At 57.0% G+C, this 57671-nt stretch carries 44 protein-coding genes (1 of these 44 running past the window's edge); 29 read left to right on the top strand and 15 right to left on the bottom strand.

All coding sequences use genetic code 11. The features are described from left to right. Positions 1–98 carry the 3' end of a mechanosensitive ion channel family protein gene (locus ACFE7X_RS15000; protein WP_375436494.1) on the top strand. It extends 1012 nt beyond the left edge of the window, so 98 of the gene's 1110 nt are visible here — the last part of the coding sequence; its start codon lies off the left edge, out of view; its stop codon occupies positions 96–98. A 207-nt stretch (positions 99–305) separates the two neighbouring features. After that, positions 306–848, top strand: coding sequence for a GNAT family N-acetyltransferase (locus ACFE7X_RS14995; protein WP_375436493.1), 543 nt, complete (start codon positions 306–308; stop codon positions 846–848). Between the two features lie 149 nt (positions 849–997). Here ACFE7X_RS14995 and ACFE7X_RS14990 read toward each other — a convergent pair whose 3' ends face one another. Then, positions 998–2116: a spore photoproduct lyase family protein gene (locus tag ACFE7X_RS14990; RefSeq protein WP_375436492.1), complete on the bottom strand. Its 1119-nt coding sequence runs from the start codon at positions 2114–2116 to the stop codon at positions 998–1000. Positions 2117–2543: 427 nt separating this feature from the next. On the opposite strand from ACFE7X_RS14990, the gene ACFE7X_RS14985 reads away from it, so the two are divergent. Continuing rightward, positions 2544–4070 carry a malate:quinone oxidoreductase gene (locus ACFE7X_RS14985; protein WP_375436491.1) on the top strand — a complete coding sequence of 509 codons (1527 nt, stop codon included), beginning with the start codon at positions 2544–2546 and terminating at the stop codon, positions 4068–4070. Between the two features lie 97 nt (positions 4071–4167). On the opposite strand, the gene ACFE7X_RS14980 is transcribed toward ACFE7X_RS14985, so the two are convergent. From ACFE7X_RS14980 to ACFE7X_RS14935, 10 genes are all read right to left on the bottom strand, one after another. Continuing rightward, positions 4168–4905 (bottom strand): SDR family oxidoreductase, encoded by a 738-nt coding sequence (locus tag ACFE7X_RS14980; protein ID WP_375436490.1) that lies wholly within the window; start codon positions 4903–4905, stop codon positions 4168–4170. Positions 4906–5045: 140 nt separating this feature from the next. Further along, positions 5046–5969 carry a citrulline utilization hydrolase CtlX gene (ctlX, locus tag ACFE7X_RS14975; RefSeq protein WP_375436489.1) on the bottom strand — a complete coding sequence of 308 codons (924 nt, stop codon included), beginning with the start codon at positions 5967–5969 and terminating at the stop codon, positions 5046–5048. Positions 5970–6162: 193 nt separating this feature from the next. After that, entirely contained in the window at positions 6163–8286 is a 2124-nt protein-coding gene (locus ACFE7X_RS14970; RefSeq protein ID WP_375436488.1) for an OmpA family protein, read from the bottom strand. 204 nt (positions 8287–8490) lie between these two features. After that, positions 8491–9150: a class I SAM-dependent methyltransferase gene (locus tag ACFE7X_RS14965; protein ID WP_375436487.1), complete on the bottom strand. Its 660-nt coding sequence runs from the start codon at positions 9148–9150 to the stop codon at positions 8491–8493. Between the two features lie 400 nt (positions 9151–9550). After that, on the bottom strand, positions 9551–10204 hold the full coding sequence (locus tag ACFE7X_RS14960; protein WP_375436486.1) for a hypothetical protein: 654 nt from the start codon (positions 10202–10204) through the stop codon (positions 9551–9553). 197 nt (positions 10205–10401) lie between these two features. Next, positions 10402–10830: a BLUF domain-containing protein gene (locus tag ACFE7X_RS14955; RefSeq protein ID WP_375436485.1), complete on the bottom strand. Its 429-nt coding sequence runs from the start codon at positions 10828–10830 to the stop codon at positions 10402–10404. A 252-nt stretch (positions 10831–11082) separates the two neighbouring features. Beyond that, the gene (locus ACFE7X_RS14950; protein WP_375436484.1) at positions 11083–12276 is read right to left on the bottom strand and encodes a DUF1624 domain-containing protein; all 1194 of its coding nucleotides are present in this window, start codon (positions 12274–12276) and stop codon (positions 11083–11085) included. A 157-nt stretch (positions 12277–12433) separates the two neighbouring features. After that, positions 12434–13651 (bottom strand): aminopeptidase, encoded by a 1218-nt coding sequence (locus ACFE7X_RS14945; RefSeq protein ID WP_375436483.1) that lies wholly within the window; start codon positions 13649–13651, stop codon positions 12434–12436. Positions 13652–13968: 317 nt separating this feature from the next. Continuing rightward, positions 13969–14982 carry an NAD(P)-dependent alcohol dehydrogenase gene (locus tag ACFE7X_RS14940; protein WP_375436482.1) on the bottom strand — a complete coding sequence of 338 codons (1014 nt, stop codon included), beginning with the start codon at positions 14980–14982 and terminating at the stop codon, positions 13969–13971. A 215-nt stretch (positions 14983–15197) separates the two neighbouring features. Further along, a complete protein-coding gene (locus ACFE7X_RS14935) occupies positions 15198–16073 on the bottom strand; it encodes a hypothetical protein (protein WP_375436481.1) in 876 nt (291 codons plus the stop codon). A 320-nt stretch (positions 16074–16393) separates the two neighbouring features. Between ACFE7X_RS14935 and ACFE7X_RS14930 the strand changes: the two genes are divergently transcribed. From ACFE7X_RS14930 to lysA, 24 genes are all read left to right on the top strand, one after another. Next, the gene (locus tag ACFE7X_RS14930) at positions 16394–17341 is read left to right on the top strand and encodes an NmrA family NAD(P)-binding protein (protein ID WP_375436480.1); all 948 of its coding nucleotides are present in this window, start codon (positions 16394–16396) and stop codon (positions 17339–17341) included. Positions 17342–17826: 485 nt separating this feature from the next. After that, a complete protein-coding gene (locus ACFE7X_RS14925) occupies positions 17827–18024 on the top strand; it encodes a hypothetical protein (protein ID WP_375436479.1) in 198 nt (65 codons plus the stop codon). Between the two features lie 154 nt (positions 18025–18178). Beyond that, positions 18179–18628 (top strand): hypothetical protein, encoded by a 450-nt coding sequence (locus ACFE7X_RS14920; RefSeq protein WP_375436478.1) that lies wholly within the window; start codon positions 18179–18181, stop codon positions 18626–18628. A gap of 377 nt (positions 18629–19005) precedes the next feature. Next, positions 19006–20007, top strand: coding sequence for an MBL fold metallo-hydrolase (locus tag ACFE7X_RS14915; protein ID WP_375436477.1), 1002 nt, complete (start codon positions 19006–19008; stop codon positions 20005–20007). Between the two features lie 273 nt (positions 20008–20280). Beyond that, a complete protein-coding gene (locus tag ACFE7X_RS14910; RefSeq protein ID WP_375436476.1) occupies positions 20281–20721 on the top strand; it encodes a hypothetical protein in 441 nt (146 codons plus the stop codon). Positions 20722–20872: 151 nt separating this feature from the next. Beyond that, positions 20873–21607 (top strand): YebC/PmpR family DNA-binding transcriptional regulator, encoded by a 735-nt coding sequence (locus tag ACFE7X_RS14905; protein ID WP_375436475.1) that lies wholly within the window; start codon positions 20873–20875, stop codon positions 21605–21607. 186 nt (positions 21608–21793) lie between these two features. Beyond that, the gene (locus ACFE7X_RS14900) at positions 21794–22843 is read left to right on the top strand and encodes a proline iminopeptidase-family hydrolase (RefSeq protein ID WP_375436474.1); all 1050 of its coding nucleotides are present in this window, start codon (positions 21794–21796) and stop codon (positions 22841–22843) included. Between the two features lie 516 nt (positions 22844–23359). Continuing rightward, positions 23360–26239, top strand: coding sequence for an FG-GAP-like repeat-containing protein (locus ACFE7X_RS14895; protein ID WP_375436473.1), 2880 nt, complete (start codon positions 23360–23362; stop codon positions 26237–26239). Positions 26240–26572: 333 nt separating this feature from the next. Further along, positions 26573–27607 carry a 23S rRNA pseudouridine(2604) synthase RluF gene (gene rluF, locus ACFE7X_RS14890; protein WP_375436472.1) on the top strand — a complete coding sequence of 345 codons (1035 nt, stop codon included), beginning with the start codon at positions 26573–26575 and terminating at the stop codon, positions 27605–27607. 60 nt (positions 27608–27667) lie between these two features. After that, positions 27668–28216 carry a sugar O-acetyltransferase gene (locus ACFE7X_RS14885; RefSeq protein WP_375436471.1) on the top strand — a complete coding sequence of 183 codons (549 nt, stop codon included), beginning with the start codon at positions 27668–27670 and terminating at the stop codon, positions 28214–28216. A 114-nt stretch (positions 28217–28330) separates the two neighbouring features. After that, positions 28331–28720 (top strand): inner membrane protein YiaA, encoded by a 390-nt coding sequence (gene yiaA / locus ACFE7X_RS14880; RefSeq protein WP_375436470.1) that lies wholly within the window; start codon positions 28331–28333, stop codon positions 28718–28720. 405 nt (positions 28721–29125) lie between these two features. After that, positions 29126–30130: a biotin synthase BioB gene (bioB, locus tag ACFE7X_RS14875; protein ID WP_375436469.1), complete on the top strand. Its 1005-nt coding sequence runs from the start codon at positions 29126–29128 to the stop codon at positions 30128–30130. An 89-nt stretch (positions 30131–30219) separates the two neighbouring features. Beyond that, entirely contained in the window at positions 30220–30822 is a 603-nt protein-coding gene (locus tag ACFE7X_RS14870; protein ID WP_375436468.1) for a hypothetical protein, read from the top strand. Beyond that, positions 30822–31958, top strand: coding sequence for an aminotransferase class I/II-fold pyridoxal phosphate-dependent enzyme (locus ACFE7X_RS14865; RefSeq protein ID WP_375436467.1), 1137 nt, complete (start codon positions 30822–30824; stop codon positions 31956–31958). The genes ACFE7X_RS14870 and ACFE7X_RS14865 overlap by 1 nt, the downstream gene beginning before the upstream one ends. 302 nt (positions 31959–32260) lie before the next feature. Then, a complete protein-coding gene (locus tag ACFE7X_RS14860) occupies positions 32261–32794 on the top strand; it encodes a DinB family protein (RefSeq protein WP_375436466.1) in 534 nt (177 codons plus the stop codon). Between the two features lie 319 nt (positions 32795–33113). After that, positions 33114–33734 carry a dethiobiotin synthase gene (gene bioD, locus ACFE7X_RS14855; protein ID WP_375436465.1) on the top strand — a complete coding sequence of 207 codons (621 nt, stop codon included), beginning with the start codon at positions 33114–33116 and terminating at the stop codon, positions 33732–33734. Positions 33735–33813: 79 nt separating this feature from the next. Further along, complete coding sequence (bioA, locus tag ACFE7X_RS14850; RefSeq protein ID WP_375436464.1) at positions 33814–35121, top strand: adenosylmethionine--8-amino-7-oxononanoate transaminase; 1308 nt, start codon at positions 33814–33816, stop codon at positions 35119–35121. Next, entirely contained in the window at positions 35114–36442 is a 1329-nt protein-coding gene (locus ACFE7X_RS14845; RefSeq protein WP_375436463.1) for a beta-ketoacyl synthase N-terminal-like domain-containing protein, read from the top strand. Before bioA ends, ACFE7X_RS14845 begins: the two co-directional genes overlap by 8 nt. A 181-nt stretch (positions 36443–36623) precedes the next feature. Continuing rightward, positions 36624–37982: a M20/M25/M40 family metallo-hydrolase gene (locus ACFE7X_RS14840; protein WP_375436462.1), complete on the top strand. Its 1359-nt coding sequence runs from the start codon at positions 36624–36626 to the stop codon at positions 37980–37982. Between the two features lie 490 nt (positions 37983–38472). Next, complete coding sequence (locus ACFE7X_RS14835) at positions 38473–41646, top strand: SusC/RagA family TonB-linked outer membrane protein (protein ID WP_375436461.1); 3174 nt, start codon at positions 38473–38475, stop codon at positions 41644–41646. A gap of 28 nt (positions 41647–41674) precedes the next feature. Next, positions 41675–43651 (top strand): RagB/SusD family nutrient uptake outer membrane protein, encoded by a 1977-nt coding sequence (locus tag ACFE7X_RS14830; RefSeq protein ID WP_375436460.1) that lies wholly within the window; start codon positions 41675–41677, stop codon positions 43649–43651. Between the two features lie 502 nt (positions 43652–44153). Further along, on the top strand, positions 44154–44918 hold the full coding sequence (locus ACFE7X_RS14825) for a slipin family protein (protein WP_375436459.1): 765 nt from the start codon (positions 44154–44156) through the stop codon (positions 44916–44918). 303 nt (positions 44919–45221) lie between these two features. Then, positions 45222–46595 (top strand): aspartate kinase, encoded by a 1374-nt coding sequence (locus ACFE7X_RS14820; protein ID WP_375436458.1) that lies wholly within the window; start codon positions 45222–45224, stop codon positions 46593–46595. Between the two features lie 175 nt (positions 46596–46770). Then, entirely contained in the window at positions 46771–47919 is a 1149-nt protein-coding gene (gene lysA, locus ACFE7X_RS14815; protein ID WP_375436457.1) for a diaminopimelate decarboxylase, read from the top strand. A gap of 153 nt (positions 47920–48072) precedes the next feature. Here the strand turns inward: lysA and ACFE7X_RS14810 are convergent, their stop codons facing one another. After that, positions 48073–50199, bottom strand: a complete 2127-nt coding sequence (locus ACFE7X_RS14810; RefSeq protein WP_375436456.1) for a glycoside hydrolase family 3 N-terminal domain-containing protein — start codon at positions 50197–50199, stop codon at positions 48073–48075. A 395-nt stretch (positions 50200–50594) separates the two neighbouring features. Between ACFE7X_RS14810 and ACFE7X_RS14805 the strand changes: the two genes are divergently transcribed. Next, positions 50595–52079 carry an SDR family oxidoreductase gene (locus ACFE7X_RS14805; RefSeq protein ID WP_375436455.1) on the top strand — a complete coding sequence of 495 codons (1485 nt, stop codon included), beginning with the start codon at positions 50595–50597 and terminating at the stop codon, positions 52077–52079. Positions 52080–52809: 730 nt separating this feature from the next. Then, positions 52810–54654 (top strand): prolipoprotein diacylglyceryl transferase, encoded by a 1845-nt coding sequence (locus ACFE7X_RS14800; RefSeq protein ID WP_375436454.1) that lies wholly within the window; start codon positions 52810–52812, stop codon positions 54652–54654. Positions 54655–54657: 3 nt separating this feature from the next. Here the strand turns inward: ACFE7X_RS14800 and ACFE7X_RS14795 are convergent, their stop codons facing one another. The 3 genes from ACFE7X_RS14795 to ACFE7X_RS14785 form a co-directional block, all read right to left on the bottom strand. Further along, positions 54658–54885 carry a DUF2905 domain-containing protein gene (locus tag ACFE7X_RS14795; protein ID WP_375436453.1) on the bottom strand — a complete coding sequence of 76 codons (228 nt, stop codon included), beginning with the start codon at positions 54883–54885 and terminating at the stop codon, positions 54658–54660. Positions 54886–54903: 18 nt separating this feature from the next. Further along, positions 54904–55170, bottom strand: a complete 267-nt coding sequence (locus ACFE7X_RS14790) for a hypothetical protein (RefSeq protein WP_375436452.1) — start codon at positions 55168–55170, stop codon at positions 54904–54906. Positions 55171–55206: 36 nt separating this feature from the next. Next, the coding region (locus tag ACFE7X_RS14785) for a DNA topoisomerase (protein WP_375436451.1) at positions 55207–57671 on the bottom strand (2465 nt) is incomplete at its 5' end.

Here is a 57671-nt window from a genome sequence, read left to right as displayed (position 1 = left end):
AAGACAAGTACCCCGACAGCCTACCCAAAACTCGCACTACCATGGACGCTTCGGAGCAGCCTTTTCTGCCCACAGGCGCAACGGCTGAAGCAGGCTGAACAGCAACTAAAACCCTCTGGAGAGCATTTGCAGTTCTCTTATCAAGTGCTGCACTACTGCCGTTTACAAGTTGCGACCCACCTAGGCTTCCTCTCGGGTACTATCTAAAGCTCAACAATACCCGGTAACGCCGTATCTTGGCAGGTTCCTACTTATCGGGCGTAGTGCTTGGTTGCTGAAACACGCCCATTTCTTTTGTTTACTTCATGATTCAGCTAGAATACTTCACTCCCGCCGACTTTCAACAATTGATTGATTGGATTCAAGACCCGGAATTGCTGCAAAATTGGTCGGGGGCGTTGTTCAGCTTTCCGCTCACGGAAGACAAGCTCGCGTGGTATCTGGAAGGCACCAACAACCCTCCAGAATCGGACGCCTTGGTGTTCAAAGCCATTGAATCGAAGAGCGGCCAGACAGTAGGCCACATTTCACTCGGCGGCATCAGCTACAAAAACAATGCGGCCCGTATCAGCCGGGTGCTTGTAGGCAACACCACGGCCAGGGGCCGGGGCGTGTGCCAGGGCATGGTGAAAGCCGTGTTGAAAATCGGATTCGAGGAACTGGGCTTGCACCGCATCGACCTCGGGGTCTACGATTTCAATACGGCGGCCATTGCCTGCTACGAGAAGTGTGGCATGAAGAAAGATGGCGTCATGCGCGACGTCCTCAAACACGGCGAAAGCTATTGGAGCCTCATAGAAATGAGTATGCTGGACTACGAGTGGCAGGAATTACACGGCAAGAAATAAGGTGAAGCTACACGGTTGATCCAATCAGCGTGTTGCTTTGTGACCGTGTATGTCACTCGCCTCGCTCATCGACACAGAAAAGCGTGGCCCAGCGTAAGGCAGAAACATTCAGTTTTCCGCGCTACGCTGGGCTACAGCTCTATAACCTGCTACGTCCAGTATTGGACGGGCGCGTGAGGAAACCGGCGTTGCCACTCTTCATAAAAGAACTGACGCAGTGGCCGCATGTCATCGGGCTGATAAACATATTTCACGCCGCCAAACTTGTTGCGCTTGGCCGCCCGGATGCTTTCGTCGAAGTTGAGGGAAGTGTTGGGGTACCACTCGCGTAGCACGTCGCGGGAGCCGGGCGTGAAGCGGTGCGTGATAAACTCCACGGTCAGGTCGCAGTCGAAATCGAGGGCCGCGGCCACTCGGTCGAGTAAGTTGGTGTAGTGCTCGCGCCAATCGGGGATGAGCATGATGGGAGCCAACACCACCCCCACCGGATAGCCGCCCCCGCCCTGCTCAACGGGCAGCGCAAGCTTACGCAACGCTTGGATGCGAGCTTCCACGGAGGCCGTGCCGCCTTCCATACGCCGGGCGACGGGCTCGGCATTCAAGCTAACCCGGGCGCGGGTGTGTCCTTGGTGCGGCAAGTCCAGCAACGCATCAACATGGTCGTACTTGCTAACGAAGCGCAACCGGGCCCCTTCGCGCGTGCCGTAATGCCGAATGCATTCGGCCAGGCTACCCGTTAGGTGTTCGATGCCCAACACGTCGGTGTAGCAGCTTACTTCGAAGCTGGTGAGACGACCGGCTTGCTCGTAGCTGATGGTGTTTTCGAGGAGTTGGGGCAGGTTGGCAAGCACGCGCACTACGGGCGGGCCTTGCAAACTGCCCGCCAGGTAGCAATACTGGCAGTGGGCGGGGCAACCTTCGGCCAAGTTCATTTGCCAATCGGCGGAGGGCGGCGTGGGCTGCAAGCGCAGGGCACCGGCCGGTGCCTTTACCACGGCCAGCGTGTTTTTGGCGTTGCGGTAGGTTTCGCGCGCGTCGGCACCGCGCAGGTTGGTTAGGCGGTTGCTTTTCAGCACTTCCACCTCCAAGTCGTGCGCCATTACCCGCTCGTAAATCTGCTGGCCGAAAGGCTCATCAAGGGCATCCGGCGTGAAGAGCACCCGCTTCGGCAGCCACAGTTTGGCCGACTTGGTTAGGGGTTCGGGAGCAACAAAAGGAGCTGACGCTGGCTGATCAAACAACGGTAATACGGGCAAGGAATCGAACATGAAGTAGCGGATTTGGTAGCTGTTGATAGAACAACAAAGTCCACCATATAAGTCCTCGAAACCGCTTGAATACCGGGAATTTTCAGCTTTTTTTAAGTGAATCGCACTCTTAAAATCAGAGGATTTAAAGCGTTAAAATGGATGTTTCGGCAAGCTAGAGTTTATCGGAATGACAGGTACCGAGTTGGATAGCCTCTTAGTTGGAGTAGCCCGTTCTGCTTGCACAACGGAGTTTGCCCGATGACGCTACTTTCACTACAGTAGCTGCTTCGTTAGTAGGCTGCACAAGCTGCCAAGGCACCTTTTCTGCATCTTTCGACGTACCCTGGAATTCCGTTTCACCGATTATTGTCTTTTCTCTTCCGCCCCGGCCTGATGCCTTCCGCATCGGGCTGGGGCTGGCCCCTGAACCACTGTCACTCAACCTATGCCTACCAACGATATTTCCGCTGACCAACCCGTAACCGACGTTATCCTCATTGGCGCGGGCATCATGAGCGCCACGCTCGGAATGATGCTCAAAGAGCTGGACCCCAATCTGACCATTACCATTTTCGAGCGGTTGGACGTAGCCGCCGCCGAAAGCTCCGACGCGTGGAACAACGCCGGCACCGGCCACTCCGCCTTTTGCGAGCTAAACTACACGCCCGAGCGCCGCGATGGCTCCATCGACATCAGCAAAGCCTTGAAAATAGCCGAGCAATTCGAGGAGTCCAAGCAGTTTTGGTCTTTCCTGGCCGAGCGCTACGAGGTGAAAGATATTCAGCGCTTTATCAATCATATTCCTCACATGAGCTTTGTGTGGGGAGCCAAAAACGTGGAGTATTTGCGCAAGCGTCACGCGGCCCTCACGCAGTCGGCCTTGTTCAAGGGCATGGAGTTTACCGAAGACCAAGAGCAGCTTCAGCACTGGATGCCGCTGGTAATGGAAGGCCGTGACCCGCAGCAACCTGTGGCTGCTACACGCATGGACTTGGGTACTGACGTCAATTTCGGTTCCCTCACCCGCGGTATGTTCAACCTGCTGCAAGTGAAGCCGGGCGTTACGTTTCACTTTCACCATGAGGTGCAGAAGCTACGGCAGAAAGAAGACGGTTTGTGGCGCATCAAGGCCAAGAACTTAACTTCGGGCGAGACCATAAAACTGCGCGGACGCTTCGTATTCATCGGAGCCGGGGGCGGCTCGTTGCCGCTGCTCGAAAAATCGGGAATACCGGAAGCCAATGGCTTCGGTGGGTTCCCGGTGAGCGGACAGTGGCTGAAGTGCATCAACCCGGCCGTAATTGCGCGGCACCAAGCCAAGGTGTACGGCAAAGCGGCCGTCGGCTCGCCGCCTATGTCGGTGCCGCACCTGGATACGCGTATGATAGAAGGCAAGCGCGAATTGCTGTTTGGCCCCTACGCCGGTTTCAGCACCAAGTTCCTGAAAACCGGTTCTTATCTAGACCTGCCAGGCTCGATTCAGCTCAATAACCTGCGGCCCATGATTATGGCCGGCTTGAAGAATATTCCGCTCACCAAGTACCTCATTCAGCAGGTGCGCCAGTCGCCACAAGACAGGTTAGCGGCTTTGCGGGAGTATTTGCCCGAGGCCCGGCCCCAAGATTGGGAACTAGCCATTGCCGGTCAGCGCGTGCAGGTCATCAAGAAAGACAAGAAAGAAGGCGGCGTGTTGGAATTCGGGACGGAAGTGGTGAGTGCCGCCGACGGCTCTATTGCGGCCTTGCTGGGGGCTTCGCCAGGGGCTTCTACGGCCGTGAGCATCATGGTAAACCTGATTCAGAAGTGCTTTCCGCAGCAGTCGGCTACGCCGGAATGGCAGGCATGCTTCCGCGAAATGCTTCCCTCCTTCGGCCAGTCTTTGTCCGACGACCCGGAACTGGTAGCACGGATTCGGGCGCGCACGAATGCGGTGCTGGGCCTCAACGTAGAATCAGTGGCGGAGAAGCAGTAAGCGCCCATTAACTATAATAAAAGGGTGAATTTCGAGGTTGGCAGTTGGTTAGCCAGCCCGAAATTCACCCTTTTATTGTGCTTGCGTTGTTGCCGGACTAGCGGTTGTTCATTTGCTGAAACGTAGCATCGAGCTCCGTCCGGGATGCCAATCGGTTCTTTTCCGACGTGCCGTATCCTACTTCCATTTCGCCGGCGGCCAGCCGTTCCATCACCGAATCGGCAAACTCATTCACGGGCACGCCAAAATCGTGCAAGCCGGGGCCGCCCAAATCGGTGTTTACTGCTGGCGGCACAATTTCCAATACCCTGATGGGCGTATCCTTTAGCTGATGCCGCAAAGAAAGCGTGAAGGAGTGCAGGGCGGCTTTGGTGGCACTATAGATGGGCGCAAACGCAGCCGGTGCAAAAGCCAAACCCGACGTGACGTTGATAATAGCCGGAGCAGGCTGCTCGCGCAGGTGGTTGATGAACAGAACACTTAAGTGGATGGGGGCGTCCACGTTGATGGCAATTTCTTGTTGACGGGTTTCCCACGCTTCGGTATCGGTAGCCAGCGACACTCGATTTTGGATGCCCGCATTGTTCACCAGCACATTCACGGTTGGAAACTCAGTCCGGACCCAGGCCAACAGCGCCACTCGCTCGGCGGCTACGGCCACGTCGCAGATGCGCGTGTGCAAACCGGGTAGCTTCTGCTGGGCCTCCTGTAGCTTGTCGGCCCGGCGGCCACACACGATAACCGTGCTGCCGGCTTTCACGAAACGCTCGGCCAAGGCAAAGCCGATACCCGAGGCGCCCCCGGTAATAAGAACTGTATTTGCGGCTAGATTCATGCGTGTAGTGGTAGGTGAAAACAAGAACGAGGCGCGCTTGCTACCTAGCTTTACTACGACTTTCGCCACGGGGTTGTGGTAGCTTAGGCTCCTATTTGAGCTCTAACGCTTAGCCTGCACCAGACTACTGGTTTCGAGAATTACGGAATAGCCGGCAAAAACACTTCCGTCAGCATACACCGGACACTCCCGCCCCCAATGGTTTCGATGGTAGGAATGGGCAGCGGCAGCAGTTCGCAGTACTTACGCAAGGTGCCGTGTTGAGCGGGCGTAAAGGCATCAAAGGCGCTTTGCGACATAGCCAGTTGCGCTGGCCCGTTGCTGGGTTGCAACGCCAGCAGATTACCAGCGAAATGCGCCACTTGCGCCAGCGAAATATCCACGATTTCGTGGCCGGTGGCCGTGAGAGAAGCTACTATGTTGGCCCGCTCCGCAGCATCTACTATACTTTCTAGACACACTACAGCAAACCCCGCCCCAATGCTCAGCATCACGTTGGTGTGGTAGATTTCCTGGCTGTGGGCATCATGGGCCCGGAAAGACACTGGCCGGTACCCAAGTTGAGCTGCTACGTCCGCGAACAAGCGGGCATCGGTCCGGGGCGAGAGGCAGGCATAGGCAATCCGGTGCTCGTGGTCGAAGAGGATGCTGCCCGTGCCCTCTAGAAACCGGCCGGCCTGCTCGCTCGACGAAAGGTCGATGATTTCGGTGACGATAAACTGGCGGCGTAGGGCTTCCAGGATATCGAGGCGGCGCTCGGCGCGGCGGTTAGGAGCACACATCGGATAAAGCACCGCCCGGCCATCAGGATGCAGTGTGAGCCAATTGTTGGGGAACACCGCGTCGGGTTTCACGGGCTCCGGGGTGTCGTCGAAAACCAATACGTTTACTCCTTTGGCGCGCAGCTTGTCAACCATGGCATCAAACTCAGCGAAAGCAAGCGCTTGCAGGGTGGCCGCATCGAGGTCGGCTATAGCCTGCTGGAAGTAGTTGGAGGCAGCAGTTTCAAGGTTGAAGCCGAAGCGCGCCGGGCGCACCAGAAAAATCGTGTTGGTGGATTGCATGATTTTCACCTGGAGTAAGACGAACTGCCAAAAATAGCCGCCTTCTCCTTGAATCTGCGTTTCACCGAAACAACTACGCTTTTCGTAGTTTGCTCCACGCTGCTACTCGTTCACAATCAACGGGTTGCCCAGCGATACAAACCAGCCAATCCACGGCTTTTTCCTTGAGAAAAAAGCTGTGAGTTGGCTGGTGTTACTTGTAATCCAAGGCATCTTTGCGCATCCAGCCGGTGGTCGTCACGTTTTGCCAGTTGGTGAAGGTCACGTACACGGCAGCTCCGCCGTCCTTGCCAAGCCGGACTTTGTCGCCGCGTACACAATGCGCTTTGCGCGGCTCAGGATGATTGAGGTCAGGCGAATTAAAAAAGTATGATTTGGCCACTCGCACCACGGCCGTTGCCGACCCGTTCGAAGTAGGTTTGGCCCGTGCGCCCGGCGCCGGTACGGCAGATGCAGAGTTGTCGGCTTCGGCCGGCTTGGCCTCCATACTGTCTGGCTCAGAGTCGGTTTGATCTAAATCAGTAGCTTCATCTTCCGACAGCTTTTTAAGCTCTCGCAGTTTCAGCCAACCAGTGGCAAGAGCGCCGTTGGGGTTCCAGAATCTGATTTTCACAAGGCCGTTGCGCTCGTCTTCGCCGTACAATATGTCGCCTTTGCGCAGATACTTTTTGGTGGGCTGCACCTGGTTGGGCGCGTCAAACAGATACGCCGTTCGCACGGCCACTCGGTAGCGGCTATCGGCCTCTACCTGCTCGGTGGCGGGTTCAACTGGCACCTCGCTGGAAGCTACTTCCTCTCCCACGGTTGGTTGTTGCGTCGGCTGGTTGGCCGTGTCTTGAGACGGCAGTGGTTTCGTGCTAGGGGTAACAGTTGCCCCTGCTGCGGCAGGCAGTGGCACGGCCGCTTGTTCGGCTACGGCAGGCGCTGATAGCAATGGCCCCAATTCACTGATAACTTTGATGACAAGTCGCCGGTTGAGCGCCCGGCCGACCGGCGTGTTATTGGAAGCTACCGGAGCTACTTCGCCGTAGCCGACAGCCTGAAGGCGGCGCGGCGAAATCCCTTGAGCAATTAGGGCGCGCATAGCTGATTGCGCCCGGGCTTCGCTCAGACGCAGGTTTTCCGGGCCGCTGCTGCGGTTATCGGTATAGCCGCCAAACAGAAGCTGGGCCCGCGGAAAAGTGCGCAAAATAGCCGCCAGATTGCGCAGCTGCTCTCCGGACTTGGCAGTTAACGTAGCCTGGCCCGAATTGAAATACACCCGATCAACGTTGATCCAGCCAGCAGCGGCGTTCAGTGGATCGACTTGCTGCGTGGGGTCGGCTAGAAAGCGGTACAGCTGATACTCCGTGGAGTTGGCACCGACGTTCAGGGTGCTGCCGTTGAAAAGAGTAACAACCAGGGGCTGGCCGGTGTGATAGATGTACGTGTCGGTGGCGGAATCGTACTGGCCGGCTGGTACTTTGGTAGTTGCCGCAGCGCCCTCGGCAGTGGCCGCCGCAACGTTAGGCTGCGTGGTAGTGGCAGTGCGCTTTACGGGCGTGGCGGGCTCCGTTGAAGCCACTGACCGCGGCGTGTTGTTCCAGCGGAAAAAGCCGTATCCTAGCGCCAAGCCCAGCACCAGTAGCAAGGGCCACAGCCAAAGCTGCCGCTTATTGCCTTTCGTGACGGGTGCTGCCTGCTGGGGCGTAAAAATGCTGCCCCCGCCTACCTCCTGCCAGTTGCCCGCCCGCGTTGCAAACGTGGGCGCTACCGTTGGTTTAACTGGCGTCTTCCGGCGAGAGGTAGCCGGCTGGGAAGTTGTTGCTTTAGGCTTAGATTTTGATCTTGAAGAGCTACCAGCAACCGATTGGGTTTGCAGCCAGTCACTTAGCTCAACTGGTTTCAGGTTGTGCTCGGCAGTATATTTTCCTAGCGCACCTAGCACGGCGGCCACAGCTACTTCTACCAGCGGCCCATACGATGTGGAAGGGAGGCCCGCTTTGGTGGCCAAAAGCTGAATGGTGGTTTCGTAGGTGTCCTTGAGCGAGTCTTGCAGCAGCAGCACGCCACGCCCACGCCAACTGGCTATGTCCATAGCGTCGAGTTGGGTTAGCACTTGCGTTGCCTGCGCCTGCTGGGTTAAGTCCCAGAGGAAGTTGACGCCGTGCGGCCGGCTCACCTGTTCGGCGAGCGTAGTCACGACTAGCGGCAGCAATTTCGCCAGCGCTGGCCCCACCACCGCCGGACTCTGCCCGACTAGTGCGCTTAGCTGGTTGAGGTGCTCGGCGCGTATGCAGTTGCTTACTACTTCAAGTACCGTTTCTTCCCGCTTCATGGCTGCTATTTGGTGAAAAGCTTGTCTACGTAGTGCACAATATTTTATTGAAATATCATAAACCATACCACATACTACCCTCAGCTTAAATACGTTCCATCAGCCTTTTATGTACTATTCGTCGTCATAAAAGTTCCATGCCACTCCATTTTGTTGACTGCCATCAGAGCGGAAAAAAGCTGGCCTGTACCGCCCCAGAATGGCCTATTCCACCTGAGTTGGTTCCGGCTTATTGACGCGCCCGACCACCGCAAACAGGGGGTCGGAGCGGCGGGGTGCCGGGCTGCGGTCCAGCAACTCGATGGGCTGCCACTGGCCGGCAGCCTCCAAGTATTGCTGGACCAGTGCTACGTGGCCCCGGTCGTCGAGGGCGTGCCAGGCGGCTACGGCTTTGCTTGGGAAGCAACGATTGGAAAAGGTAATGACCAGGGGCGCATTGGGCTGCATAACCCGGGCCAGTTCGCGGAGCACCGTCACGGGCTGCGTCAGGTAATCAATGGATACGCAGATAGCTGCGCCATCGAACGTATTGTGGGCGAAGGGCAACTGGGGCTGCTGGTTGAGGTCCTGCACCACATACTCGGCTAGGCGTGGGTTGGCACGCAGCTCTTTTTCGTTCATACCCAAACCTACTACGCGCTGATAGAGAACTTCGGCGGGCAAGTGACTAACCCAACTACTCATTAGATCGAGCAGCGTGCTGTTGGCAGGAAAATATTCCCGGTAGAGCTGCGTAACGGCCGCAATGGCCGCGTCGTCGATGTGCGTAACGAAGCGGGGCTGCTGGTAAAATTCGGCGTCGGGGGTTTCATCGAAACGCCGAAACGCGTCTTGCGGAAACGAGAAGCTGCTGTCTTGATTCATGGGTGACTTTTATTGTTTCAAACAGCTTGGCTCACAAAAGGTAAGTGGAAAATAACGCGGCAGCTTATTCTAGTGATGAAGACACCCAAAAGACGACACTATCAGAGCACACAACCTCGAAACCCCAAGCTAACGCTGGATTCTGATTTCGAGATAGTGCTGGTTATCGTTCAGCAAGATCAGGCGCGCTTTGCCAGTAAATTTCTTGGAAGCTGTTTTAAGGTGGTTTTTGGCCGCTAGCAAAGGGTAAAGACGCTTACCAGCGTCTCGTTGTCGAACGGAATCAGGTCTTTTGGCCCAGCCGACGAGACGCTAGTAAGTTTCTCTACCTTTTGCTGACAGTTTTTTGCTAACTCAAACAGCTTCTTAGCTCCGCAGCCAGCTCAGCGTCTCTCCGCACCTAAACTATTTGTGGCGAAGGACGCCGACAGAAGGTTACACCGCTTGGTTGGGCAGCTTGGCGTCGGCGAAATGAACCAAAACCTAAGAAAAGCAGCATAGCCAGCGTGCTAGCCTGAGCTTGGTAGTTGCCTTGAATGTGGTGGGTAGCGGTGCAACTGAATGGCAACGTCGGGTGAACTGGGCAACCGGCAGACACAACCGGGCAATTGGCAGACGAAACCGGGAGGAACGGTCCAGTCAGGCAAAGCCGGCCCCATGCTTGCAAGTGGGGTATCAAGCGGTTACCGCTACTGCACTGGTTGCTTTCTTCTTTAAAGCCGCCGCCACTCTTCCACTTCTCAACCTTTCCAAAATCATGAAAACTGCCTTCCTTTCGCTCGCTACTGCTTTCGTTTTTTTGTTTTCTAGCCCTTGATTTGCCGTCGCCACTTCCGATCGCCACGACGACGACAAACGCCGCCAAGAAACTAAACGCAACGACGACCGCAACGATAAAGATTTCAACTACGGTTACGACAAAAAGCACAAAGTAACAACCCAAGAACGGGCCCGCTGGGAAACCGCCCACCGGAACGACCGCCACGACAACACCTCCGACCGTCGGGACGACCGCAACGACCGTGACTTCAACTACGGCTATGATAAGAAACACAAAGTAACAAGCCAGGAGCGGGCTCGCTGGGAGGCTGCTCACCGCAATGACCGTCGCGACGACGACCGCAACGACAGCCGCCGGTAACGAGTAGCATCATCAAGTCAGGAACACGACAAGGCCCCGCCTGGGTACAGGTGGGGCCTTGTCGTGTTTACTTGGGGGCTTAGAAACCAGGATTTACACAGGGAGAATTTCTAAGGATGAGCGCCGTCATTGAGCACGAAGGATTTAAGTAAAATCAGCATACTCTCGTCGATTTCGGGCAAATGAGCGTCTAGGAAGTTGGAACGGTAAGGGTTGATGTAGCCCGTAAGGCGCACAAAATCACTGCTTGTCAGTGGTTGGAAGCCCATCGACCAATCTCCAAAAATGCGTTTCTCAATAGGACCGTCCGATAGTTTAAGGACGTGTACGTGGCGCTGATCAACTACTATTTTGGCATACACTAGCTGAACTGCCTCTTCCTCCCCTTCCAATACCTGCAAGAAGCTGCCATTGCCGTAGAGCAACAGCCCCGTAATACCAAGGGCAACGTTGTTGGTACGCGACTGTTGGAGCAACCATTTCAAATCGGCTGTGGTGGGCTGTCCTACGGCCGCACTTTGGTAGACAATGTGGTGCATAGCAGATACTAAGCCTAGGTGAGCGTAGTGAGAGTGGCACTACCAATGATCGGCATTGGCAAAAACTGGCAAACCAAATCAAAGCAGGAAGTTAGCAAGCAACTCAACCCAACACCTACCCAACTTCCCTCCTTATCAACGGCCAGTCACGAGCTTACTCGTACAGAATTTATCCCGCACGGGTGAAGCCATTACATAATGAATGTAACAAATTTTAGGACTAATTCTGCAATAAATAGCGTTTATGATGGGCTACAGGTACGACAGCCACCAGTAGGAATGCTGCTGTCTGAAGCGCTGATACCATCGGCAGGGAAAATAGAGCAGTAGCACCACCCCAGCCCAAACGGCATAGGCTCGCAGCAAGCTCGGCTGATACGCCGCGGGCCAGTCTTTGGCCAAGAGAAACGAGAAATTGACGGGTCGCCCAAACTCTATTCGGGTCCAGACCCAGGCAGACACACTGATGAGAAGCAGGTGCATTAGGTAGTAGAAAAACGGCACCTGCCCGAACGTACGCAGCCATTTGCTTGCCCGACTCGTCGCTGTTTCGGAAACACTTAGCAAGAGCAGCGCCACCCCCAGCGTGAGACACAGAAACAACAACGACGGCGGGTACTTCGTGATATTCAGAAACGACAGCACGCTATACAGCGGGCCCCGCGCCTGCACGCTCCACGGAGCTAGGTCGCCGTACCAGTTGGTAGCGCGAAGTGCGGCAAACAATACCAGCAAAACCAGTCCGGCCCGGCGCAAAAGTGGCACTCGCTGCGCAAGCGGCAACTGAAACCACGGCCCAATTACGTAGCCGGCAAGCATGACGCCTAGCCACGGCCCAACCGAGTACGCCACTAGCAACGGGGGCAACGGCGCGGCCGGTACCAGAAACGGTGTGTTATGCAGCAGTGCCCACCCCAAATTGGCAGCAGTTACGGGCTGAATGATGGGCAGCAGGTTGTGCCCCGCCACTATAACCACTGCCAGTACAGCCAGCACCCCACGCGGCAACCAAACCAGGGCTGCCAACAGCACCATGCTCCAGCCAAGCGCCCAAATAACTTGCAGCAACAACAAGTTGTAGCCCCATTGCAGAATAAAATTGACGACCACCAGTTCTAGCAGCACCAGCCACAAGCCACGGGTGAGCAGAAACCAACTGACGGCCGGCCGCTTGGGCTGCTTCTGCTGATACAGCCACACACTAACGCCCGACAGGAAAACAAACGTGGGGGCGCAGAAATGCGTGATCCAGCGGGTGAAAAACAACACCACCGAAGCTTGCGTGACGTCTTCGGGTCGCGCGAGCGTAGGGCTCCAGAACTCCCGTATGTGGTCGAGCGCCATTATTACCATCACCAGCCCGCGCACCACATCAACCGCTTGAACCCGCGACGAAACGGCCTGGGTGGGGGCAGGTATCGACGAGAGCGTGGCGGACTGTGGCATGAGCGAAACGGTTATAAATGACTGGAGTAGGCCAATGTAAAGCTTTCACTTGTGCTTCCTTATGCCCGGCGCTACAGTTGTTCTCGAAGTGCCAAAAAACACCCCCAGGCCCCGGGACCTGAGGGAGACACTAAAATTGCAAAACTATGCGGCAAGGTCACTTGCTGCTTTTCTTGCGGGCAGGCACGGCCTTGGCTACCTCTGGGGATACAAGCTGGCCGTTGCGAATAATTACGTTGCCGTCTACTTCCACTGTGGCATTGGCGATAGGGAAAGAATAGCCGGCTGCTACCTTGTTTTGTCCACCGTGCAACTCGTTATTACCGATATTCAAGAATACCATTCCGGCCGCGGTAGAAGGATTGTAGCCTTTCTGCTCCTGGGGCTTCATGGCTGGATTCAGGCCGATGGAAAAGTAACCGACCCGCATATCCGTAGCGCTATACGGGGCTATCATCCATTTCTGGAAATCTTCAGCGCCCACTTCAGCGCGCGCATTAGCTAGCTGGCCATTTTTTAAGTCGGCCTTGAATCCGCGCAGGGGCTTACCCAGTAGCGTAGTAGGCGATGCGGCCAACTTACCTGTGGCGGAAGTTTCGTCGCAGGTGCCGTAAACCAGCCCGCCGGGCAGACGCGCCGTACGGTTGTAAATCAGCTTTTCCTGCTGATCAGTTGCCGATACCATACCATCATCGGCAAATACGGGGCGGCCAACGAGCTGAAAGGTCAGGTCGGTGCCGGCAGGCGAAGTGATGTGTACTTTGCGGCCGGCCGCGAGCCGCTGTTTCATTTGCTGGGCCTGCGTTGCGATGGCCGTATAATCAGCCCCAATGCCAGCCCAGATCATCTGTTCGTAGCCCGAGAAATCGAGTTGCTGATTTGCTGCGAAGCTTTTGCTGGGGTAACTCACAAACACGCCCCGCAGCTTGCTGGCATCTAGCTTCTCGGTTAACCCAGCTTCGGCAGCTACCTTGGCAAACTTGGCATCACGCTCCGGGGTTAAGCCGGCCATTACGGCCCGGTTATCTTCCACTTGGGGCAGCGTAATGAGCACATCAGACTGCAACAGCCAACTATCGCTCTTATCGGCTTGAATGGCAGACTCAGGCATTTCTATGTTAACGGCCCGCGCTACTTTGTCGGTGCTCACCAGCATGTTGGGCTGACCACCTACGCGGGCTACTTCCACGGCAATTGCTTCCATGAGGGGCATGGTATGCTGGCCGCCCGTAATCATCACTAAGTCACCCGGCTTTATACTGGCGGAGGTGTTTACAATTTGCTTGGCTATCTGCTCGTAATTCTGCCCGAATACCGGACTGCCTAGCAAAATAAAACCTAGAAGCCAACCTGTCACTGCATAACGGTTTTTCATGGTAACTGGAATTAGGAAATGAAAAACAAGAGGCCCGGAATAGCCTGTTTGAGTTGGCTGCTTCGGACCCTCGGTCGTAGGCAGTAAGCCAATAGGTTAGCTCCCCGGAATACTCTCTAATATTTTGATGTATGTATATTACTTATAATTAATCACATAAAAAATATACTTAGAGCGTGAATAGCCCGTGTGGGGCTACTGTGGCTTACTCCATTCTATGCAGTAGCTTCGCTTGGCTGCGAGCCCACGCAAAACAGCCGGCCCCGAGTTGTTCGCTCAGAGCCGGCCGTTTCCGGACGCAGGTAGTAAGGTGCTTTCTACCCTACCTGCACCACAATTTTGCCGAAGTGCGACCCGTTGCCCATATAAGTTAGGGCGTCCTTCACCTGATCGAAGCGGAAGGTTTCACTGACAACCGGCTTGATTTGGTTGCGGTCGAAGGCCTTGAACAAGTCATCCAGCATCTGAGCGCTGCCTACGTAGATGCCTTGCAGGCGCTGCGTGTTGATGGGCAGCATGGCTAGGTTGGGGGCCTCCTCATTGGGGCCGCCCACAGCCCCAATCTGGAAGATGCTGCCGCCCGCCTTTAGGGCTTTGATGGAGCGGGCCATTTGGCCGGCTACTTCCACCACGTAGTTCACGCCTTCGCCGTGGGTCAGCTCCCGGGCTTTTTCTTCCCAGTTGGGCGTCTGCTTGTAATTGATTAGCAGGTCGGCACCCAGGGCTTGGGCCTGCGCTAGCTTCTCGTCCGAGCTGGAAGTGATGACAGCCTGAGCACCCAGCAGCTTGGCGATTTGTAGGCCGAAGATGGATACGCCCCCAGTGCCTTGCAGGAGCACGGTATCGGTGGGCCGCAGGCGGCCTTCTACCACCAGCGCGTGCCACGCCGTGACCCCAGCGCACGGAAATGCCGAGGCTTCCTCGAACGAGAAAAAGTCGGGAACTTTCACTACGGCATCTTCCGGGAAGGCCACGTATTCGGCCAGCACCCCATCGGTGCTACCACCCAGGGAGCGGGCAGTTTTGGCAGCCGTGAAAGCCCCATCGTGCCAGTCCGGGAAGAAGTTAACGGCCACCCGGTCGCCGGGCTGAAACTTGGTTACGCTCGCCCCGACCTCAGTCACGAGCCCGGCTGCGTCGCTGAAGGGGATAAACGGCAACTTCTCGCCTGGGTAGCCAAACCAGCCGTTGGCCAGGGCCCAGTCGCGGTAGTTCAAGGAAACGGCTTTCACCTGAATCTTCACTTCGTGGTCGCGCACGACAGGTTCGTCGTAGTCGCCGAGTTTGAAATTCTCCAGGCTTTTCGGCCCGTGCAGCTTGTATGCTTTCATATAAATGGTTGCGGTAAGGCCCCAACAACCAGTTGCTGAGGCCTATTGTTGACCGAGAATGAACCTTACCTGTCCTTGTGCTTCAACTGCTGTCATACCCATTCCTCCCTATGGCTTCCCGTTTTTCCTGCGCACGGCGAGGCTGGTCTGCTACACAGACCAGCCATGCGCAATACTAATTCCAGCAAAAGTCAGCAGCTATAAGGTTGGAAAGGCTATTGGCTATTGCGGAGCGCATCTTTACGCATCCAGCCAGTGGTCGTTACCTTTTCCCAGTTGGTAAACGTAACGAACACCGCCTCCCCGCGCGACTCGCCCAGCCGCACTTTGTCGCCGCGCACGCAGTGGGCTTTGCGGGGCTGCGTCAGGTCGGGCGAGTTGTAGAAATACGACCGGGCCACCTGCACCACCGCCGTTGCGCTTTCGTTAACGTCGGTTTCAGCGGCCCCACCAGAAGCATCTGAAACAGGCGCGCTTTCATAGTCGGTATCATCAGGCTCGGAGGCGGTTGTGGGCGGACTCGTTGCTCGAGAAGGCCGGCTGCTACGCGCCGCAACGGGAGCCGAAGTAGCGGCTAGCTTGCTTAGCTCCTGTGCTTTCAACCACCCGGCAACTGTTGCGCCGTTCGGGTCCTTGAAACGGGTTTTCACGAAGCCATTGCTTTCTTGCTCGCCATAAATCACGTCGCCGCGGAGCAGGTACTTGCCGCTCGGCTTGCCCTGCTCGGGGGCGTCAAAGAAATACGCAGTTTCAGCTGTTACTCGGTATCGGCTACCAGCAGCGCGCGACGATTGGCTGGCGGGCGCGGCAGCGTTGTCGGTTGCCGCTTCTTCGATTTCTGATGGGGTGATTTGGTTTTCCTCGTCGGTTGTCGTTTGGCTGATGGGTTCTTCCGAGCTTTCGCTGTCGGATCTTTCCTCGGCGCATGATCCCAGTGAAGCCATTATTCCTGCCAGTAGTAGCGCCCGGAAACATGTTCTAACGCCCCGGCCCAGGTAAGATTCAGAAGCCTTCAACCAATTGCTGTGGGGCGCGCCTCCGCTGGGTTGGGCGCCAAGCTGCTGCGCAGTAGGTTGCTGTTGTTTGCTCATCGACGTAGTGTTAAGGAGCAGCTTTGAGTGCTACTTCCCGATGCGTACGTAGTTTTTATAAAAGCTGGTGACAACCTGGCTTTCCACTGCTTGCCAACCCAGCACCAACCAGTTGGTGGAATCTAGGCTTGCTTCTGCCGGGTGTTTTAATGCGTCAAACAAAATTCCCTGACGAGATACTATCGGTCCGAGTTAACCACCGGCAAACTATCAAACTATTTAGGGTGGCGGCCGATTTGTTTATATACGTATCTCCCTTTTGAAACCGCCAAGCGAAAACATTCTCGTTAAGTTGTGCCGGCTTCCCTCAATTCTCCCTTATGGCTCCAAAATCAACAACGAACACCGCAAATCATCTTCTCAATACCCAGGCAGAACCGGCTATCATTGTGCTGGCTGGCGCTACCGGGGCCCTTGGCCTGCTGATTGCCCACCACCTCCGGCAACGCGGAGCCACCGTGCGGGCGCTGGTGCGGCCGGCCGCAAGCGCCAAGGCGGAGGCCGCCTCGTTGTGGCAGCAAGGCGCTACGGTGGTAGAGGTCGATTACGATAATGTAGCGGACCTCACCAAAGCCTGCACCGGCGCGACTTGCGTGGTATCGGCGGTATCAGGACTGCGGGAGGTGATTGTAGAAACCCAGACGCGGCTGCTGGAGGCGGCTGTGGCGGCCGGTGTCCCGCGCTTCATTCCCTCCGACTACTCCATTGATTATACCAAGCTCCCCAACGGCTCCAACCGCAACCTCGACCTGCGCCGGGAGTTTTGCTCCCGGCTAGATAAAGCGCCCATTGCGGCTACTTCCATTCTCAATGGCATGTTCACGGACTTACTGAAAGGGCAGGCGCCAGTTGTTTTGTCGGGCCCGCGCCGGGTGGTGTACTGGGGTGATGCCGATCAGCCGCTGGATTTTACCACGATGGTGAACACGGCCGCCTTCACCGCCGCTGCTGCCCTCGACCCCACCACGCCCCGGTTCCTGCGCGTGGCCGGCGAAGTGGCCAGCATGCGCGGCTTGCAAACGGCTGCCAGCGAAGCTACCGGCAAAGAGTTTCACCTGTTTCGGGTAGGCAGCCTGGGCGCTTTCGGCAAGGTGATTAAGATAACCAAAGCCCTCATGCCTGCCAACAACGACGTGTTTCCGCCGTGGCAGGGCATGCAGTATCTCCACAACATGTTCAGCGGGCTTCCCAAACTCGCGCCGCTGGATAATTCCCGCTACCCCGATATCCGCTGGACCCCAGTACGAGACGTGCTGGCGGAGAAGTAGCCTGTGTGGCTACATGCTTACTGCTCTGGGCGGAGTATCCTTCGGCCGTGTTGGTCAGCTGCTTCGGCTTCATTAGATGCCAACGCTGCCTGGAAACTCCAGTTGGCGTTGTTTGGTCTTGTTATTGGTAGCAAGTTTACTTTGCTGGTTATCAACCAAAGCGCTGGTTGTGGGCTGGCGTTAGTTACGTTACTTCTGCATCAGTAGCCAGTTGAAGCTAGTTCACTGGGCCTTGTCGGCCACAAGATCCGGCCCCCTAGGCTCGACCGGCTCGGGCTTTAGATATTGCTTCGGGATGGGTGCCGTCGGCGGTGAATAATACTATCGGTTTGGGTTAGCCAAGAGCCTGAACAAGAGGCTCTAAATGGCCTGCTGGCCTAGTATTCACTTAATCTTAACACAGTTTTCCAACGTCAAACCTGCTTACCCCGTATCGGACCGGGGCAACTTACAAAGGCCAATTAACTGGTCTCCTCTCCGATTTCATGATTCGTTTTCCTGGTTCTTTACGCGTGTTTTTGCTGCTGGTGCTCTTGCTTATCGGCGCCGCCAACCGGCAACCCAATTTCTATCGGCGCCCCTTCGAAACTACGTTGCAGGCCCTGAAAAAAGAGCGGGCCTATCAACCAGCTTCTGCATTCCGGTTCAAGCTCACCAACCACTCGCCAGAGGCCATAAAATGAAGTGGGAGCTCAACAGCTATAACAAAATTAAGATTTATTAGTCTATTCCGGGTTACCTCCCGTTAGATGCTTGTATAAAGGGACAGGTAACCCGCTACCGTTGTCAGCAGTATACCTGATTTCAACCCTCATTCTTACCAACCAAAACAAACTTATGAAAAAGGTATTGTTCATGGCCCTGGCGGCCGCCTCGTTCACCTTCACTTCTTGCGGCAACAACGCTGGCGAAGGCAGCCAAGCTGGTAGCGAAAGCGGCGATGCTTCCGGCACTTCAACTGAATCTTCCACTTCTGATGCTGGCACCGGCTCCGACGCTGGTATGGGTTCCGACTCTTCTATGTCGGGTGGCTCTACGGCTGGTGGCGCAGGTTCGATGACCACTGACGGCAGCACGGCTGGTAGCACCACGAGTGGTGGCACGACGGGCGGCTCTACGGCTGGTGGTGCTTCGACTGCCGGTGGCTCTACGGCGGGCGGTTCTACCACTGGTACCGGTTCGGCCGGTGGCAGCACGGCGGGTGGCTCTACGGCCGGCGGTGCCTCTACGGCTGGTGGTGCTACCACTGGTACTTCTACGGGCGGCAGCACAACGGGCGGTTTATAAATCGTACTGACTCACAGGATTTCCTGCAAACAAAAGCCGCCTCCTGGTATCGGGAGGCGGCTTTTGTTTGCAGGAAATTCTGTTTGTGGTGCCAGCAGTTGGTGCTGTGCCTATGAGCTGAATATGCGTTTCTCGAGCCAACCAAGATTCTTCTGGGTTAGTAGGCAATCGGTAGCCCCTGACCGTATGGCAAGGTGCTACGGGTATGGGAACACCCGTAGCAGCTACCCAGCGCAAAGCCACGGGGTTGATGCCAAGGCTACCAGACCTCATTCTTGTTGGAAGCCTTGCCAGAAGAGAAACATCGTTTTCGTGTGCTACTCTTCAGCTGGAATCCCGTACTAGTTTCCAGACCTGACTCCAAGCTTCCGGATTTTATGAAACAAGTAGCTGCTGGTGTGTACCAGCTCACCATTCAACGATTTGTAAACCTTTACTTTGTGGAAACCAGTACCCCCGGCGAGTGGGTACTAGTAGATACCGGCCTGCCAGGTTCGGAAAAGGCCATTGTGGCGGCGGCCGATGCGCAGTTCCCCGCAGGCAGCCACCCCAAAGCCATCATCCTGACCCACGGCCACATGGACCACTCCGGCTCGGCTTTGGCGCTGGCCGAACAATGGAAAGTACCCGTGTTTGCCCACCCGCTGGAGCTACCATTCCTAACGGCGCGGGCCGTGTACCCACCCGCCGACCCAACCGTGGAGAACGGCGGCTCATTAGCATTTATCGCCCGGTTCTTCCCGCCGCAGTCGTTTCAGCTTGGCAGCGTCGTGCAAGCTCTTCCCGCCGATTACGACACCGTGCCTTTTCTGCCTGATTGGCGCTGGCACCACGTACCGGGTCATGCACCGGGCCAAGTAGCGTTGTTCCGGGAGCAAGACGCCACGCTACTCGGCGCCGACGCTTTTGCCACGGCCAACCACGAGTCGGTGCCCGCGCTGCTGCTGCAACGACCGCAGGTAAGCGTAGCAGGGGCACCCTTCAACTACAATTGGCAGCAGGTGCGCGAGTCGGTGCAGAAGCTGGCGGGGTTGCGCCCAGTGGCAATTGGCTGTGGGCACGGCCCGGTTATACAAGGCGCAGAAGCCACCGATGGCCTCCAACAATTGGCTAACTTTTTTCCCATGCCCGCCCACGGCCGCTACGTCAACGACCCTGCCCGCCTCGATGAGAACGGCGTGGCCTACCTGCCCATTGCCCCCGACGACCCTTTCCCCAAACGCGTTACCCTAGCCCTTACAGGTGTCGGCTTACTGGCAGGCGCGGCACTGCTACTCGTTCTTCAGCGCCAACGGCGTCGCAAGCAACAAACCTTCCCCACCACCGACTACGTATCGTCGCGGCGATTTGCAGCCGGTACCAGCCTATATTCTGCTTAGCTAGCAACTGGCCGAATGCCTCAACCCAACCAACAGGGCTTGTAAGAACATGGCAGTGGTGATACCGCCAAGGCAGAAAATTCTTTAACCGCCCGCGCAGCCTCAGGTCCTGTAGCTCAGGAGTTGAGGCTGTTTTGCTTTTTGCAACTGCGGAACACTTGCTTGTTGGGATACCCTTGCCTGCTTCTGCGGCAGACGATGAAATAACCGCCACTCCATGGGCGCTGCACTCTTTCCGGGCCGAGAAACCGAGCGGCAGTGTTACATTTCGGGATGATTCGTTTTCTCTTTTTTCTTGCTTGCCTGCTGTTTGGAGCTTCGTCGGCTACGCTGGCGCAACGAGCCGCCGCGCCGGTGCCCACGCTTCAGCCGTCGTTTTTCACCACCTATACGTACCTCACCTACGCTATTCTGGATAAAGCCAGCGGGCCCACTCCTATGGCCGCCAAAGGCGTAGGCGGCACGCTCACCCTCGGCCCCGATGGCACCTACCAAAAGCACCTGCAACTAGCCAATGCCGGTACCGTCATGAGTTTCGATCAGACGGGCCGGTTCACTTTCTCCGGCGACCAGATCAGCTTCTCCTACACCGACAAGAAAGGCCAGTCCCGCACCGATCAAGGCTCGTTCCGCTTGCGCAACAACTTGCTTACGCTAACTATTCAGGGCTTTCCGGCCGGCAACTACAGCACGTACACGCTTCGGGCCTACTAGCCGTTGCGCCCGAAACCGTGGCACGTTGAACTGCCTCTCGCGGTAATAGCAATTGCGCCCCGCTGGCCTTTCCATTAACTTGCGCGCCTGTTTCCAACCACTCCTGCCAACAAAAACTCACTCATTCACTTATTTACTTTTCACTTCATAGATGGGACGCGCATTTGAATTTCGTAAAGGCCGCAAAATGAAGCGCTGGGACCGGATGTCTAAAGACTTCACCCGTATCGGCCGGGAAATTGTGATGGCCGTAAAGGAAAACGGCGCCAACCCCGACACCAACTCCCGTTTGCGCACGGCCATGCAGAACGCCAAAGGCGTGAACATGCCCAAAGACCGGGTGGAAGCCGCCATCAAGCGCGCTAGCAGCAAAGAAGAAAAGGATTACCAGGAAGTGGTGTACGAAGGCTACGCGCCCCACGGCGTGGCCGTTGTTATTGAAACCGCCACCGACAACCCTACCCGCACCGTGGCCAATGTGCGCATGTATTTCAACCGCGGCAACGGCGCCCTTGGCACCGCCGGCTCCAGCGACTATACCTTCACCCGCAAAGGCGTATTTCGCCTCGCCGCCGAAGGCCTCGGCCTCGACGAGTTGGAGCTAGAGCTGATTGACGCCGGCGCCGAAGACGTGTACGCCGACCAGGAAGAAGACGAGCACGGCACCGTGAAAGACTTTATCGTGGTGGAAACCACCTTCCAGGATTTCGGCCAGATGCAAAAGGCTCTCGAAGAAAAAGGCCTTGCCATCGTATCAGCCCAGCTCCAGCGCGTACCCAACACCACCGTCCACCTCGAAGGCGACCAGCTAGAGGAAGTCATGAACCTCATCGAAAAGTTCGAAGAGGACGACGACGTGCAGGCCGTGTACCACACACTAGGCTAGGTTGTTGTTCCGACGCAGGAGGAATCTGAGTTAAAGTCGGTGGAGGCTTCACCCAGATTCCTCCTGCGTCGGAACAACAATCCATTATACCAAACGCGGGCTGCTCTCTGGAGAGCAGCCCGCGTTTGGTTTTGGCTGTGGCTGGATTATCAGTACGTTTAGACACTGCACTCGACTACTGTTGCCATGTCAATCCAAAAACTACTCTGTTCTGCCCTGCTGCTCACTGCCGCCTGCACCACTCAATCCAAACAAGAAACGGCCGCTTCGCCGGCGCCCACCTATTTCCAGCGCACCGAAACGGGTGTGCAGGACGGGGGCGTGCAAATTGTTCCGATTACCACGCCCAAAGGCAAGTTCAACGTTTGGACCAAGCGCTTCGGCAACAACCCCAAGATGAAGGTGCTGCTGCTCAACGGCGGCCCCGGCGCCACGCACGAGTATTTCGAGTGCATGGAGAACTTCCTGCCGGCCGAGGGCATCGAGTTCATCTACTACGACCAGCTCGGTTGCGGCAACTCCGACAACCCCAAGGACACGGCCATGTGGAGTTTGCCGCGCTACGTGGAGGAAGTCGAGCAGGTACGCAAAGCCCTGAACCTAACCAACGACAACTTCTACTTGCTCGGGCACTCTTGGGGCGGCATCCTGGCCGCGGAGTACGCCTTCAAGTACCAGCAGAACCTGAAAGGGCTTGTCATTTCCAACATGATGATGAGCTGCCCCGAGTACGGCAAGTACGCGCAACAGGTGCTGGCCAAGCAAATGAAGCCCGAAGTGCTAGCCGAAATCCGGCAGATTGAAGCCCGCAAAGACTTCCAAAACCCGCGCTACATGGAACTGCTACTGCCCAACTTCTACGCCGAGCACATCTGCCGCCTCCCGCTTGCGCAGTGGCCCGAACCCGTCAACCGCTCTTTCGCCAAGATGAACCAGTCGCTCTACGTGACCATGCAGGGCCCGAGCGAGTTCGGTATTGCCGGCAAGCTCACCACCTGGGACCGAACCAAAGACCTACCCAAGCTTAGTGTGCCGGTCCTCTCCATCGGCGGCCAGTACGATACCATGGACCCCGAACACATGCGCCGCATTGCCACCCAAGTGCAGAACGGCACGGCCCTGATATGCCCTAACGGCAGCCACATGAGCTTCTACGACGACCAGCAGACTTACATGAGCGGGCTCACTAAGTTTATTCTGGGCGTAAACAAAGGCGAGAAGAAGGTGGCGCTATAGAGAAGAGCAACTGCCATTCCAGGCAGAACTTTGTGGCTGTCCAGCTTCAAGGCCTTATTCGCTTCTCCATCACAACGGCTCGGTTTGCTAGCTTAACATGGGCTAGTGGGCCGAGCCGTTGTGATGGAGGGAAGGGCCAATTTGCCCGGAGACAAAGGCAGCAAGAACAGGGTATTTATAAACTTGAGCGCCGTTTTTGCAACAATATTTATTAGTTTTGAACAACACTGTTTCATTTCAAACACACGCTCTACTGTTAAGAACTGGAGGATTTTCTGTTCAAACAAAAATCGGGAGCAGTACCACAAGGCGTCTCGATGGCCAGCAGTACAACGGCAAGCAGCGTTGTATAGGACTTCTGCGGAGCGCAAAGAACAGCATCTGCTGCTCTAACTCAAGAAGCTACTGTTACTAGTAGGCGTCAACTTCCTGAATCCTGATTTTTCTTGAAGGAAATAAGGTGCGGCAATCGATGAATTGCCGTAGGCATTTCCAGATCTGATAGCGCAACGCAGCATGAAATACAACTACTTTTTCTCGGTTTCATTGAAGAGGACTTCGGCCGAAGTGCGCTTAAACGCATCCCTCGCAGCCACTTCCCAGCTTCCTCGTCGGCTATTTGCTGCCAAGCGGCCCCTAGCTGGGGCACTGCGCAGTCTGCTACTAGGCCTGCTTCCGGCAGGTACGATGATGGCCCAGGCCCCGACTGTTGCGACCCTCTCGCCGCCGCGCAATGCTATAACCGCCGCCCGCTCCACGCCCGTGGCGGTTACCTTCTCGGAAAGCATCAGCGCGGCAACGGCCAATAACTTTAGCGTGTATTCGGCGCGAGCCGAGGGCAAGAAGGCAGGTAGCTACAACGCCAATGGAGGCACGGTTACCTTTACCCCCACAACGGCCTTCCAGCCCGGCGAAACCGTATTTGCGACCATTCCGGCCACGTTGCTAAGCACAACTGGTGTTGCGGCCAGCAAGCACGTTTATCAGTTCACTACCGCTGTTGGCGGCGCCGGCCGGGGCACATTTGGCGGCGGTCGGGAGGTGAGCGTAAACGGCAACCCCAGGAGTATGGCGGTGGGCGACATAGATGGGGATGGCGACCTAGATATAATGACGGCCAGAGATTTTGGGGGCTCGGTGGGCATACGTCTCAACGACGGCAGCGGCATCTTCAGCGGCAACCAGAACGTGAGCGTGGGCACGGCTCCTTTCAGTATAACCTTGGGCGACGTGGACGGCGACGGGGACTTGGACTTGCTTTCTGCAAATGCTAGTAGTCCTCCGGCTGGCCTAACCAACACCGTAAGCGTACGGCTTAATAACGGCAGTGGTGCTTTTGGTGGCAACCAGAACGTGAATGTGGGAGATACACCTTCCAGCGTGGTGACAAGTGACGTAGATGGCGACGGGGACCTGGATTTACTTTGCGCCAACGCAGGCAGCAACACGGTGAGCGTCCGCCTCAACAACGGTACCGGTACGTTCAGCGGCAGCCAGAACGTGAGCGTGGGCAATCAGCCCCAGGTGGTGGCCGTGGGCGACGTGGACAATGACGGGGACGTGGACCTGCTCGCCACCAACAACGCCAGCAGTTCGGTAAGCGTGCGCCTGAACGGCGGCGATGCTACGGGTTCCAACACCGGGCTGTTCAGCGGCGGCCAGAACGTAGCCGTGAGTGTCCGCCCTCAAGGATTGGCAGTGGGCGATATGGACGCCGATGGCGACCTGGACCTGCTCGCGGCCAGCATCGACAACGACGTAGTGAGTGTCCGCCTCAATAGTGGCACCGGCACCTTCAGTGGTAACCAGGAGGTGAGTGTGGGCGATGTTCCATTGAGCGCAGCCGTGGGCGATGTGGACGCCGACGGTGACTTAGACTTGCTTACATCTAACAATGACCCCACCGGCGGCACGGTAAGCGTCCGCCTCAACAATGGCGCCGGCATCTTCAGTGGCAACCAGAATATAGCAGTAGGCCGAAACCCACTCAGTGTGACGTTAGGCGACGTAGACGCGGACGGCGACTTGGATATGCTCGCTGCTAATTACCTCTTTAATTCTGTGAGCGTGCGCCTCAACCAAGACCAGGTACAAACGCCCACCATTACCAGCCTGAGTTCGGCCGCCGAACTGGCGGGAATGCCCGTAACTATCACGGGCACCAACTTCACTAGCAACAGCAGCGTCAGCTTTGGTGGTGTGCCCGCTAGCGGCGTAACGCTTACCTCTCCTACCTCCCTTACGGCCATAGTACCGGCTAACGCAGCAGTGGGCAATAGCCCGGTGGTGGTAACCAATTCGCCTGCTAGCAGCACCAGCTCAGCCTTTGAGGTGCTGAAAGTGTACGACGGCACGACCCGTTGCCTTGCTACCGAACCTTACAATGCCATCGGCGACGGAAAGTGGCACTACTTACTGACTGCCGACCGGGAGGTAGTGGCCGCTCTGCAAGACACGCCGGGCAACAGCTTAGGCCGCGTTACGGTCGAATTCCAGGCAGTCAACACGGCTACGCCGGTGCGCCAGGACGGGCGAGGCCACTATTACCTCGACCGCAACTTTGCTGTGAAGGCCACGAACGGCAACTTTCGGGACAGTACCATGAATGTGCGCTTCTATTGCTTGAACAGTGAGTTGACTCGGCTTCAGGCCGTTGACCCCACCGTGACCTATACCAACCTCAGAACCACGCAATACAGCGGCATCAATGAAGACTGTGAGCTTTCTAACAATGACTTCATCAACGGCGAGTTTCGAGTGCTAACGGCCCCGGCCAGTACTCCCCGGGCTGGCGTGCCTTGGTTTGTGGCAGAAGTGGAAGTAGCCGACCACTTTTCAGAGTTCTTTCTTACCAGCAGTGCCGTGCCGCTGCCGGTGGAGCTAACCAGCTTCACGGCCGCGCACCGCCGCGCATCGGTGCAGCTACGCTGGCGCACGGCTTCGGAGTTGAACAGCAACCGCTTCGAGGTGGAACGCAGCCGCGACGGCCGCACCTTCCAGTCGATTGGTCAGGTAGCCGCCCAGGGTACCAGCACCCGTCCCACCGATTACACTTTCGATGATGCGCAGTATCCAGCCGATGTTGCCTTGCTCTACTACCGTCTGCGGCAAGTCGACGAAGATGGTACGGCCACCTACTCGCCGGTGCGGACGGTGGCCCTGGGCGAGGTCGCCCGCACGCTGCGCGTATTTCCCAATCCAGCCCACAACCAGCTCACCGTGGCCGGAGTGGCGCCAGGAGCCGTGGTCGAGGTGTTTGACGCTACGGGGCGCCGCGTGGTGCACATTACCGCCGATGCTTCGGGCACCAAGGAACTGCGTTTGCCCGATGGACTGCCGGCCGGCGTGTACATAGTGCGCAGTGGCGCCCAATCGAGCCGCCTAGCCGTGGAGTAACACAACCCAAGCCGAGTGCGGTTGCTTGTTCGGCAGTACGGGGAGGCTGGGCATTAAATAAGTGCTGCCCCGCCTCCCCGCTTCCGTTGTACCTTTACGGCCCGCCAACGTTAAATGCGTTGGCGGGCCTTTTTCAATTGGTTCCTCAACCGCAACCAGTGCGGTTCTTGGGTTGAAGCACCGGTTGGCAGAGGCTGTAGCGCGAAGCTTTTGCTTCGCGTATCGGGCAACGTCGTCGTTGAAGCGGGGCGACGTCAACCGTGCAGCGAAACGCGAAGCTCAGGCTTCGCGCTATAGCCTAAAAACCGCTCCAACAACCAAGCATTCAGCACTATGACCACCCGGCTCAATAAGTACATCAGTGAAAGCGGCTTCTGCTCCCGGCGGGAAGCCGACAAATTTATCGAGCAAGGCAACGTGTTCGTGAACGGCAAGCGGGCCAAGATTGGCGTGCAGGTCGGCAGCAAAGACCGGGTGGTGGTGAACGGGCATGCCATTGAGCCGCGGGCCGAAGAAGATGCCGTATACATTGCCTTCAACAAGCCGCCGGGCATCACGAGCACCACCGAGCGGGGTGTGAAGGGCAATATTATCGACTACATCAAGCACAGTGTGCGCATTTTCCCCATCGGCCGGCTCGATAAAGAGTCGCAGGGGCTGATTCTGCTGACCAGCAACGGCGACATCGTCAACAAGATTCTGCGGGCCGGCAACAAGCACGAGAAGGAATACATTGTGATGGTCGACAAGCCCATCACCGACCAGTTCATCGAGGCCATGGCCAATGGCGTGTCGATTTTGGGCGTGATGACGCAAAAGTGCGAGGTGAAAAAGGAAACCAACTACATCTTTCGCATCACCCTAATTCAGGGCATGAACCGCCAAATCCGGCGTATGTGCGAGGCGTTTGGCTACGAGGTAGTGCAGCTAGAGCGGATCAGGGTGATGAACATCACGCTCAAAGGCATCGGGGTAGGCGACTGGCGCGAGCTGACGGAAAAAGAGCTGGCCGAGATTTTCGAGATGACCGAAAACTCTATTGGGACGCGCGAAGGCTCTTTGCCGCGGCGGCATGCCAAGCCCGAAGTTCCCGTCTGGACCGAGCGGCCTCCGCGCAAAGTCACGCTGCACAGCGAAAAGCCCCCGCGCAAAACCGCCGCCTCTGGTAGACTAGCCCAAGCAGACCAACTCTCCGCCACCGACAAGCCCGCTCGCAAGGCCGGCCGGCCAGTTGGTGGCGGGGCCAGCGCCAGCCGCCCGGGCAGCTTCTTTCAGAAAGGCAGTGCCCCCAAACGCACCACCAACCGCACGCCCAAAGGCAACTCCGGCACCCGCGGCAGCAGCCGTAATGCCCGGCCCAAGCGCTGATACTGATTTACTTGTTTTCAAGTTTCTGCTCTATTCATCACCTGACTAGCTTTTATGCTTATGCCTACCGCCCGAGAGTTAATGCTGGCTGGCGAACTGTACCAGGCCAACGACCCGGAGCTGGTAGCGGCGCGGCTACGGGCCAAAACCTTGTGTTACCGCTACAACCAGGAACCCGTGCAGCTCAACAAGCAGGTGCTGGCCGAACTGCTGGGCTATGAAACCGACGCGTACATAGAAGCGCCGCTACGGTGTGACTACGGCAGCAATATCCACTTGGGCCAGAATTTCTACGCCAACTACAACCTTACCATCCTCGACTGCGCCCCCGTGCGCATCGGCGACAACGTGTTCATTGCGCCCAACGTGCTATTGACTACGGCCGGCCACCCCGTGGAAGTGGGGCCGCGCGTGGCCGGCTGGGAATTTGCTCGCCCCATTACTATCGGCAACAATGTGTGGCTGGGGGCGGGCGTGCTGGTTATGCCCGGCATCAGCATTGGGGCGGGCACTACTATTGGGGCCGGCAGCGTGGTCACGCGCGATATTCCGGCCAATGTGGTGGCCGTGGGCAACCCGTGCCGGGTGCTGCGCGAGTTGCCCGCTTAGCAGCGTTTAGCTAGCCAGTAAAGCTTCATATAAACTTATTGCTATGTTTGGGGGCGACAGACCGCAGTTTTGCCGGCTGGCGGCAATTTCGCTTATTCTTACACAGCCTGTTTTATGAATCAGAAGCCTTCCAACGCCTTTGTTGCCGCTTCCTGGATTGCCCTAGTGGTCGGCATGACCGCCTACATGGTGGGTTTGTGGAACGCTACCATGCTCCTCAACGAGAAAGGGTATTACTTCACGATTCTGCTGTTTGGTTTGTTTGCGGCGGTTTCGCTGCAAAAGAGCGTCCGCGACCAGCTGGAAAATATTCCTGTCACCAACATCTACTATGGTCTTTGCTGGTTTGCGACGCTGGCAGCCATTCTGCTGCTGGCCGTAGGCCTCTGGAATGCTACGCTGGCGCTGAGTGAAAAAGGCTTTTATGCTATGTCGTTTATGCTGGCCTTGTTTGGTGCCATTGCCGTGCAGAAAAACACGCGCGACAGTCGTAGCGCTTCGTAGTACCCTGCTCGGCGTATTTTCTTGCGCTATCCTTTCTCCTCGACTTCGCTTAGCATGGCCTACGGGCGGCAGTTGTTAGCACTGTGTTAAACCTATTGATAACCAGGACTTTATAATCCCAATTACCACCGCAAAGCCTAACTCTTCAACCCAACAGCTTCCCGCAAATTTATGCGGGAAGCCTTGCCTCAATGGCGCCGCTACAGGTAATGCCACAACTAAATCCCGACCTTACGCGGGGGCCACTGAGTAAGGTGCCGCAGGTAGATACTGCGTCAGATCAAAGGCTTGCTGCATTGCCGAAACCACTTCTCCTGTATCTTGCGGACCGCTGTGCAATTTCGACGCTGGCGGGCCGCTTGTCTTGCCAGGTTGGCAGCCGTCGAACCCAACCTTTTCCCACACATGATTCGCATTGACTGGACTCTCGAAGAAGTAACTGCTATCTATAACCAGCCCGTGCTGGAACTCGTGACGCAAGCGGCGGCCATTCATGCGCAGACGCAAGCCACCGGCGAGGTACAAGTGTGTACGCTATTGAGCGTGAAAACCGGCGGCTGCCCCGAGGACTGCGCTTACTGCCCCCAAGCGGCCCGTTACCACACCGGCGTGCAAGCCCACAAACTGCTCCCCGACGCCGAGGTACTGGCCTCAGCCCAGCGCGCCAAAGACTCGGGCAGCACCCGCTTCTGCATGGGCGCCGCTTGGCGCGAAATCCGCGACAACCGAGACTTCGACCGGGTACTCGGTATGGTGGAGCAAGTGAACGGCCTCGGCTTGGAAGTGTGCTGCACCCTGGGCATGCTCAACGAATACCAAGCCGAGCGCCTCAAGCAAGCCGGCCTTTATGCCTACAACCACAACCTCGACACCAGCGCCGAGCACTACTCGGAAATCATAACCACCCGCACTTACGACGACCGGCTGAACACGCTCGAACACGTGCGCAAAGCCGGTATTTCGGTGTGCTCGGGCGGCATCATCGGCCTCGGCGAAACCGACGAAGACCGTATTGCCATGCTGCACACCTTGGCTACGCTACCGGCTCACCCCGAGTCGGTGCCGGTGAATGCGCTGGTGCCCGTGGCCGGTACGCCCCTCGCCGACCAACCCCGCGTGAGCGTGTGGGAAATGCTGCGCATGATAGCCACGGCCCGCATTCTGATGCCTAACACCATGGTGCGCCTCTCGGCTGGCCGCCAGGAAATGCCCGTTACCGAGCAAGCCTTGTGCTTCCTGGCCGGTGCTAACTCCATCTTCAGCGGCGAAAAGCTCCTCACTACCCCCAACCCCGACTTCGATGCCGACAAGCAGATGTTTGCCCTGCTCGGCTTGAAGCCCCGTAAATCGTTCAAGGACGTGCCAGAAGGTGCCGTGGTATTGAGCAAGGAAATTCCGGTGGGCGCGTAGTCAAACTTCACCCAGTCAGTATTGCTCCTTCGGTTAAGTTTTCTTGAGCCGAAGGAGCTTTTTTATTCTAGATTAATCCTAAACTCCCTGTGAGTAAAGCGTATGTTTGGTTGCTGCTTCTCGGAATAACTCCGCTTTGTAGTGTAGCACAAACCACCGGCGCCATGTTTGCATTGCGCCGGCTTGATTCCGTGTATGCAGTGCATGGGGTTGCGTTCGGCACTCCGGAAGAAAAGGTTCTGGGTTTAAGGCCGCAGTTTTCGGGCATGGGCAAACGATGGAGTACAACCCGTATCTACGGCCTACTACCAGCAGGTGACACAGTGATGTTAGCTCATCAAAAGGTGCGGCCTGAATTCTGGTTCCGGGGTGGCCAGTTTATCGGGGTAACTTACCAACTGAAAAAGGAACAGAAATCTCGCCTTATCCTGCAGGAGCTTACCCGCCGCTACGGCCCGCCCAGACCCAGCAATGTGGAAGGCGCCCTGTATTGGATAGGTAGACGCACGTACATCCTCTATGAAGATGCCTTGCCTGATGTTGCCCTTCACATTGCTAGCTTAAGCATGCTTAATGAGCAAGTAATAGAAACCTCCGTCCGGCAGGAAGCACGAAATTCGTTAGGATGGCAGCCAGATTCATTGGGCCTGCCTCGACAATTCCCATTGCCTGACGAAAGGAAGAAAAAATAATGCCCTCACTCTCTCCTCTCCATCAGCGCCTTGCCCAACAGCTTGCCCAACGCGAAACAACTGGTACGCGCCGCAGGCTCACGCAAGTAGCGGCCGGGTTGGTGGATTTCAGCTCCAACGACTACCTCGGTCTGAGTTGCCACCCGGCAGTGCGGACAGCCTTACAGCAGGCCACAGCAGAGCCAGCAGGTAGCACTGGCTCTCGGCTGCTCACTGGCAACTCAGCTGCGGCCGAATCATTAGAAACCCACTTAGCGCAATTTCACCGAGTTGAAGCGGCATTGCTCTTCAACTCCGGTTACGCGGCCAACATGGGCTTCTTCTCCGCCGTGCCCCGCCGCGGCGACACCATCCTCTACGACGAGGCCTCGCATGCCTCCGTGAAAGATGGTATCCGAAGTAGTTTCGCCACCGCGTGGAGCTTCCGCCACAACGATTTAGCGGATTTAGAGCGGCGCCTAGCCCGCGCTACCGGTGCCGTATTCGTTGCCGTGGAAGCGTTATATTCCATGGATGGCGACATGGCGCCGCTTCCGGAGCTAGCGACTTTTTGCCGGGAACGAGGTTTGTACTTAGTAGTGGATGAGGCGCACAGCAACGGTATCTACGGACTATGCGGCGAAGGATTGGTGGCGGCGCTGGGTTTGGAGGTGGATACGTTTGCCCGCATCCTCACCTTTGGCAAAGCCTTGGGCAGCCAGGGAGCCGCAGTAGCTGGCTCCGCAGTATTGCGTGACTATCTGCTAAACTTCAGCCGCCCTTTCATTTACACCACGGCCCTGCCCCCGCTCACCGTAGCCGGCTTAGCGGCAGCTTACCACGTATTGCCCGATCTAACACTGGAGCGGGAGCAGCTATTCGAGCTTTCCGCGTATTTGAAACGTACACTTAATGCCGTGTCCGGCCTGCGCGTGCCATTGGAAAGTCACATCATCCACCCGGTTTTCTTCCCTAATAATCCTGGCCCTGAAGCGGTTCGCCGCATAGCCGCCGCCGCTCAGCAAGCTGGCTTCGACGTGCGGGCCATTGTCTCACCCACGGTGCCGGTGGGCACGGAGCGGCTGCGGCTCATTGTGCACAGCTACAACACCAAAGAGGAAGTCAACGGATTGGCGGCGGTGTTGGGCAGGCAGTAGTGAATGGCAAGTACTTGAAACAGGCTCGCACGGCTTGACGATATAGGTGTTCCATTCATTGTCATGTGATGCAGATGAATTTGCTATCTTACTCTTACCAGCCAAAGCTTTCGAGAAGCATACCTTCGCCTCCTTCCAAAAAATAAGCTTATGCTGCTAATGGCTATTTCTTTTAATTATTCCACTGTTAGCAACACCTGTTCGTTTGTAGAAATTTTCTAATTAATCCGCTTCCAATAAAAAATGTCAAATAGCAGCAACTTGCATTCATCTAATTCCTCTCTGGCTTAAGGCTGTGTTGTATGAATAAGGTCCAACAGCTCGTTCAAGACGTGTCGGCTGCCCGTACATTGTTTTTGGGCGCGCTAAACGATGTTGAGGATACAAAGGCCCGTTGGAAACCAGACCCGGAAGTATGGAATGTAATTGAAATTACCGAACACCTTTTTTGGGCCGAACAAGGAGGAATATTCGGCATGTGGAAAACCATTCATGCAATCAGAGAGGGCACTATAGAACGGAATTATGAATCAGTTCATAAGAATTTGCCCATCCAAAAAATAATAGATAGCACATGGCAACCTAAAGAGAAAGTACCTGCTATTGCCGCACCCCGGCTGGGTGGAACTTTGTCTTTCTGGAAAGCTTCACTGGCCAGCCTGCAAGAGGTACTTACTACATTTGGTGAGGATTTAAAAGAAAATGAATTGCGCCTGCAAGCACACCCCCACCCAATTTCGGGTGCTTTAGATTTTCAGCAGCGCATTGAATTCTTGAAGTTTCATATCGACAGGCACGCGGTGCAAGTGGCACAACTACTTAAAACTTTTACATAATTATTTATTTAAGAGCATTTATTTAACTAGCTGAAACATAAAGCTGCTTTCAACAAAAATCTTAACAAAAGCGGACAAGATAATTCAGCCTCAGCGGTAAATTAATACCGTACAGTGGTTTGAGGTGGATGAATGACTATTAAACTTTTCAAACAATATTATCTATATAAATATTGAGCAGACGCAGCACGAAATACTCTGTTTTCGTCAAACCTTAAACGTTAGCCGCTCTAATCTTTAAGAGAAACTCACGCATCTTTGCCGTTAAATAGACCTAGCCTCCGGCATAATTCGTTGGGGCATATTAGCTGATTCTCGTTTGGAAAAACTTTTCATCACCGGCATTGGCACTGACGTAGGCAAGACCCTTGTATCGTCTATCCTGACTGAGGCATTGCAGGCCGACTACTGGAAGCCGGTGCAAGCCGGACTGGAGCCTACCACCGATGCGGCTACCGTGCGCAGCCTAGTGCAGAACCCAGTGAGTAAGTTCTGGCCCGAGCGGCACCGTCTACAAATGCCGGCTTCGCCCCACGCCGCTGCCGCTGCTGAAGGCCTGGAGTTGCGGGCCATTGATTTCCAGCTACCGGCCACCGACAACCATTTGATTGTGGAGGGCGCGGGCGGGCTGCTGGTACCACTGGCGCCGGGCTTGCTGATAGCCGATCTGGCGCAGCAATTTCAGCTCGATGTAGTGGTGGTTTCGCGGCACTACTTGGGCAGCATCAACCATACCCTGCTCACGCTGGAAGCCTTGCAGGCACGCGGGTTGCGGGTACGGGGCCTTGTATTCAATGGTGACCCAACCCCGGCGACCGAAGATTTCATCAGTCAACACACCAACGTTCCGTTGATGCCACGGCTGCGGCCGGAAACGAAAGTTTCAGCCACGGTGGTGAGCGGGTACGCGGCCACCTTCCGGGCGTGGTTCGGGTTGTAATCTGGTAGTGTTGGGGCTTGATGCGGCGTGGCAATACGGCGGAGCTGTTACCTTTGCCGGCCCATTTTGTTGTTGCTTTATGCCTACTCTTGCCCAACGAGACCACGCCGTATTGTGGCACCCTTACACCCAGATGCAAACCGCGCCGTTGCCAGTGCCCATTGTGCGCGGCGAAGGCTCCTGGCTGATTGCGGAAGACGGCACCCGCTACCTGGACGGCATTTCGTCGTGGTGGGTGAATTTGCACGGGCACGCGCACCCGCACATTGCGGCGCGGGTAAGTGCGCAGCTGCACACCTTGGAGCACGTACTGTTCGCCGGTTTCACGCACCCCACCGCCGTGGAACTAGCCGAGCAACTGCTGGAAATCCTGCCCGGCAATCAGGCCCGCGTGTTCTACTCCGATAACGGCTCCACGGCCGTGGAAGTGGCCCTCAAAATGGTGATGCAGTACTTCCACAACCAGGGCCAGCCCGAACGCCGCACCTTTATTTGCTTCCGCGACTCTTATCATGGCGACACGTTCGGGGCTATGTCGGTGAGCGGACGAGGCGCTTTTACGGCGCCGTTTGGGTCGTACTTGTTTGATGTGGAGTTTATTGATGTGCCAGTACCGGGCCGCGAAGCCGAGGTGCTGGCCCAGCTGGACGCCGTGGTGACTCGCTCTGACGTGGCCGGCTTTATCTTCGAGCCGCTGCTGCTGGGCACGGCGGGCATGGTCACGTATTCAGCGGCAGTGCTCGATGAACTAGTGCGCCGCTGCCACCGCCAAGGCGTGCTCTGCATTGCCGACGAAGTGATGACCGGCTTCGGTCGCACCGGGCCGCTGTTTGCCAGTGAGTTACTCACCGAGTTGCCCGACATCATGTGCTTTTCCAAAGGCCTGACGGGGGGCACTATGGCCATGGGCCTGACCACCTGCACCGCTACCATCTACGAGGCTTTTTTAAGTGAAGACCGGCTGAAAACCCTCTTCCACGGTCACTCCTACACCGCCAACCCCATAGCCGCCACGACGGCCCTAGCCAGTCTGGAACGCACCCGCGCCGCTGAGTGCGCCAGCCAACGGGCCCGCATTGCAGCCGCGCACGCCACTTTCCGGCAGGAAATAGAGGGGCAACCGGGCATTCGGGCGGTGCGGCACCTGGGCACCATGCTGGCCGTCGAGTACGACCCCGGCGAAAACACCAGCTACTTCAGCAACCTCCGCGACGCGCTGTATCAACTAGCGTTGAGCAACCACGTGGTCCTGCGGCCGCTTGGCAACGTGGTCTACTTGCTTCCCCCCTACTGCACTACCAACGAAGAGTTGGAGAAGCTCTATCAAGTATTGCGGCAAATGCGAGAGTTGGTACTTACGCTTACTTCTTCCGCCGCCCATGCCTAACGCAGAAGGCTTGATTGTTATCCGGGGTCGGGGCCGGGCCTGCGCACTCGGTACTGACTTGGCGGCCTATTTATCTCCTGGGGCCTCGCCTTTCCAAACACGAAGCGTAGGGTTGCACCAACTGCCCGTGGCCGCGTTGCCTACGGCCACCGAAGAAGCTGTAGCCGCGCTCCGCCGTGCCCACCCCGCCTACCGCCAGCTCGACCGAACGGTACTGCTGGCGCTGCTGGCCGCTCGCCAGGCGACAACTGAAGCTGGTTGGGTTGCTGAGGCGCACAAGGCTGCGGTCGGACAGTTGGATGCTTTTCAAGTTTCAGTAGCTAACAATGCGCTTACCGAAGCAGCCGTTAGCAGCAATACTGGAACCCTCAATCAACAAGCATCAATCACCAATCAGCAACCTGAAATAAGCGTGAGTATCGGTTCCAGCCGCGGGGCTACGGAGCGGTTAGAGCAGTTTCACCGCGCCTTTCTAACGGATGGAATGGTGCCCGTTGCTGCCTCGCCGCTGACTACGCTTGGGAATGTGGCGAGTTGGGTGGCGTTTGATGCGGGCAGTACCGGCGGCGCGGCGCTTAGCCATTCCAGCACGTGTAGCAGCGCGTTCCAGGCGCTCGGCAATGCCGTGGCGTGGCTGCGGGCGGGCATGGCTACCCGCTTCCTGGCCGGCGGCACCGAAGCGCCCCTCACCGATTTCACGCTCACCCAGATGCACACACTGGGCATCTATTCCACGTTTCCGGCTACCGAATGGCCCTGCCGACCGGGTGCCGGTCGGCCCTCCTCGTTTGTGTTAGGCGAAGGTGCGGCCGTATTCGCGCTGGAAAAGGTGGATGCTTCGATGCTGACTACTGAACTTCGGCAACTCTCTCAACCCGTATTCGTGTTGGAAGCCGTGGGATTTGGGTTTGAAGCTATTGCCAGCAAAACCGGTCTTTCACCCGATGGACAGCATTTTCAACAGGCTATTGGCCATGCCTTGCGCCAAGCGGGCCGCACTCCTATTGAGGTAGACGCCGTGGTGCTGCACAGCCCCGGCACCCCGGCTGGTGATGCTTCGGAACGGGCGGCTCTGCACGCAATTTTCGGGGAGGAACTGCCGCCGCTACTGTCCAACAAATGGCTGGTGGGGCACACGCTGGGAGCATCAGCCGCCCTGAGCTTGGATTTTGCCTTGCATGTCCTTGAAACGCAGCAGTGGCCATCAGTCCCGTTCGCTACTGATCTGGCGCCAGCCCCAATTCAACCTCTCCGGCGCATTCTGGTAAATGCGGCCGGTTTTGGGGGCAATGCGGCCAGCGTCCTGGTGTCGATGCTGTAGCGCAAAGCTGCTACGCAAAAGCGCAGCAGCTTTGCGCTACATTCTGTTGGAATTATGGCAAAAAGCAGGCGTTTCCCTTATTGAAAGTGCTATAAATTCTCGTTGGCATTACATTGCATGGCATTCGCAGCAGCTTCTTGTTGCTGCGCGTCTCTGCTCCTGACTTTAATCAACCAACTGAATGTTGCGCTCTACTCTTTTCTTGCTTACTCTTGGCCTTACGGTTTCCGCTTTCGCCCAAACCAAACCTACTACCACGCCCGACCCTGCTATCACCAAAATGGTGGAGGAAATATCGGAAAAGAACCTGCGGGATGACGTCGACAAGCTGGTGAGCTTCGGCACTCGTCATACCTTGTCGGACACCAAAAGCAAGAAGCGCGGCATCGGTGCGTCCCGCAATTGGGTGGAAGACGAGTTCAAGAAGTACAGCAAAGCCAGCGGGGGCCGCTTGAAAGTCGAGCAGGACACCTTCACCATCAAGCCCGACGGCCGCCGCATCAACCGGCCCGTGCTCATGGCCAACGTCATGGCCACGCTGCCCGGCACCGACCCCGCCGACAAGCGCATCTTCGTGGTGAGCGGGCACATCGACTCGCGCGTTACCGACGTGATGAACGCCACGGCCGACGCGCCCGGTGCCAACGACGACGGCTCCGGCACGGTGGCTGTGATGGAGCTAGCGCGGGTGATGAGCAAGCAGCAATTCCCGGCCACTATCATCTTTGTGGCGGTGCAGGGCGAAGAGCAGGGCCTCTACGGCTCGACGCACATGGCCAAACGCGCCAAAGCTGAAAACTGGAACCTCGTGGCCATGCTCAACAACGACATCATGGGCAACTCCACCGGCCACGACCCGGAAATCAAGAACACCACCCAACTGCGCGTATTCAGTGAGGGTGTACCTGCCAACGAAACGCCCGAAGAAGCCCGCCTGCGTCGCACCCTGTCTTCGGAAAACGACTCCCCGAGCCGCCAGCTCGCCCGTTACATCCGTACGACCACCAAAAACCACGTTGCCGGCCACGAGGTGGTGCTGGAGTATCGCCCCGACCGGTTCCTGCGCGGTGGCGACCATACCCCATTTAATCAGCAAGGCTTTACGGCGGTGCGCTTCTCGGAAATGAACGAGGACTTCCGCCACCAGCACCAGGACTTGCGCACCGAAAACGGCGAAGAATACGGCGACCATGCCAAATTTATGGACTTCGCGTATCTGCGCAAAAACACCGGTGTCAACCTAGCTACCCTAGCTAATCTGGCCTTGGCGCCCGCCGCGCCTGGAAACGTGGGCGTGCTCACCGCCAAACTCACCAACCGCACCGAACTTCAGTGGGAGGCCCCCAAGGCTGGCGAAAAACCAACCGGCTACTACGTGCTGATGCGCGAAACCAGTGCGCCCGAGTGGCAGCAGAAGTTCTTCGTGACCGACACCAAAGCCGACCTGCCCCACAGCAAAGACAACTTCATTTTCGGGGTGGTATCCGTGGATGCCGAAGGCCACGAGAGCTTGCCGGCGACACCCAAGCCCGTGCGCTAAACCTTTCAGCTTAGGTTGCGAAGCCGCCTGCCTGCGCCCAATGGGTGCCGGTAGGCGGCTTTGCTATTTAATTGCCCAACGGCACTGGAAATACCACCTACCTGCACTCACTTGGCTACTCCACAACCCGACGCTTGATTTGTACAGGTAGTTACTTGCCGCAAAACAGCACCGAGCCCTTAATAATCTGCTCCAGCAACCAGAACAGGATTAGTAACTACACCTAATTAGCCGACCGGATAATGCGTGGCGAATTGCCAGCATTCATCCCCTTTCTGATAATTTGTCAGCTTACTTAGCGGGTAATAGCCCAGCTGAGTGCTTGCTGGTAATTCGCCACGCAGTACATCCACGACCACTACAATAGCAGAAGAGCACAAGCGTAGAGCAAAACTCCGTAATCGTTTGCGGGCAGGAGAGTGCGGGATGGCAAGGCGAAATTTAACAGGGTACTTTCTGTGGAATTTATTGAACCTCACCCCACAGTCTTATGGACAAACTTTATGGCTTGACTCGGCAGCTCCCCGTTGCAGTCGCGCTAATGGCAATAGCGCCCGCCGCGGTAGCCCAGGCGGTAACTGGTAGGATTACGGCCGACGACTCGAAAGCGCCCCTGCCCGGCGTTACGGTTGTATTGAAAGGTAGCACTACAGGTACGGCAACGGGGGCAGATGGCAGCTATTCTCTGAATGTTCCTAATCGGCAGGGCACCCTGATTTTCTCCTTTATCGGCTATGCCACGCAGGAAGTGCCAATTGATGGCCGTTCGGAGGTATCCATTGTGTTGGGCACCGACACCAAGGCGCTGCAAGAAGTGGTGGTGGTTGGCTACGGTTCCCAGAAAAAGAGCGACGTAACCGGGGCCTTATCCTCGGTGTCGGAAGGACAGATTCAGCAGGTAACCACCCAAAACCTAACGCAGGCCCTGCAAGGCCGCGCGGCCGGTGTGGACGTGGCCGGCGGCAACTTTCGGCCCGGCGAAACGCCCGCTATTCGTATCCGGGGCAACCGCTCGGTGCGGGCCTCCAACGAGCCTCTGTATGTAGTCGATGGTATTCCGCTGGCGCAGGGCTCGGGCCTCAACGACTTCAACCCGCAGGATATTCAGTCGGTGGAGGTGCTCAAGGATGCTTCCGCTACCGCCATTTACGGTTCCCGTGGCGCTAATGGCGTGGTAATCGTCACCACCAAGCGCGGGCAGGAAGGCAAGTTCACGCTCAACTACAACAATTACTTCAGCATCGACAAGGCCTCGCGCACGCTAGACCTCTTCAATGGTGGCGAATTTCTGGAACTGCAGCGCGAAGCCAACCGCAACACCAACACCTACCCTACCCTGTATGCTGACCCGGCCCGGGATTTCCTTTTATTCGGTCAAAACGACCTCAACGCTTGGGAAGGCATTGCCGACGGCTACGAGTGGGAAGACCGCGCAGCGCGGAAGGTGGCCTTTCGCCCCACCACCGAGGAAGAGCGCGCCCGCTACGGCGCCAATGTGACCCAGATTCCAATATACGACGCCAGCAAAGTGCGCACCACCGATTGGCAGAAACTGGCTTTGCGCACAGCTCTCACGCAAAACCATCAGATCAGTGCCAGCGGTGGCACCGATAAGCTGCGGGCCTCCATGTCGGTAGGCTACCTCAACCAGGAAGGTATTCAGCCGGGCCAGGATTTCGCGCGCTACAATGCCCGCGTAACCCTGGATTATAAGGTCAACAACATTGTGACGCTGGGTGCTTCCACCAATGCCAGCCTAGCTATTCAAAACTACGGGCCCGACGTGTACGGCCGCGCCGTTGGTCAGATTCCGTACGCGACGCCCTATGCCCCGGACGGTACCTTTATCGTCATGCCTGCCGTTGTACCTACGGTTTTCAACCCGCTACGCGAAGTGGACAATGCGTTCAACGAACGACGCGTAACCCGCTTTTTCGGAAGCTTTTACGGGGAAGTGAAACTACCCGTGGAGGGCTTGCGCTACCGCCTCAACGTGGGTCCTGACTTCCGGAACAACCGCACCGGTATTTTCCAGTCGGCGCGGGCTATTGCCCGGGACGGGGGTGGCATCAACTCCACTTCCTTTGCCTCCTACGACCAGGGCCAGAGTTTCACCTACGTAGTGGAAAACCTGCTTTTCTACGACAAGCAGCTAGGTGAAAACCACAGCCTGGGCATTACGGCACTGCAAAGCGTGCAGGCCGACCGCGGCGAAAGCTCCTTCGTCAGCGCCGTGAATCTACCCTACGACAGCCAGAAGTGGTACAACATCAGCTCCACCTACCAAGCTGCTGCCAACGGGTTCAGTTCTGGCTTCTCCAAACGCACGTTGCAATCGTGGATGGGCCGTGTGAATTATAGCTTCATGGACCGGTACGTGCTGACGGCTACCGGCCGCGCCGACGGCGCCTCGGTGCTGGCCCCGGGCAACAAGTGGAGCTTCTTCCCCTCGGTAGCGGTGGCCTGGAAGCTGCAGCAAGAGGGCTTTTTGCAAAACGTAACGGCTGTCAACGAGTTGAAGCTGCGGGGCGGCTACGGTACCGTGGGGCAGGCTTCGGTGGACCCCTACACCACGGGTGGCACCTTGCAGCGGTCCTCTTACGCCTTCAACGAAGTACCAGCCTACGGCTACTCGCCTACACCCGGCACGCTGCCTAATACGCTCGGTGGCATTCCCAACCCTGATTTGCAATGGGAGCGGACTTCAACCATCAACCTGGGCTTGGACTTCGGCTTGTTTAAGAATCGGGTGAGTGGCTCGGTGGAAGTGTACCGCGCCAACACTACTGATTTGCTGCTGCCGCGCGGCTTACCCACGGCCGGCGGTGTGGTGAACATCCTCCAGAATATTGGGGCAACGCGTAACAGTGGCTTCGAAACCAGCCTGACCACGATCAACGTGGAAACGGCGGGCGGCTTTCGCTGGGCCACCGACTTCATTTACACGCGCAACAAAGAGGAATTCGTGAAGCTGGCTTCCGGTGCCCAAGACGACATCGGTAACCGCTGGTTTATCGGGCAGCCGCTGGGCGTGTATTACAGCTACCAGAACAACGGCATCTGGCAGTTGGGCGAGGAAGACGCTGCCAAAGTATACGGCCGGGTACCCGGCGACATCAAAGTAGTGGACCAGAACAGCGACAACGTCATCAACGCCAACGACTTCGTGGTGCTGGGGTCGAATCGGCCAAAGTGGACGGGCAGCATCAACAACACTCTCAACTACAAGGGCTTCGAGCTGAGCTTTTTGGTGTATGCTCGCATTGGGCAGATGGTGTCTAGCGGCTACACGACCAGTTTGGGCGGGGTGTTCCAGAGTCAGAAAGGAAGCTACTGGACCCCAACTAACCCAACCAACGACTTCCCACGGCCTATTTACAGAAATGAAGCCCCCGTTGGCAACGAGAGCTATGCTTTCGTGAACGGCAGCTTCGTTCGGGTGCGCAATATCTCGCTTACTTACACCGTACCGCAGGCCATTAGCTCGAAGGTGAAAATGAGCAACCTGAGCGTTTATGCCAATGCCGTGAATCCGTTCCTGTTTACCAACTACAAAGGCCTTGACCCCGAAGCCGCCGATTTAGGCGCCACATCGGGCGAACGGGCGCAGGCCCGCAACCTGGGTACCAAAAGCCTGGTGTTTGGCTTGCGCGTAGGATTCTGATTCAGGACTTTTTCAATTGCTTAACGACATGAAAATCACCCGTACCATACGCGTTGCCTCTCTCACCGTCCTGATGGGACTGGGACTGGGCTCTTGCAAAGATTACCTGGAAGAAGAACTGGTTTCAACGCTCACCAACGACTATTTCAGCACCGAGCAGGGCCTGGAAGACTTGGTGAAATCCAGCTACGAGCAAACCCGCTACAAATTCGCTAACGAGCACTCCTACGCCATGTTCAACTTTGGCGTGGATGAGATGACCAGCGCCGACCAGATCAACTCCGAGTGGTGGAACCGCTACGACAACCGGCTGAACTCGTCGGATTTGTTTGTGGGCGAGGTTTGGACCGCCAACTATGATGGCATTAACCGCTGCAATATTGGCATTTCTCGTATTCCTGCCATTCAGGGGACTACCACGCTACGTACCGACGCGCAGAAAGCCCAACGCTTGGCCGAACTGCGCTTCCTGCGGGCTTACTACTATTTCCAGTTGGTGCAGCAATACGGCGCCATTCCGCTGCTACTCGAACCCACCGAGGGCGTGAAGCTGGAATTCACCCGCGCCGCTGTGCCCGAGGTGTACCGCGCCATCATCGCCTACCTGAAGTTCGCGTCTGACAATCTGGCCCCGACCACCTCAGATTTCGGTCGAGCCACCAAGAACGCGGCAATGCACTACCTGGCGAAGGCGTACCTGACGCGCGGCAGTGCCGTTACCGACGTGCGCGGCCAGCAACCCACCGATATAGACAGCGCCGCTTATTACGCCGACCAGGTTATTACCTCGGGCCGCAACCCGCTGGCCACCGACTATGCCCAGCTGTTTGACGTTTCCAACTCGGCCACCACGCCTTTTACTTCTGCCTCCCCTCCTACTTACGCTAACAGCGTGGCGGCCCAAACCAACCGCGAAATCCTCTTCTCGGCGCAGTTCGTCAACGTCGTGGCGCTGTCTGGCCGCTTCGGCAACCGGGTACACTCCTACTTCACCATGTTTTATGAGGACACGCCCGGCATGACCCGCGACCTGCTCAATGACCGGCCTTTTCGCCGCGTGATGCCCACCAATTACGCCATGGACATCTTTGACCGGCGCAACGACTCGCGCTTTTATAAGACAATGAAAACGGCCTGGATTGCCAACAATGCGGCCAGCCTTCCAAAATGGACGGCCGCCGACGCGCCCACGCCAGCTCAGGTAGGCCAGAACAAGTTTGCCGTCAACGACACGGCATTCTACGTCATCGTCAACACCCGCAACAACCCGATTCCGCAGGCACAAATCGACCGTTCCCGCTACAGGATCTTCGCCCGCTACATCCGCAACGCCGCCGGCAACGTGGTGACGGGTGCCTATGACCCAGCCGGCACGCTGGCCTTACGCAATAAGTTTCCACAGCTCATCAAGCACGCCGACCCGTACCGGCCCAGTGTCGCCGAAGAAGCCGGCACTAAGGATGGCATTCTGGCTCGCTCCGCTGAAACGTACCTGATTGCCGCTGAAGCGTATGGCCGCAAAGGCAACTACACCAAGGCGCTGGAATACGTTAACGTACTGCGTCAGCGGGCCGCCTACAAAGCCGGCGAAGTGAAGCCTTCGGTGAACTGGCGTGTAGAAGGTGGCACCCGCGGCGACGTAACCACCTCGTACCCAGCCATCAGAGCAACTGAGGTCAGCTTCACCACGAACGACCCTAAGGAACTGTATCCGCCAACAGTGACTTCCACGAACGACCGTTTCATTCACTTCATTTTGAATGAGCGTACGCGCGAATTGTTAGGCGAATTGCATCGCTGGGAAGACCTGGCTCGCACCGAAACCCTGCTCACTCGTGCTCCTTACTTCAACCTCGATGCGGCGGGTATTGGCTTTCCCAACTCTGGCATCAAACCATTTCATAAGCTGCGGCCTATCCCGCAGAGCCACTTGGAGCGCATTTTCCGCAACGGTCAGCCGCTCACCAACGAGGAACGTGCTGCCGAGCAGAACCCTGGCTACTAAACCAGCCTGCAAGACTGTAAGCAACCCCATGCAGCAATAAAAAAAGAGAGCAAGCCGCATAGGGCTTGCTCTCTTTTTTATTGCTGCTATCAAGTAGTTACGAGAACGATGTAGAGACGCGACACTTCGCGTTTCGTCGTTGAACGGCCAGAGCTGTTCTTTGTAAACAACCTCATCAACGACGAGACGCGAAGTGTCGCGTCTCTACATCGTTCTTGTAACTCAGAGCAAAGCAGTAAAAGGCTGAGTAGCTAACCCTACCAAAATGGTAGACTATGCCATCTGAAACGGCAGGGTAGCAACAGGCAACGGAAGCTTCTTTGGAGTTCCTAACCCTACTGTGAATTTCGAAAAGTTGCTTTAGGAAGCTGCCTTTGAGCTTTCGACGGGGGAGTATTGCTTGGCGCGGCTTATTGAGGCCAGGCCGGCACTGGCTTTGTAGCGTGGTAGAGCACGGCCCGGTCGTTGGCTGTGGTTTCCTCCCTTCTTTATTTCTACTCCCATGCCTTTGCTCACTATTGTTTTGCTACTAGTTGGTTTTCTGTTGCTCGGCATCCGCATTGCGCAGGAATACGAGCGGGCCATTGTGTTTCGGCTGGGCCGGTTTACGGGGGTGCGGGGGCCGGGCCTGTACTGGATTATTCCTCTCATTGAGCGGCAGCAGACGCTGGACATGCGCACCAAAACCGTGGACCTGGAACAGCAGGAGACCATCACCAAAGACAGCGTAACCATCAAGGTGAATGCCGTGCTGTGGTTCCGGGTAGTCGATCCGGCGGCGGCCATTATCAAGGTGGCCAACTTCAACCAAGCCGTGTACCAACTGGCCGTTACGGCGCTGCGCAACATCATCGGGCAGCACCAGTTGGATGAGGTGCTGCGGGGCCGCCAGCAAATCAATGCGTCTCTGCTGCAACTCGTAGATGCGGCCACCGAACCCTGGGGCGTCAAGATTGAGCTGGTGGAAATCAAAGATGTCGAGATTCCCGAATCGATGCAGCGGGCTATGGCGCGCGAAGCGGAGGCCGTCCGCGAGAAACGGGCCCGCATCATCAAGGCCGAAGCCGAGTTAGAAGCCAGCATCAAGCTCACGCAGGGCGCCCAACAGATGGAAGCCAGCCCCATGGCCCTGGAGCTACGCCGGATGCAGATGATTTCTGAAATCGGCATCGACAACAGCACCACGACGGTAGTTTTGATTCCGTCGGAGTTCAGCCAAGCTGCCAAAAGCTTAACGGCTATGGCCAGACCTCAAGTACCTCAGTAAGGAAAGAGGTGAGCGAGGATGCGGAGAAATGCAAATTATGTTTTTACTTGCGCTCCGAAGCCCCGCCCAAGTGCTAGCTTCTCTTATCTATGACCACTTCCCCTTTCGTATGCGCTTTCACTGCACGGCCTTTGGCTGGCGCTAAGCGCGTGGGCGGAATGGTTGAGAAATGCAAGAAACAGATTCCGGCCTGACCGTCGTTGCTGTTCCCTGCACTTAGTTGCTTTTGAACTCACTGCGCCGGTCCTCTTAGGGCCGGCGCTTTTTTTGCTCTTCCGTCTTAGTATCTCGTTTTTCACCTATATGAAAGTTCTCAAGTTTGGCGGCACGTCCGTCGGGTCGGCGCAGCGGATGCGCGAAGTAGTTGAATTGATTTACGCGCCCGAGCAGCGGCGCATTGTGGTGCTGTCGGCCATGAGCGGTACCACCAACACGCTGGTTGAAATTGCCCGGCTGCTTCATGATGGCGACCTAACGGCCGCCATGTCGCGCATCGAAATCATGCGGCAGGATTACCACATGGTAGCCCGCGAGCTGTTGCCCGACGCCACCGTAGCCGCGGCCGCCATTAAGCACTTGGATGGTATTTTCCGCAGCATCTTCGACCTTACACGCCAGCCGTTGTCGGCTTCCGGCGAGCGGGTGATTCTGGCCCAGGGTGAGTTGCTGAGCACTTATCTGTTTCATCAGTATTACACCGGCATTCTAGGGCGCGAAGCGGTGCTGTTGCCGGCACTGGACTTTATGCGCCTCGATGCCGACGACGAGCCCGACGCCGCCTACATTCGGGAGCACTTGCAAACGCAACTCGCCCGGCACACCGAGCAGCAGCTATTCATCACGCAGGGCTACATCTGCCGCAACACCCAAGGCTTCATCGATAACCTCAAGCGCGGCGGCTCCGACTACTCTGCCTCGCTGATCGGGGCCGCTGCTGATGCCACCGAAATCCAAATCTGGACCGACATCGACGGGCTGCACAACAACGACCCGCGCGTAGTGAAGGACACGTATCCACTGCGCGAATTGTCGTTTGATGAAGCGGCCGAGCTGGCATATTTCGGGGCGAAGATCCTGCACCCAAGCTCGGTGCTGCCGGCCCGCCAACACGGTATTCCGGTGCGGCTACTCAACACCATGCAGCCCGAAGCGCCCGGCACGCTTATTTCCAGCAAAACCAGCCAGCAGGCTATCAAGGCGGTGGCCGCCAAAGATGGTATCACGGCCATCAACGTGAAGTCGAGCCGGATGCTGCTGGCACATGGTTTCTTGCGCAACTTGTTCGAGATATTCGAGCGGTACCGCACCTCTATCGACATGATAACCACCTCGGAAGTAGCCGTATCGCTCACCATCGACGACGCCTCCCGCCTGCCGCAAATCCTGGAGGAGCTGCGCCGTTTCGGAACCGTGGAAGTAGACGAGCACCAGACCATTATTTGTCTGGTGGGCAATTTGGTGCAAGCTAATTACGGCTCCGCTTACCGCGCGTTCGAGGCGCTAAAAGACATTCCGATGCGCATGATTTCCTACGGCGGCTCCCCCAACAACATCAGCGTTCTGGTGCATACGGCCGATAAAGTGCAGGCGCTGCGAGCCTTAAATGAAGGCCTGTTTCGGCGGCAATCCTCTTCTTCCAGCTTGCTCTCGGAAAAAGAAGGGGAACTAGCTCTGTAAGACTACGCTTTTCCGCATACTGTTTAGTAACCTCATTCTCATTTGACTTTCAACCATCCTTAGCCCTCCTGCTGAATGCGCCCGATGAGTTCAGAGAACTAACTAGCTGTCAGCTATTCTCTTCTTACGCTGCGCATTATGCCATGAAGCGACTAAGGACAGGGTTCTGCATACCATGTCTTTTCAACTTTCCCCCGCGCTGCTTGCCCAGCCTACCCCATTCTACCACTACGATCTTGGCTTGCTTGATCAGACCTTGACGGCTTTGCAGCAAGCCGCTGAGCCGCGCAATTTCCTGGTGCACTACGCCCTGAAAGCCAATGCCAACCTGCCGGTGCTGGAGCGCATCAAAAACCGTGGCCTGGGCGCCGACTGCGTAAGCGGCGGCGAAGTGCAGCGAGCCCTGGAGGCCGGTTTTGCCCCCGACCACATCGTGTTTGCCGGCGTAGGCAAGTCGGATGCGGAAATCAACCTGGCGCTAGGCGCTGATATCTGGTGCTTCAATGCCGAATCGGCTGAGGAACTGGCGGTACTCGACGCGCTGGCGGGCGCGCAAAACCGCAAGGCGCGGGTGGCACTGCGCGTGAATCCCAACGTGGACGCCTACACGCATCCGCACATCACGACGGGGCTGGCGGCCAACAAGTTTGGTATCAGCCTAACTGATCTGCCGGGTGTCGTGGCCCACCTAGGTTCGTTGCCGAACTTGGAGCTTGTAGGTTTGCACGCCCACATTGGCTCCCAAATCACCAACCTAGAGGTTTTCGCCAAGCTCAGCGAGCGGCTCAACGAGTTGCAAACGGGCCTCAGCGACCAAGGCTACAACCTGCCGCACCTCAACGTGGGCGGCGGCCTCGGCATCAACTACGAGCACCCCGACGAGCAGGCCATTCCCGACTTTGAAGGCTACTTCTCGATGTTTGAGCGCCACCTCATCCGGCGGCCGGGCCAGCAAGTGCACGTGGAGTTGGGCCGGGCGTTAGTGGCACAGTGCGGCACCCTCATCAGCAAGGTTTTGTACGTGAAGCAGAGCCAGCAAGTCAACTTCGCCATCCTCGATGCGGGCATGACCGAACTAATGCGCCCGGCCCTTTACGGCAGCTACCACTACATCCAAAATCTAAGCAGCAGCAGCACCGAGCAACTTTACGACGTAGTGGGCCCGATCTGCGAGTCGTCGGACACGTTCCGCAAAGGCGTGCTACTGCCCGAAACGCAGCGCGGCGACCTGGTAGCTATTCGCTCGGCGGGGGCATATGGGGAGGTGATGTCGTCGGGATACAACCTACGGGAGAAGGCGGCGGCCGTGTACGTAGGTGGCTAGTTGCAGCCTGAAGTTGCGGCGTAATTGTGTAACGGATTCAGGTTTGTCATGGCTGTAATCCCGTCTACCGTCGTCCGCCAACTAAAAACGGCTGAGCGTACCTGAATCCGCATTTGAACCTGGGTACGCTCAGCCGTTTTTAGTTACTACACCTTATTGGTTTCCGGGGTAGCTCAAACCCTCGTCGTACTTAAACAAAGCATAGCCTGGAGCTTCCTTATAACCGGGCACATCTTCTTGCTGCTTTTGCACCACTTCCTCAGAAACAGGCGTCGTGAACGGCATTTTGCCCGTCGGGTTGAACTTGCCCGTCACCACGTCCAGCAGCGCCTCGGGCGTAGTACCGAAGGTGGCCAGTATGCCTTGGCAACGGCTTTTGGTGGAGGCATTGTACACTTCGTCGATAACCCACGGGTTGCTGTAGTTGACAGCCAGAATGGTTGGCTTTTTGGTCATGAGCGCCTTGATGTAGGAAACTTCCACCGCATTCTTCGACAGCGACAGATAAAGCGGCGCACCATCCGAGGCGAACAAAGATTTGCTCATGGGCTTCAGCCAGAGCAAGACCACATCGGCTTCTTCGGGCGTGCTTACAAACTGCACGGGGTACGAGCTGTCTTTGGCGGCGTACACTTCGCCGGCTCCCGTAGCGGGCGCGTTGCCGGCTTTTTGGTAGGACTCGAAGTACACTTTGGTTTTCACCTTCAGCGGTAACGCTTTGGCATCGTTGCGCAGCAGCACGATGGATTTGCGTAGCGCCACCGCCGCCCGGGCCGCCGACTTCGGGTTGTTCACGATTTTCTCGGCGGCCACTTCGTCTACGTACGGGTTTTCAAACAAGCCCAACGCAAACTTTTCCAGCAGCAGCCGCCGCACGGAATCGTTGATGAGAGGCAGATCCGCGGGGTTGCTTTCAACGGTTTTTAGAAGTTCGGTGGGGTCAGCAGTACCCGAAAACAGGTTGACGCCCACTTGCAGGGCCTGGTGGTACCGCTGGGTGATGGACAGCTCTTCGGCGCCCCAGGGCATCATTTCAATAGGTCCGGTGTCGGAGTTGATAATGCCGTTGAAACCTAGCTCAGTGCGCAACAGGTCTTTGATAACGCCTTTGCTGTAGGCATACGCAATCTGCTCGTACTTCGTGCCTACCGGCATCGAGTAATAAGGCATGATGGCGGCGGTGCCCGCCTTGATGGCCGCCTTAAAAGGAATCAGGTTATTGGCAAATTGGCCGCCGGGAAACACCTCTTTCTTGCCCCAGTCGAAGTGTGGATCTTGGCCGCCCTCCCCGGCGCCTCCACCGGGAAAGTGCTTGGTGGTTAAAGCCACGGAAGTTGGGCTGAGCGTAGTTCCCTGGAAGCCAAGCACCACCTGCGTTATCATTTGCGCCACCCACTCGGCATTCTCGCCAAACGTACCATCCACACGTTGCCAGCGGGGCTCCGTCGCTAAATCGGCCATGTACATATAGCCCTTGCGCAAGCCAACCGCGGCCCACTCCTGCCGGGCAATGTCGGCAAATTCGCGCGTCAGCTTCAGGTCGCGCATAGCTGACAAGCCCAGCTCGCCGGGCCACTTCGAGAAAGCCGTGGTGCCGACGCTGGTGCCCACCGCTGCCGCCGTGGTGATGTGGTTGCGAGGATTGGAAGCCACAATGGCCGGAACACCCAGCGGCTGGCTTTCGCACAGCGCCTGCAAGCGGTTGGCCCATTCGGCGGTCGTGCGGGCGCTTACGTTGGCCCGCAAAATGAAGTGCCGCTGGTGAAACTGGGTTACGGCCTTGGTGGTGCCTGCAGCAGTCATAATGGGTACGGGCAACTGCTTGCGCGTGAACATGTTGGTGGACGTAACCAAGTCCTCTTCGTTGAACTGGCTGGTAATGGGCTCCTTGTTTTTGGGCGCTTCAAAGGCCCAGTCGTTTTGCAGGCGGGTGGAGCTGATGAGCATGAATCCAACCTTCTCGGCCACTGACATGCGAGCCAGCAGGTCCTGCGCCCGCGCTTCTGCCGGCAAGCGCCAGTCTTCGTATGTATCGAGGCGGCCGTTCTTGTTTAAGTCCTTGAACTTCAACCCGCCTACGTCCAAGACTTTAGCTGACCGGCTCCCCAAAACTGGCTGCGCCACCTTGGCTTTAGCTGGTTGGCGCAGCGTTTGGAAAGCCCCAAGAAGCGCCAGCAGTGAGATACCCACCGATGCCGTTACGCATGCCTTCCACTGCAAATAAGTGACGGTTCGGGCGGCCACAAGGAGCCCGTGGAGTCTTTTAGCTACTGTTTTCATGGTTTAGCGCAAGGGTGGGAAAGGTGTTAGCAGCGCCGCCCAGCGTCGCCGTGTCAGTAAGTACCTAAATCGCAGGCAGATTGAGATAGAACAACCTGGATTTATTCACGAAAACGTTACCGACAACCCGCCGATTCCAACCGTGGCGCAGCCGGGAAACTGACCAAGCTCAACAGAGTAGTTCATTACCAGCACATGACCTGCGGCCTACAAGCTGAGCCCAGCAACTTATTACGCCCACTGCCCGAGCTGTTGTAGCAAGACATTCAATAAACAGAGAAACTTCCTGTAGCCTCGCCCGCTACTCAAACACTGTTTTTGCCAGACTTACAACGGGTTGCACAACTCAATGGCCGCGCTTTGGTTAAAGACAAACCACCCTTTGACCGTTCGCTATGAAAATCCTGCTCACTGGTGCCAATGGCTATATCGGCCAACGCCTGCTTCCCTTGCTAGCCGAGGCCGGCCACGATGTTGTGTGCTTGGTGCGCGACCCGCGCCGCTTCGAGTTGCCCGAGCGGCTGCGCAGTCGCGTGAGCGTGGCGCAAGGCGACTTGCTGAAGCCGGATTCGCTGCGGGAACTGCCCACCGACATCGACGCGGCTTATTACCTGGTGCACTCGATGAGCGGCAACGACAAAAACTTCTTTCACTCCGAGCAGCAGTCGGCGCGTCACTTCGGGCAGTACCTCGACACCACCACCGCCCGGCAGGTGACCTACCTATCGGGCATCGCCAACGACCATGACCTGAGCACGCACCTACGCTCGCGCAAGGCCGTGGAAGAAGTGCTTGGCCACTGCAAAGCCGCCCTCACGGTGCTCCGGGCCAGCATTATCATTGGGTCGGGGTCGGCATCGTTCGAGATTATCCGGGACTTGGTGGAGAAGTTGCCCGTGATGGTGACGCCCCGCTGGCTGAACTCGCGCTGCCAGCCCATCGGCATCCGCGACGTGATGCACTACCTCACCCACGTACTCGACAACGAAGCCTGCTTCAACCGCTCCTTCGATATCGGCGGGCCCGACGTGCTGACTTACCGCGAGATGCTGCTGAAGCTAGCGGCCGTGCGCGGCTACCGGCGCTACATTGTTACGGTGCCGGTGCTTACGCCGCGGCTGTCGTCGTGGTGGCTGTTTCTGGTGACGCGTACCACGTTTTCGCTGGCGCAAAGCCTGGTGGAAAGTTTGCGCAATGATACCGTGGCCGACCCAGGCCGCAGCATAGCGGAAGTGCTGCCTCACCAGTGCATGAGCTACTTTGCCGCCGTGGAGCTGGCCTTCCAGCGCATCGAGCAAAACGAAGTAGTTAGCAGCTGGAGTGATGCGCTGAGCAGCGGCGTGATGCCACGCAACTACATGGACCACATCCAAATACCGCAGTTCGGCTTGCTCACCGACCGCCAAACGCTGCGCTTCACCCGCCCGCCGCAGGAGGTGCTGCAAAACGTGTGGAGCATCGGCGGGGAGCGGGGCTGGTACAAGGTAGACTGGCTCTGGCGCGTGCGCGGCCTCATGGACAAAGTAGCCGGCGGCGTCGGCTTGCGGCGCGGCCGACGCTCCCCCACTAGCCTGCGCGCCGGCGACCCGCTCGACTTCTGGCGCGTGCTCGTAGCCGACCGCAAAAGCAGCCGCCTCCTGCTTTACGCCGAAATGAAGCTCCCCGGCGAAGCCTGGCTGCAATTCCGCATCTTGCCCAACACCGACGGCTCTCACACACTAGAGCAATTGGCTGCATTTCGACCCTACGGCCTAGCGGGCCGGCTTTACTGGTACTCGCTGGTGCCGTTCCACTTCATTATTTTCCGGGGCATGATCGAAAACATCGTGCAGTACGGCGAATCAACGCCGCTGCCGCAGTTGGCCGCTCCGGCTAGTTAGGTCGGGTGCCAGTGCGGCTGTCAGGCGGTGTTGGGATTGAGTTTTTACGCGAATTCAGTAAGACCCGCAAACCAGTGCCCCAGAGTTGACCAAGGCCCCCGTGTGGCCGCGGATGGGGGTGCAACCGCTAGCTTGGAGCGGTTGTCGGCGGCACTTTCTTCCACCTTATTGCCTCATAAGAAGTCGGAGCGCTAGTCGTTAATCCGGACTGGTTGCTGGTTGAATAGGGTGTTGATGGGAGGTTACTGCCAAGTATGTTCTTAAAACTTGACCCTTAGGCCTCATTATAAAAGCCTTATTATCCATACATAAAAGTCTGTATTTCTTATAGTTGCGCATTATAAATAACCCGATTTTAAGTCCAACTATTCGAGATTCTAGTCTAGCTCAGAAGGACTGATTTATCTAGTTTAGCGAATATTTCAACGCCCTAGGATAGCATCAGATACGGTCATGCAACGCACGTCTGGCAACTGAAGCGCGGGGCTGTTTGAACTGTTCTTATGCTGTCCTGGCCCGAGTTTTCGGCAGGCACTCTAAGTATTTAGCAAACAAGAGTATACTGTCTTATCAAGCCACCTTTTCTATTCGATCCACTACTTACTTATGCTGCTCGTTTATCTGGCCGCTCTTCGAAAGGTATTATTCGGGGAGTGGCCTTCGGGTTTTCAATAACGCCCGAGTTGTACGCTGATTTGCGGTTTCCATTTTAGTTTCCTTACCTGTGCTTATGCTCTTATTCACTACCCTCCAACTGCCCTCTTCTGAAGGCCATTCGTACTACACCACCTGCTATGTACTGGCCTTTGGGGTGCAGTTGGCGCTGCTACTGCGTGCGGGCTACCGGCGGGGCTATCCGCTCCAGACGTGGCTGGTACTTTTAGTTGCTAGCACTTTCGGCTTTATTCTCGGCACTAAGTTGATTGCACTACCTGCCGAAGCGTGGCCCGCGCTGCTGCAACACGGAACCTGGCCAGCTACTACGGCCCGCTCAGTGCTGGGAGGCGGGCTAGGTTTTGCGTTGGTTATAGTGCTGCTACGCCGGTGGCTGGGCTTCAGCTGGCACGTCGTCGATGCGTTTGCGGCCCCATTGTGTGCCGGACTAGTTGTGCAATGCATAGGGTGTTTGCTGGTGGGTTGCTGCTTCGGCGAACCCACCAATGGCAAGTGGGGCCTTACCTATGTGGCGGGCACTTTGCCGTACTATTTGCAGCAGCAGCAGGGTCTGCTAGCAGAGGGAGCCGCCCATTCCTTAGCCGTTCATCCCACTCAGCTTTACACACTGCTCCTGTGCGCCGGAACCGGACTATTCCTTTGGCTGACACGCCGCCGGCAATGGCCTGCGGGCAGCCGGCTTTTGCTACAAGCTGGTTTATTGGTGGTTGGTCGGCTGGTCATTGAGTTCTGGCGCGACCCAAGCGGGGAGCCAGTAGGCGCGGGTAGTATTGAATTGTGGGGCTTGCAAATGCTGCAAATGCAGTGGGTACTGCTGCCATGTGGGATACTGCTGCTAAGTGCCTGGGGACTGTTAATTTACAGTGCCCGCTTTACGTCGCTTGTGCCAGAAGTCTGTCCTAAAGACCGTCCTCTTCGTAATCTACTAGCCGTTGTGGGGGTGCTGGTGTGCACGGCGCTGCTACCCACTGGCGCACTCACAGTGCCCGAACTGCTGGTGGTGAAATCGGTGCTACTGGCGGTGATTATACTAGTCACCATCAGCGTACTGCATGAGGCCTTGACAACGAAGCGAGTAGGCTTGCCCCTTACAGCTGCCGCGGTGGTACTGCTCTTCACCAACCAAGTGCCCGCCGATTCCACGCAGTCCAGCTATTTCTCTTTCACACCTGGTTTTGTACGGGGCACCTACGACCAAGATATAAGCAGAAGCAGTGAAGACAACTGCTCTGGTCAGCCTTATCGTGTGGGTTATTACCACCGTTATCAGGCAATTGGAGGAGAGTTTTCTTACACGCGGCCCAGCCAAAGCAAACCTGGCCGTACTACTTACGGCTTGGGCGTGTGGAGCGGCCACGAATACGTTAACGCCCAACAACTGACCATAGGAGAACCTTTTTTGACGGCCAACCCTAGGGATGGCCAGCGTTTTCCACTGTATGATATCAACCCCTACTTACAGCGTGACCGAATGCATTCTAATGGTTTCGGCTATGGCATCCGGCTGGGAATCCACCTTGGCAAACTAGCAAATCTTGGTTTTTCTGATCTAAACAGCAACTTAAAAACAGTGGAGGCGCAACCAGACGCGACCATTTGGCTAGGCGTACGGCGCACGCTGTTCGCTCAGGCTGACTTCGGAGCCGGGCCCTTGGGCTTAGGCAACCCTACTGGGCGAATTGCCTTGGGTTCGGGACTAGGCTCCAACTGGAATCGTCAACTGTTAGTAGGCGCAGCATTAGCCGAACACGCACCAAACAACGCTATGGGCTTTGTCAGCGCCAGTTTTCCTTTGGGCAAAACCCACTTATGGTTAGAGCCCTACGGAGCTACTAATTTCGGGCGGCATCAGCAGGTATTGCTGCGCCTACAATACCGGGTGAGCACGCGCCGACGCTGAGCACTATCCCAGTCGTCGTACCAACCACATAATTCCACTCAGCAACAAGCTGATCAGCAGCATCGAAGCTATGGGGGCATACAGCCGGAAGCCCGGCCGCTCGATGCGGATGTCGCCGGGCAGCCGGCCGAACCAGTTCAGCAACGAGCCGCCGCCGAGCCAGAGGAAGGCCCCAAGGGCGGCGACGGCTAAGCCAATAAGTACGAGGAGTTTACCGAGTTGAGGAGGCATGTTGGCGGCTTGAATCCATTACCATTTCACTACCAGCAACGTGCCCACAGCCACCAGCAACAGAAAAATTCCGAAGGCCACCCATTCCACACGCTGGCTGAAATCCTGCGGATAGGAACGACGAATCCGGGCCTGCCCCCAGATACTGGCAAGCAAGGCAACCACAACAAGCGGCATCATCACTCGCATAGACAGTAGCCCTCGTGAAAACAGGCCGATAACCAGCAGCACTGGCAGACCCGTGCAATAGGCAGCAAGGCGCGGAAAGAAGGTGGATTGGTTCATACGGGAGTCTCGTGAATGGGCTAGCTAACTACAAATTTACCCCTGCCCAAACACTGGCTCGATGCGGCCTTCCGGGCTTATTTGCAGCACGGCTTCGTACCGCTGCCCCGACTTAGCCGACACGAATCCGCGGATGACACCGGTTTTGCCTTTGCGCAAGAGCTGGTTCATCTGCGTGTCGCTGAGGGTTTTGCCGCCCCACTCGAAGGGCACCCGGAACTGGCAGTCTTCGCGGAAACGGGAGCAGCCGTAGGCGGCTTTGCCTTTGAGCATGGTACCCAGCCGGCACACCGGGCACGGAATCTGGCCGGGGTCGTTAGGCGTGGTGGGCTTGCTTTCGGCGGCGCGGACTAGCTCCAAGGTGTGTTGTGGCGTGAGGCGGATGGCCGCGTCGAACTTTTGGCCCGCATCATCCACGAAGCCCTTGATAACGGGCGTGCGGCCTTTGGTCAGCAAAGGCTGCATCTGCTTGTCAGTTAGCTTTTTGCCCTCAAATTCAGTTGGGAGTCGGAATTGACAGCCCTCTCGCCAGCGCGAACAGCCGAACGCCGATTTGCCGCGCAGTACGTGGCCGCTGCCGCAAGCCGGGCAGGCACCGAGCGCGCCGGCAATAGCGGGCGTAGCAGCCGCTTTAGGCGGATTCGCTTTGGTAGCCACTGCTTTCTTCTGGCCCGTCAGGTCAGCCAGCTCGGTTTTGCTGACGGTGATGCCGCGGCCCGAACCGTCCTGCTTCACCTCCAGCACCATCTCGCGCACCAGTTGCTTCAGCTCGTCCAGAAACAAACCCGAATCGAGGTTGCCGGCTTCAATCTGACGCAGCTTCCGCTCCCACTGCCCCGTTAATTCCGCCGATTTGAGCGTGGGGTTGCGGATGAGGCCAATGAGTTCGACGCCGGTGGCGGTGGGCAGAATCTTCTTCTTCTCGCGCACGATGTAGCCCCGCTTAAACAGCGTTTCGATGATGGCGGCGCGGGTACTCGGGCGCCCGATGCCGTTTTCCTTCATGGCTAGCCGCAGTTCGTCATCATCCACGTTGCGGCCGGCAGTTTCCATACCGCGCAACAACATTGCCTCGCTGTACTCGCGCGGGGGCTGCGTCACTTTCTGGTCGAGGCGGGGCTTGTGCGGGCCTCTTTCGTCCTTCACGAAGTTGGGCAGCACAGTGCTTACCACATCGTCCTCGCCCTCACCGGCCGCCTTAGGGGCCGAGGGTGCTTGCTGCTTCTCCGGGTCGCCGTACACCACGCGCCAGCCGGGGTTCAGGATCTGGCGGCCGCGCACCCGGAAGGGGTAGCCGCCCGCTTCGGCCGTTACGGTGGTGTTGCTGACTTCGCAATCGGGGTAAAACGCGGCCAGGAAGCGGCGCACAATGATGTCGTAGACGCTGCTTTCGTGGCCGCCGAGGCCGTTGGCACTCGCGCCCGTCGGGATGATGGCGTGGTGGTCGGTTACTTTATTGTTGTTGAAGACCTTGGTGGACTTGCGAATTTTGGTGGCCAGCAACGGTGCCGTCAGGCCCGCATAGCCACCCAAGCCGCGCAGGATATCCGGGATTTTCACGTACTGGTCGTCGGGCAGGAAGGTGGTGTCTACGCGCGGGTAGCTCACTACTTTCTTCTCGTAGAGGCTCTGCACCGTCTTGAGCGTATCTTCGGCGGACAAACCCAACTGGTTGTTGCACTGCACCTGCAACGAGGTCAAGTCAAACAACGACGGCGGCGTTTCGTAGCCTTTCTTGATTTCGACGCCCGTTACGGTTAGGGGCACGTCCTTCACAGCGGCCATGGCGGCATCGGCCTCTTCCTGGCTCACAAAGTAGCCGCGGGCCTTCAGGCGGGCTTTTTCGTCGGGCTCATCGTCGTCGGCTTTGCCTTTTTTGGGCGGCGCCACGTGGCTGAACATCGTGCCGCGGTACTCGGTGCGCAACACCCAATACGGTTCCGGCTTGAAGTTCTGGATTTCGTGGTACCGGTCTACCAGCAGCGCCAGCGTGGGCGTTTGCACGCGGCCGAGGCTGAGCACCTGCCGCTGCCCAGCGGCATACTTGAGCGTAAACAACCGGGTGGCATTCAGCCCGAGCAGCCAGTCGCCAACGGCGCGGCTCTTACCGGCTTGGTACAGCTTGTCGAATTCGGCACCGTCGCGCAGGTTGGCAAAGCCCTGGCGGATAGCTTCTTCGGTGAGCGACGAAATCCAGAGGCGCTTGAACGGCTTGCGGTACTTGGCTTCCATCAACACCCAGCGCTGAATCACCTCTCCTTCCTGGCCGGCGTCGCCGCAGTTTATCACTTCCTCGGCGTTGGCCAGCAGGTTTTTGATGACCGTAAACTGCCGCACTACGCCGTCATCGCGGCGCATGAGCTTGATGCCGAACGTGTCGGGCAACATGGGCAGGTCGTGGATGCTCCAGCGCTTCCATTCGGGGCGGTAGTCCTCAGGCTCCCGAAGCTGGCAGAAGTGGCCAAACGTCCAGGTGACCTGGTAGCCGTTGCCCTCGTAGT

The sequence above is a fragment of the uncultured Hymenobacter sp. genome (assembly GCF_964242765.1).
Lineage (GTDB): Bacteria > Bacteroidota > Bacteroidia > Cytophagales > Hymenobacteraceae > Hymenobacter.
The sequence above is the reverse complement of the archived record's forward strand: the minus strand, read 5'-3'. Positions and strand labels throughout refer to the sequence as shown.

Excerpts from the sequence above, each read along its gene's own strand:
- ACFE7X_RS14800 (WP_375436454.1), top strand. The coding sequence starts at position 52,810 with ATGCTCTTATTCACTACCCTCCAACTGCCCTCTTCTGAAGGCCATTCG.
- ACFE7X_RS14895 (WP_375436473.1), top strand. The coding sequence starts at position 23,360 with ATGAAATACAACTACTTTTTCTCGGTTTCATTGAAGAGGACTTCGGCC.
- ACFE7X_RS14920 (WP_375436478.1), top strand. The coding sequence starts at position 18,179 with ATGAAAAAGGTATTGTTCATGGCCCTGGCGGCCGCCTCGTTCACCTTC.
- ACFE7X_RS14825 (WP_375436459.1), top strand. The coding sequence starts at position 44,154 with ATGCCTTTGCTCACTATTGTTTTGCTACTAGTTGGTTTTCTGTTGCTC.
- ACFE7X_RS14900 (WP_375436474.1), top strand. The coding sequence starts at position 21,794 with ATGTCAATCCAAAAACTACTCTGTTCTGCCCTGCTGCTCACTGCCGCC.
- ACFE7X_RS14985 (WP_375436491.1), top strand. The coding sequence starts at position 2,544 with ATGCCTACCAACGATATTTCCGCTGACCAACCCGTAACCGACGTTATC.
- ACFE7X_RS14970 (WP_375436488.1), bottom strand. The coding sequence starts at position 8,286 with ATGAAGCGGGAAGAAACGGTACTTGAAGTAGTAAGCAACTGCATACGC.
- rluF (WP_375436472.1), top strand. The coding sequence starts at position 26,573 with ATGACCACCCGGCTCAATAAGTACATCAGTGAAAGCGGCTTCTGCTCC.
- ACFE7X_RS14910 (WP_375436476.1), top strand. The coding sequence starts at position 20,281 with ATGATTCGTTTTCTCTTTTTTCTTGCTTGCCTGCTGTTTGGAGCTTCG.
- ACFE7X_RS14810 (WP_375436456.1), bottom strand. The coding sequence starts at position 50,199 with ATGAAAACAGTAGCTAAAAGACTCCACGGGCTCCTTGTGGCCGCCCGA.
- bioA (WP_375436464.1), top strand. The coding sequence starts at position 33,814 with ATGCCTACTCTTGCCCAACGAGACCACGCCGTATTGTGGCACCCTTAC.
- yiaA (WP_375436470.1), top strand. The coding sequence starts at position 28,331 with ATGAATCAGAAGCCTTCCAACGCCTTTGTTGCCGCTTCCTGGATTGCC.
- ACFE7X_RS14790 (WP_375436452.1), bottom strand. The coding sequence starts at position 55,170 with ATGAACCAATCCACCTTCTTTCCGCGCCTTGCTGCCTATTGCACGGGT.
- bioB (WP_375436469.1), top strand. The coding sequence starts at position 29,126 with ATGATTCGCATTGACTGGACTCTCGAAGAAGTAACTGCTATCTATAAC.
- ACFE7X_RS14835 (WP_375436461.1), top strand. The coding sequence starts at position 38,473 with ATGGACAAACTTTATGGCTTGACTCGGCAGCTCCCCGTTGCAGTCGCG.
- ACFE7X_RS14955 (WP_375436485.1), bottom strand. The coding sequence starts at position 10,830 with ATGCACCACATTGTCTACCAAAGTGCGGCCGTAGGACAGCCCACCACA.
- ACFE7X_RS14805 (WP_375436455.1), top strand. The coding sequence starts at position 50,595 with ATGAAAATCCTGCTCACTGGTGCCAATGGCTATATCGGCCAACGCCTG.
- ACFE7X_RS14990 (WP_375436492.1), bottom strand. The coding sequence starts at position 2,116 with ATGTTCGATTCCTTGCCCGTATTACCGTTGTTTGATCAGCCAGCGTCA.
- ACFE7X_RS14965 (WP_375436487.1), bottom strand. The coding sequence starts at position 9,150 with ATGAATCAAGACAGCAGCTTCTCGTTTCCGCAAGACGCGTTTCGGCGT.
- ACFE7X_RS14940 (WP_375436482.1), bottom strand. The coding sequence starts at position 14,982 with ATGAAAGCATACAAGCTGCACGGGCCGAAAAGCCTGGAGAATTTCAAA.
- ACFE7X_RS14950 (WP_375436484.1), bottom strand. The coding sequence starts at position 12,276 with ATGCCACAGTCCGCCACGCTCTCGTCGATACCTGCCCCCACCCAGGCC.
- ACFE7X_RS14915 (WP_375436477.1), top strand. The coding sequence starts at position 19,006 with ATGAAACAAGTAGCTGCTGGTGTGTACCAGCTCACCATTCAACGATTT.
- ACFE7X_RS14980 (WP_375436490.1), bottom strand. The coding sequence starts at position 4,905 with ATGAATCTAGCCGCAAATACAGTTCTTATTACCGGGGGCGCCTCGGGT.
- ACFE7X_RS14905 (WP_375436475.1), top strand. The coding sequence starts at position 20,873 with ATGGGACGCGCATTTGAATTTCGTAAAGGCCGCAAAATGAAGCGCTGG.
- lysA (WP_375436457.1), top strand. The coding sequence starts at position 46,771 with ATGTCTTTTCAACTTTCCCCCGCGCTGCTTGCCCAGCCTACCCCATTC.
- ACFE7X_RS14845 (WP_375436463.1), top strand. The coding sequence starts at position 35,114 with ATGCCTAACGCAGAAGGCTTGATTGTTATCCGGGGTCGGGGCCGGGCC.
- ACFE7X_RS14795 (WP_375436453.1), bottom strand. The coding sequence starts at position 54,885 with ATGCCTCCTCAACTCGGTAAACTCCTCGTACTTATTGGCTTAGCCGTC.
- ACFE7X_RS14995 (WP_375436493.1), top strand. The coding sequence starts at position 306 with ATGATTCAGCTAGAATACTTCACTCCCGCCGACTTTCAACAATTGATT.
- ACFE7X_RS14860 (WP_375436466.1), top strand. The coding sequence starts at position 32,261 with ATGAATAAGGTCCAACAGCTCGTTCAAGACGTGTCGGCTGCCCGTACA.
- ACFE7X_RS14885 (WP_375436471.1), top strand. The coding sequence starts at position 27,668 with ATGCCTACCGCCCGAGAGTTAATGCTGGCTGGCGAACTGTACCAGGCC.
- ACFE7X_RS14830 (WP_375436460.1), top strand. The coding sequence starts at position 41,675 with ATGAAAATCACCCGTACCATACGCGTTGCCTCTCTCACCGTCCTGATG.
- ACFE7X_RS14925 (WP_375436479.1), top strand. The coding sequence starts at position 17,827 with ATGATTCGTTTTCCTGGTTCTTTACGCGTGTTTTTGCTGCTGGTGCTC.
- ACFE7X_RS14945 (WP_375436483.1), bottom strand. The coding sequence starts at position 13,651 with ATGAAAAACCGTTATGCAGTGACAGGTTGGCTTCTAGGTTTTATTTTG.
- ctlX (WP_375436489.1), bottom strand. The coding sequence starts at position 5,969 with ATGCAATCCACCAACACGATTTTTCTGGTGCGCCCGGCGCGCTTCGGC.
- ACFE7X_RS14820 (WP_375436458.1), top strand. The coding sequence starts at position 45,222 with ATGAAAGTTCTCAAGTTTGGCGGCACGTCCGTCGGGTCGGCGCAGCGG.
- ACFE7X_RS14840 (WP_375436462.1), top strand. The coding sequence starts at position 36,624 with ATGTTGCGCTCTACTCTTTTCTTGCTTACTCTTGGCCTTACGGTTTCC.
- ACFE7X_RS14935 (WP_375436481.1), bottom strand. The coding sequence starts at position 16,073 with ATGAGCAAACAACAGCAACCTACTGCGCAGCAGCTTGGCGCCCAACCC.
- ACFE7X_RS14865 (WP_375436467.1), top strand. The coding sequence starts at position 30,822 with ATGCCCTCACTCTCTCCTCTCCATCAGCGCCTTGCCCAACAGCTTGCC.
- ACFE7X_RS14930 (WP_375436480.1), top strand. The coding sequence starts at position 16,394 with ATGGCTCCAAAATCAACAACGAACACCGCAAATCATCTTCTCAATACC.